This is a genomic window from Levilactobacillus sp. HBUAS70063, assembly GCF_038374745.1.
GTDB lineage: Bacteria > Bacillota > Bacilli > Lactobacillales > Lactobacillaceae > Levilactobacillus.
Window position 1 is genome coordinate 1 of record NZ_JBANSM010000008.1, and the last position, 57,671, is coordinate 57,671.

Here is a 57,671-nt window from a genome sequence, read left to right on the forward strand (position 1 = left end):
AACGCCCCCTTAAAGTACTTAACTGGCAAACACCTTACCAAGTGATGCTGACTAATTTGTCAAAAAATTCGGATTAAATTTGCAATCTACCGGTTAGTAAGTAAAGATAAGGATATGATGAATACTATGGCAAAGAGTAAGGTCGTACATGCGGAAAGTTTTTTCGAATCTTACATGGAATTAAAGCGAGAATTGGAGAAATCAGCGACGCGGTTCCAGCGAGCCATGGGGATTTCGGTGGATCAATATGCAATTCTGCACCATATTTTAGAAAATCCTGGTAAGCTCACATCAGCCACCGTTGCCGATAGTCGGGGGATTTCGCGGGCCGCAGTGTCCCGGGGCATCTCACAACTGATTCGCCGGGGCTACGTATTGCAAAGCTATCAGACGTCTGACCGGCGCGTTCGGCCACTGTCGTTAACAACCAGTGGCGAGGACCTAGAGCGCGCGTGCCATGATCTGCTGATTAAGTCGGCGAAGATCATGAGTGAGACGCCCATCACAGATGAGGGGAGTCAGGTGACTGTGGGTGAGTTAACGCAGATGTTAGCCGCCGCAACGGCACAACTAACGCCTGAATCCCCCGAATCGTAAACCGCTTTAAATTAGGTCAACTAGATCAGTCGTTCGCGACTGGTCTTTTTTTATTCAGTCGTTCCCCCCAAACCACCAAAAGTGTGCAATTTAGAATGGTTACATTTTTTGTTTCACGGGAGTCGTACCGGGCGTGTAATCGTTTTCTGGCACTGGAACAAGCATGAAACAAATCTGAAAATTAGACCGCTACGCGTAAAATGGCGTGCTATAATCAAATCTGTTGTTCAAAACGAGCACCACAATATATTGTGCTAATTAGCCACCTCGCCGGCGAGAAGAATACTATATGTGGTTAACAAAACATGAGGGAGCGCATTAGCATGAAGCATTATATTCAATTTTTATCTCACCAACTCAAGGGCTGGCCGCAACAGAACTATTACCTGTTCTTTTTCAGTTTAGGCTGTCAGGTCATGACCTTAGTGGGTCAGAAAATAACGTTATTGACCATTCTGACGTTCATTGGGACTACGCTAGGCGTGCTGTGTGTTCTGGCGATTAACGCAGCTAAGTCAGTTAACGGTTGGCTGGGTGTGCTGTCCGCCTTTTGCTTCATCGTCACCGGCTTCGCGGCCAAGAACTACTTGAGTATTTTTGAGCAATTGGCCTACGTGGTGACGCTGGATATTCCCGTTCTCTTGAGCGCGAGCTGGAACGTCAATATGGCGTCTAAAATTCGGAAATTCAACGGTAAGAGCTGGGCGCTGGCGTTGTTTGCGACGGTCGCCGTCTACCTGGTTTCCGGCTGGGGCATTGGCACCTTTACGGACGATCCGCGGCCTTGGGTCGATGCGATTAGCTTTGCCATTAGTCTGACGGCCGGCGTGATTTGTTTCTTACGTTTCAACAATCAATACGTCTGGTGGATTGCTTCCGGTTTGGCCCAGATGGTGCTGTGGTTCATTTCGTTTCGGCAGGGGTCCGCGACGCTGGCGATGTTTATCAACAGTTCCGTCTACCTCGTCAACGACGTGTTAGCCTTTACCGTGTCTCCTTGGTACAACCAAAGGGAACGGGCCCGGCTTATCAAGCAGGAAACGGCTTATGCCGCCAGCTTGAATGAGAATGCTAACTAGAATGAGAGGGAAGTCTGGAACGCAAATTCCAGGCTTTTTTCGTTAATCTGACAGACGCGGGTGACCTTACCGTTTGTGGAACCTAGGCTCGAGCCAGCTTCCCATGCGTTTCCGGTAGAAAATGACGACATTCCGTGATTTTTGCGGCGGATTTCTGAGGGACGTGGTAAACTAAAGGCATTGTTTTTAGCGAGGGAGTAGAGACCATGATAGTTGAAAGAAAGATTGGGGCCAAAGACCAGGACTTAAAGTGGGTCATGACCATGGTCGAGAGCGAAGACGATCGCCGTGACCTGCAAGTTAAGTACGGCCTCACCGATGAGATTCTCACGTACATCACCGATGAAAATGAACGTTCCCACTATGACCGCGATGAATTTCTCAATTCCCAACTGTTCGTGTTGCACGTGCCGGTGGTGGTTGACCAAGTTTCACAGCGCTACATCACGCGCCCGGTAACGTTTCTATTGAAGGGAAATCTGGTGTTTTCCATCACCACCAAGACGACCCACTGGGTGAATACGTTGCTGAGTGAACGGCTGAAATTAAATCAAATCTACGATACCAACGAGCTGTTGTTAGTGGGGATGTTCATTCTCTTTGACCAGTTCATCGGTCCGATTCGTAAGATTAATGCGGAACAGAACCGGTTGGACCAACAACTCAACAAGTCGCCGGACAACAAGGATTTGATCGCCCTGTCCAACCTGCAACAGAGTCTGGCCTATTTCGTCAGTGCCACGCGTAACAACGCCATGATGGCGGTCAACCTGAGCAATACGCCGTTCGGGCGGCAGCTCTCGGACACCAATCAGGAACGATTGGACGATGCGGTCATTGAAGCCCGCCAGACTTCCGAAATGACGGCGATTGAGGCGGACGTTGTCGACCGGATCTCGCGGACGTTTAACAACGTCTTAAATAATAACCTGAACGATACGATGAAATTCTTGACGATTTGGTCGCTGGTTTTGACGATTCCGACCATCGTCACCGGTTTCTACGGCATGAACGTGAAATTACCGCTGACCAATTACGGTGGGGTCTCGTGGCTGATTACGGTGGCCATTACGCTGGGCGTCATGGTCTGGGTCGCCTTGATGCTGAAACACCGGCATTTCTGGTAGACCCCCGGTTGGTGTGGTACAGTCGAACTTTTTGATACGGTAGAATTTAAGTGGTATGACGGAGATCTCCAAACGGGGGTCTCCTTTTAGTTTGGGCAGGATTGGCTTGTTAGTTCGCGTGGCATCTCACCATTCTCTAATCTTTTGATAGCGCTTTAAGCGCCGGAATGCCGCGAGGTCGGGGCGTTTGTTTGGTAAAGTTACCAAGTGCGCTATTTCACTAACAAAAAGTAAGCTAAAATACTGGTATTCGCTTTCAAAACGGACTATGATGTTACCAATCAATGATTTTGGGGTGCCACTATTGGACGACACCACCAACTAAGGAGCGCGATTTAAATGACAAAAATGATTGCGGGTCAAGCATTAGTTAAGGTTTTAGAAGCCTGGGGGGTCGACCACCTGTATGGTATTCCTGGTGGTTCCATCAACCACACCGTCGAGGGGCTCTACCTTGAAAAGGATAAGATCCAATATATTCAGGTCCGTCATGAAGAAGTCGGCGCATTAGCCGCAGCCGCCGATGCCAAGTACACCGGTAAGGTCGGTGTGGCCTTTGGTTCCGCGGGTCCTGGCGCCACGCATCTTTTCAATGGGTTGTACGATGCCAAGATGGACCACGTGCCCATGCTTGCCTTGGTTGGCCAAGTCCCCACGGCCACGATGAACACGAACTATTTCCAAGAAATGGATGAAACGCCGATGTTCGCCGACGTTGCGGTCTATAACCGGACGGCAACTACCGCGGAACAGTTGCCTTACGTGGTCAATCAGGCCATTCGAGAAGCCTACCGGCAAAAGGGCCCGGCCGTCGTCATCATTCCAGAAGACTTATCGGCTACTGAAATTGATTACGAGCCGGTTAAGACGCCGAACACGGTATCCGATACCTTTACCCAAACGATTGATCCGAAGGCCGTTACGGCGACGTTAGAGCTGTTGAAGGCGGCTAAGCACCCCTTGATTTATGCCGGTCGAGGATTGCTGGGCGCCCGGGATGAACTGGTGAAATTCAGTGAACAATTCAACCTCCCCGTGCTCAACACCGTTCCGGCAACTGGCGTGATTCCGACCGACCACCCGAACGCCATTGGGACGTTTGGCCGGTTGGGGTCTAAGTCCGGCTTTGAAGCCTTACAACACACCGATTTAATCCTATTCCTGGGGTCCGAATTCCCATTCGCTCAATTCTGGCCGAAGAACATCAAGATTATTCAGGTCAACAACAACGCTTTTGATATTGGCAAGATGGTACCGATTGACTACGCGGTCATTAGCGATGCCAAGAGCTACCTACAAGCCATGATTGCGACGGGTGAAACGTTGCCCGAAACGGAATGGCTGAAGGCCAATCGGGTAAACAAGCAAAACTGGAACAAGTGGTTGGATCAACTGGCCGCAGACGACAGCCATGGCCTAGCGCCCGAGGCCGTGACTAAGAAGGTGGCTTCAATGGTCGGCCCCAAGGATACCTATGGAGTGGACACCGGGAACGTCTCCGAATGGTCGGTTCGGGGCTTGCCAATGGATAAGCAACAGCGTTTCGTCTTGTCCGGGTTATTTGCCACGATGGGCTACGGCTTGCCAGCCGGCATGGCCGGGGCACTGAGTGTTCCAGAGGGTCAGGCCTGGTCGTTCTCCGGTGACGGCGGCTTTGCCATGGTGGCTCCCGACATCATTACGGAAGCCCGTTACGAATTGCCCGTCATCAACGTGGTCTTTAGCAACCAACGTTTCGGTTTCATTTACCGCGAACAGGTTGATACGAAACAACACCTGTACGGGGTCGATCTGACCGACGCCGATTGGGCTAAGGTTGCCGAGGGCTTGGGCGGCATTGGCTTTACGGTCACGAACAACGCCGAAGTCGAACAAGTCTTTGACCAGATTAAGGACCTACAGGCCAAGGGTAACAAGAAGCCAATCGTGGTCAACGCGGTCATTAAGAACGATGATCCGATTGGGACGGCCTTCATGCCACTGGACGCCAAGCTCTACGGGCAAGATACCGTGGACGCCTACGCCAAGGAAAACCACATTGACCTCAAGCAGCAACCCGCATTGGGCGAATTGCTTCGGGCCAAGGGCGACAATCTCTAATTTAAACGCCATCAAAATCCGTTTCACCGCCGTTTCGTGGGTGAAACGGATTTTTTGTGTGGAACGGTAAACTTGGTCTTGAAGTTTGGGGATGATTGGCTTAAAATCGTTAGCTGACTAACAAAGGGAGATGATGTGGCTTGCCCGCAAGAAGATTAGGCGCTTGGCTACGAGATGCCGAGCATCAAATGAACTTTGAAATGAATGAGTTTGCGCGACCCTATGGCCTCACCGGTATGCAAATGTCCGTGATTGACTTTCTAAGCCGGCGGGGGGCGACCGATACCTTTCAAGTGGACGTGGAACGCGAATTTCACGTCCAGCGTTCCACCGCGTCGATGTTAATCAAGCGGATGGTGGAACGCGACCTGGTGACTCGGGTGGTCGCGGACCAGGACAGTCGCAAACGACAGTTAAAATTAACCCCTCAGGGTAACCGCTTGGTGCCGCTGGTAACGGCGCACCTGGAACAACAGGATGCCAAGATGGTCGCGGGTTTGACCGCCACGGAGGCACGGGCCTTTCGCCAAGCTTTAGAGAATGTCACCCGTTGGGGAAAAACAAAGGAGTAGAGGCTAATGACCAGAGAGAAAATTGAACCTCGCGTGATTGGTGCCGTTCTGGCAACGGGGCTGATGTCGTTGAGTGGGGTCATCATTGAAACCGCAATGAATATTACCTTCCCCACTTTGATGAAACAGTTTGGTGTGACGACCGGGACCGTGCAGTGGATGACCACCCTGTATCTCCTCATTGTGGCCTGCATCGTGCCCGTTTCATCCTACTTGAAACGCCGCTTCAAAATGAAACAACTCTTTGTGACGGCCAATCTATTATTTATTGCCGGTCTCCTGATCGATGCCTTGGCCCCGGCCTTCGTGTGGCTATTGGTTGGTCGGGCGGTTCAGGCTGTCGGAACCGGAATTGCCTTGCCCCTGATGTTTAACATCATCTTGGAGCAAGTTCCGCTGAGCCGGATTGGCATGATGACCGGCGTGGGCACGCTGATTACGGCGGTCGGCCCGGCGATTGGTCCGACTTACGGTGGTATCCTGGTGACCAGCCTGAATTGGCGCTACATCTTCTGGCTGTTGCTGCCGTTTCTGATTCTCTCGTTTTTCGTGGGGATCAAAACGATTCGCCAGGTCGCTCCCGTGGTGCCGGAACGCTTCGATCTACTGAGCATACTGACCGTGGTGGCAACCTTTGCCGGACTGATCTACGGATTCAGTTCGCTGGGAAGCCAACCGTTGTTGAGTTGGGCCATTCTCGGCGCTTGGATCGTGGGTATCCTTGGCCTCATTGGATTTGTCGTGCGTTCCAGTCGGGTGGAACATCCCCTGATTAGGCTGGCAACGGTGAAAAATCCGGCCTTTGCCTGGCATTTAGCGGCGTTCTTTCTCTTACAGACGACCGCACTGGGGCTGTCCTTTATCCTGCCAAATTACCTCCAATTAGTCGATCAAAAAACCGCTTTCATTGCCGGCTTAGTTGTGTTGCCCGGCGCCGTGATTGGGGCTGCCTTTTCACCGATTGGCGGTCAGATTCTCGACCGCTTTGGGGCGAAGAAACCCATTCTATTGGGCCTAAGTATCGTGACGCTAAGTCTGATTACCATGACCGTTTTTGCCCGACACTTGTCCGTGTTGGCCGTCTTGGGGCTTTACGTCGCCTACATGATTGGGATCGGCATGGCCTTCGGAAATATTATGACGGCCGGCTTGAAACAGCTTGGAGAAGATCTCAAGGCCGATGGAAATGCACTGATGAACGCGCTTCAGCAGTTCGCTGGGGCCATGGGGACCGCCGTGGTGTCCATGATTATTTCGACCAGTCAAGCCGGGTCGGGCAGTACGATCGTGAAGACGGCGGTGGGGTCGCAGTGGGCCTTACTGGTGTTGGTGGTGACCGGTGGCATGGCACTGTTGAGCATGCTAATGGCTTTTAAGCTGTCGCGTCCAACGGCTTCGCGTTAGTATTGCTATTGGCTTTACCATAGCGACCACGAGTTAACCTATTTTTATTAACCCCATGCTACACTTCAGTCAATGAAGATGGAATTGTTGATTGAAAGAGAGGCGACCGGAATGCGGTATGACTGGCGATATGGTTTTCATTCATTTTGGCTGTTGATGACGTTAATGCTAATGATGAGCCCGGTAATTTTTATTAATCGACTGGCTGTTAAACACGTGGCTCTAGGCACAATGGTGGCGATTTTAGTAGTGGATTATCTGTTCACGCGTCAATATCCTTACTTTAATCGGTTTGGTCGGCAGGGCTTCAGCGGCTTACTGAGTATTGGTTTCTTTGTGGTCATGGTGGCTGTGGCGCCGTACTTTGGATACTGGTCACCATCGGCCTGGGGATTCGTCAGCTTCTGTGTGGCCAGCTTCGGCGGGTCGCTGGACGGGCGAATCGTTCATCCCACGGATATTCTCGTGAGTCAGACGCGCGCACAGCTCCGTAAGAAAGCTGAAATTTTACGGAAGCCGATGCCCCGCTGATGAGTCGTTGGCAAGAAGAAATACGCATAGACAGTGAGACAAGGGTGGTTGCGCCACGTGATGCCTAGTCGGGTTACGCGGAGGGTGCAGCCTTTTTTGTCGTCTCGTGATTGGTTCGGTAAAGATTTCGCTCTTACAAAGGATGATAACGGTTTTGAGACGTGGGCTGTCGAGGCCAATACTGGCCCGGTCCGCCCACCGCGATCCAACCCCTATTTGGCGAACGGTAAGGCGCCCCACTTGGACAGGGAGCTGAAGAAGGGCAGAGGCTATAAAACAGACGTCATCACAATGTTACCAAACGAAAAGCGGCTGAGAAATTTTCTCAGCCGCTTTGTTTCGGCAGTTTTTAGGTATCTGCTGATGTTGCGTTTTCACCGAAACGCTTAAACACCAGGGATTCAGCCGATGATTTAGTTTGGTCTAATAAGCCGCAGAATAGGTCCAGTCGTAGGCCAGTAATTGGTGGAATTTTTCACCAATCGGTACCCAGAGCTTGGCCTTGGCAATGTTGGCAATGGATTCCCAGAACAGGGGATCGTGGCGTTCCTGGTCGCTCAAGTTAATGTTGACGTAACTCCCAGCTTCCGTTTTGGCGATAACGTAGGGGTAGAACACCTTCGTTATTTGGGCGGGAGTCACCGTTTTAATTTTGGGATTGTCATCAATCAGCATAATCGTCCGCTTCCTTTCACTTGATGAACCCAGTATAACCGGAAAAGGTTGCGTTCGTCCTTGATTTTGGTTAAGGATTGTCTGAGAATTTCTTAGGATTGGGTAGCGGCCCGTAACGTCACGGTAAATTTGGCGCCGTGGGGGTCATTATCGGTGATGGCGATGTGTCCTTGATTCAATTGAACCAGCTGGGCGACAATCGCTAGACCCAGGCCACTCCCCTCGATTTTGTTGGAACGGGAGGTGTCCACGCGGTAGAAACGCTCGAAGATGTGGGCTCGGTCGGCTACCGGAATCCCTTCCCCGTGGTCGGCCACGGTCAGGGTCACGGTGTCGGCGGTCGTGGCGACTTGAACGGCAATCGGCTGGTCGGCCGGTGAATATTTATGCGCGTTGTCCAGCAGGGCCGTCAAGATCTGGTGAAGCATATCGGTGTCACCCAGAGCCATGGCCGGCGTTGGACCGCTAAAGTTTAGCTCTTGAGAAATCAACGGCTGGTAGTGGGCCACCACGCCCTGAGCGAGGGTGGTCACGTCCAGTGGTTGTAAGGCAACTTCGGCGCGGTCGGCGCGCGACAAATGCAATAGGTTTTCAATTAGATGCTGCATGCGTAGCGACTCCTGGTCGATGAAGCCGAGCGACTCGGGGATGACCTCGGGGTGCTGCTCGCCACGGCGTTCGATGAGCTTGAGATTGCCGCGGATGGTCGCAACCGGCGTGCGTAGTTCATGAGAGGCATCGGAAATAAACTGTCGCTCGCGCTCCAACCGGCCGTTTTGGGCCGCCAGTAGTTGGTTGAAGTCCTTGGCCAGTTGACCAATTTCCACGGGTTCCGCCGGTTGGGGGAGTTCCGTCTGGGTGATTTCGGGATTGGCGGCGGCTTGCTGGGCGGCCTGGGCCAATTGAATGGTTGGTTCGCTGATGCGTTTGGCCAATCGGCGGACGAACCATAGGCCAATCAGGAGGCTAATCCCAATTGCAATGATCATGACTGCAATCAAGACGTGAAGGTTGCCGATCAACACGTGCATCCCGATGTAGAGGTGATAGGTTCGGCCGCCAGTCTTCAACGTTTCCGCGAAATACAGGCCCCAACCCTTGAAGTACGTCAAGTGGGTAAAGGGTACCGACCAGGTCTTGGCCGCGGCCAGGGTGGTACCGTGTGGCAGGAGTGATGTGGTCGAGCCATCCGCATTGCGAATGAAGACAAACGTATTGTGGGAATTGAGGCCGCTCGAACGGTTAATGGCTAACCAATCCTGAAAGTTGGTGACCTGAGAGGTCTGAAGGCTAGCACCGAGCTGTTCCGCTTGGTTTTGGGCCCGCAACAATTGGTCCACGACTAGGGTGACGCTGACGGTTAGGACGATGACGACGCCAATCGTCAACAGGAGGCTGGTGAAGGAGTGGCGGATGATATCCGCGTAGGTGCGGGGCTGCTTAGTGGTCATCGTGATCATCCTCTTTAAGACTATAGCCGACGCCCCGAATGGTATGGAACAGATGAGGGGCGTCATCTACGTCAATTTTATTCCGTAAATAACCAATGTAAAAATCGACCACGTTCTGTTGGCCGAGGAAGTCCACGCCCCAGACGTTATCGAGCAATTCGTCTCGCGTGAAGACCTGACCGGGATGCTGCATGAGAAAGAGCAGGAGGTCATATTCGCGTTGGGTCAACTGAATCGTTTGACCGCCGCGGTCGACTTGACGGGTCTTGGTGACCAGCGTGAGGTCTTGCAAATGGTAGGTCTGGTCGAGGCCACTCTGGTGAGCCGTCCGTCGTTGGATCACGCGAATCCGGGCGAGGAGTTCTTCTATTTCAAAGGGCTTGGTAATGTAGTCATCGGCACCCGTATCCAGCCCGGTGACCTTGTCGCTGAGGTAGTCGCGTGCGGTCATCATGATGACGGGGAGGTCGTCGTGCTTACGAATCCGCCGCAGCACCTGCATACCGTCCATCTTGGGCAGCATCCAGTCGAGGAGAATCAGGAGCAGATCGTCTTTTTTCTCCTGATAGGTCTCCCAGGCGGCTTCGCCATCGGCCGCGGTAATAACGTCAAAATCTTCAAAAGTGAGTTCTTTAGCAACGTAGCTGGCGAGTCCTTCTTCGTCCTCAACCAATAGAATTGTATTTTTCATAATCAGGCATACTCCTTGATGTGACGTGGTTATAGGCATAATACCACACCCAGCTCAAGCTAAAATAAGAAATTCATATTTTAACCTTAACCAAGCTTAAAGATTTAGTGCCTTGCCGGATGGTATAACTAAGACATCGAAAGCGAACAGCCAAAACAACTAACTGAGGAGTGGTTAAAATGACTAAAATTAAAACGATGATGACTAAAGTAATGCTGGGTGCCATGACGGTGACGACGCTGTTGGCGACTTCCGCGGGCGCTTCGGCGGCCACGGTAACGACCACAACCGCCGCCCCAACCATTCGGACAACCGTGCAACTCAACTCACGCCCGGTAGCCGACATCCAAGTGACCAAGATTCACTTGAAGCCGGTAACCACGAAGAAGATTTCTAGTCAGGTTCAAACGGCCGTGGACGCCAGTGCCCTGAATCTCGACCAAAAGCACAGCGACAGTCAGCTCAAGTAGTCGGCTGACAGATTTTAAACTGATGATGGCCTAAATCCGCCAAACACATTTAACGCCAGTCATCGTATCAGCAGCAATAGAAGCCAAGGGCCAGTAGCGTTAACGCGTTGCTGGCTTTTTTGGCTCTTTGTCAACCGGTGTTGATGGGGAGAATTTGAGAGGTTCAATTCACTTACGAATTGGGCCTCTTTTTTGGACCCGAATATTGAATTCAATCTGTATTCTATAGTGGAAGTTAGTCCAGTTGCGGTAGCCGTAGGCAGTGCGCTTGATCTGTTTGAGCTTACGGTTGACGCCTTCGACTGGACCGTTACGACCGACTAAACCAAGTTTCCACGTTGTATCTAAGTTTAAATCAACGTGTTCAAAGAGTGGTGCTGTACCAGCGAAGCCAAATGTGAGGTGCTGAATGGTAATTTTGGTCATGTAAAAGAACTTCCCATCTATGGTGATTAAGTATCGGGTGATATGGGATGAAACGAGAACGGTTCTTCACAGTGATCGCATTCTTTCGGTTTAATTTACACCATTCTCGCCTAATTCTAACAATTAGACATTGATTGTCTTTTAAGTGGTGCAGTTGAGCTAATTTTAAATGATAAAACAATTAAAATCGATAAAATCCATCTCGTCTTGCAAATTAATTTAGTTATAGAATCATCTGCGCCTATCACATGTAATCATTCGGTTAAAGCAGCCGTATAACTAGGGAGCAGGACTGTTTGTACGAAATCGGTTAGTTGGCGATCATCGATTGGTTGATTGACAAAGCGTTGGTAACGAATCCAATCAAAGGGTAATAATTTAAGATTATCAGGAAGATTGGTCCGTGTGAGTTCGTGCCGTTGCTGCGCCCGTTGTAAAACATGGTCGATGGCGTGACTATCAATCTCTTTGACGGCCGTTAACATTTGTTGTAATTGCGCAGTTTGTTCATGATCTAGGCCGGTAAACCAAGTGTTCATAAGTGCCTGGCCGTAAGCGTCCATGCTCAGAGTAAATCGTTTGAGTACTTGAAAAAGATCAGTCGCTAGATTATGACCAGTTAAAGTGAGCTGATCGAGACGACCGTGATTATCAGTTTTAATTTTATCCTGAATAGCCAGTAAGGCCAAAGTAAATGGTGAATCCCAGTGACGATAGATAACGGGTTTGCTGGTTCCGGCTACTTCGGCAACTTTGGCAAAGGTTAATTGTGCGAGGCCATCCTGTTCTAGAATAGTCCGAGTGGCCTGATAAATGGCGGCATTAAGTTCTGCTCCGCGACGGCGGGTTTTCGTCATATGATAACCTCCAAATTAAGAAACTATATAGTTTCTTATTGACTTTTTCTATCTAGGGTGTATTATACGCTTTGCGTCATTAAGATACCAAAAAGTTTCTTAAAAGGAGAACAAAAATGTCTAAAGAAAATCAGATTCCTAAGTCAACCATTGTGATAGCCTTGGTCATTGTTTTTGGTGCCATGGCACCATTATTGGATTCAACGATGATGAATATCGCCCTTAACAATCTCGTTCATAGCTTTGGTAGTTCGGTGACTACGGTTCAATGGACGGTTACCTGCTATTTACTTGCAACGGGGGTGGCGGTTCCGTTTTCTAGTTGGTTTTTGAATAAGTTTGATGGGAAACATGTTTTCATGGCCGGTGAGATTTTATTTGGTCTCGGTTCAATCATGTCCGCTTTAGCGCCAAGTATTGAGGCTTTAATTGTGGCACGACTCATTCAGGGATTTGCTGGTGGGATTATTATGCCACTGCTGACAACGCTATTAGTGCAAACGGCGGGAACTGCCGTTATGGGACAGATGATGGCAACGGTCGGATTGCCGATGATTTTGGGACCGTTATTTGGCCCCATTATTGGCGGTATCATTATAAAGGTGGCATCGTGGCGGTGGATTTTTTGGGTAAATGTTCCGGTTGTGGTGATTGCGATTGCTTTGATTCTGTGGAAGATGCCCCATTATCCGGCTCAAAATAAGACCGCTAAAATGGATTTTGTGGGGATTCTATTATTGATTCTATCTTCCAGTGCTTTAATTTATGGTATTGTTCAGGCAGCACACCGTGGTAGTTTTATGAATCACACCAGTGTCCTCTTTGTTGGCTCGGGAATCGTTGCGGCGTTATTTTATCTTGGATGGGCCAGCTATCAAAGAAAACAAGCCGTGCTGCCATTATCGCTCTTTAAATTTCGTTCCTTCGATGGCTCTGGTCTGGGGTTATTCATGGCGGGAACCGTGTTAAATGGGGCGATGCTGCTCTTGCCACTGTATTTTCAAAATATTCAAAATATGTCAGTAATCATGGCAGCCTTGGCCTTGTTGCCACAAGGGATTGGCATGTTAATTTCACGAGGATCAACGGGAAAGTTAACCGATAGTTTGGGTGCAAAATATGTGGTCTTAGTGAGTGTCGTCATTACCTTTGTGGGAACGCTCCCCTTTTATTGGTTTGATCAGCACACAGCCTATTGGGTAATCGCGTTAGTCCTGTTCATTAGAGGAATTGGTGCCGGTGGAATCTTAATGCCACTGATGGCGGATGCCTATACCGGTATGTGGAAAGACCAGATTCCGGCAGCCACGATTGGTTCTCGAATTATTCAAAACATTGGGAGTGCTTTTGGTTCAGCCTTAATTACAACGGTGGTAACAGCTGATGCGACGACACGGATTCATACCTTTGCGGAACAATTAAAAGCCGGGAAGTTCCACGTAACGGCTGAACATTTATCAGCTTTTGCGGCCAGTCATGTGCTAGCTTTAAAGATTCAGGCCTTTCAGAATGGTTTTTTGTTAATCTCAATTGTGGCCCTGCTGATTACGTTACCGACATTACTTTTAACCAATAAACGGCACGGTGCCTAACGATAGCCGTGTTTCACGTGAAAACGGACAAGGCAGCAACACTACCCTTTTATAACGATCTCTGGTATATCTATTAGGATATGTTTATTTAACGGTCTAGCCTAAAACTGGGTTACCTAGGGGAGGGAAAGCATGTGTCAGCTATGTATTTACGAGGTTTGTTGCTGAGTTTAGCGCTGGTTTCATCAATTGGGATGCAGAATCTATTCGTTTTTAATAATGCAATCAATCAGCCGTTGAAGCGAGCCTGGCCAGTGACGGTCCTGGTTTGGTTCGTTGATACCGCCTTAACACTAGCGGCATTCTTCGGGATGGGTACGATTATCAGTGCTCACGAATTATTCAAATTAATTATTATGTTTGTCGGTGGATTATTGGTGATTTGGATTGGGTTTGGCATTTTACGTTCAGCCGCCAGTTTTAAGCTGGAAAGTGCCAACACACCGTTACCGATGAAGAAGTCATTAGTTAATGCGTGGGTAGTGACCTGGGCGAATCCGCAGGCGATTATCGATACCAGCCTCATGTTTGGTGCGCTACGGGGCACGCTGACTGATAGTGAAGTTACGCGCCATTTATCACCGGGGTGATTTCCGCGACAGCCATCTGGTTCTTCGGCATAACGCTAGTGTTGGGGTTATTGAAGGAGCGGTTACCCCAAAAGTTCCTTATGTGGGTCAACATCGTGTCTGGCGGAGTAGTCATGCTGTACGGAGTTTATCTGCTATGGCAAGCGGTCATGATGGTGCTGTGAACCATGGATGAAATTGTAACGGGCGTTAGTGCAGTGGCACTAGCGCTTTTTTGGCGGCATTTTGGGAGCGGTCTACCTTGCCGTTCGCAATCCATGAGCTGGAATGCGATGGGGTGGCCAAACCAGTCGCCTGCGGCTGCCAGGAGTTCCGCCTGCTGTGGGGGACGGTTCCAGCCTGAAGAGCGGGCTTCCACCTCGCTCGGAAGCCTTGCCTAACCTGCAAGTCTCCCGAGTCGCCCCATGCTGTAGGCCGGCAGAGGACGCCAGCCAACACCATCGACACGGCTGGCTCCATTCCTGGCCTCCTCCGGCATAGTTAGAGTTTCGACAAGACAATCGCGTAAAGTCTAGTCACCGTCAGTGGTGGTCGTACCTGATGCAACCGTCGTGACTAGTCACCGCAAACGTAGCGGAGAGTGAAGCCCCAGATGAGCTCAGCCGTGGGATTCCCTTAGCGGCAGGGGGCTTGCCGGTTAGGGAATGGCGTCTTTGAGACGTGACTTTTCGGCTCAAAGCGAGTTCCGAGACCGCCCTTTGTCTCGGAACGTCCGCTCACCGCGTTCCAGCTCATCTGGGGCGAATGGTAGGCCAGCGAGGTGGTACGTCGGTCTAGCCGAACGCAAAAAAAACGGCCACACTGGCGGTTGAAGTCCAGCGTGACCGGTGAAAATAACTTTACTTGAGTGCCTCGGCAATCGGCGTCTCGCCGTTGACCAGTTCGATGATGCGGTGAGGCTGGGGTTGCTGGACGATGGTGACCACCGTGGCCGCCACGTCTTCGCGGCTAATGGACGTCGTGTCGCTATTGGCCGTGTCCAGCGTAATCTTGCCGGTGGGGGCCTCGTTGGTTAAGGCGCCGGGCCGAACGATGGTGTAATCCAGACTTGTCCGGTGTTGGAGCCATTGGTCGGCGTAGTATTTCGCCACGTAATACGGCCGAATTCCCGACTGATTCCAGAAGGCCCGGTTGTCGGTGCCCAGAGCACTGACGATGATGAAACGCTTGATGCCGGCTTTTTCCGTCGCAATCATGGACTTGATGGCACCGTCGAGGTCGATATTCAAGGTCATATCATCGCCGGTACTGCCGCCAGATCCGGCGGAAAAGACGACCGTGTCGACGCCAGCCATGGCCGGAACCATGGCCTCGGCGGTGCCCATCAAATCAATGATTCGGGGTTGGCCCCCCAATTCGGTTAGTTGCGGTGACTGCGTTGCGGAGCGAATCCCGGCGTAGACCTTTTCACCGGTTGCCGCCAGTTGCTGAACGATGTGCCGGCCAACGTGGCCGTGAGCACCAATTACTAATGTTGTCATGTCAAAACCCTCCTAAATCTCGTTCACTTAACTAACCTCCACCTTAAAGGTTTTACCCCAAAATTTCAGCTAAAACGACTCGCCAGTCGTCACGAGTAGTTGGTATGTGAACCGTGGATTCCCGCCGTTGTGGGCCGCGGTCGCTATGAATAAATTTATGAACCGTTATCAATGGCTTTTCGCTTGATAACTCGTATAATAGAAGTAAATCATCCCTAACGATTAGCCCGTCCACCGGTCCCTTAGGGGGGAGTGAGTGTTCGTTAAAATGTAACCGTTTTAACTAGCTGAAGTGTTAACCGGTTAATCGTGAATTAGGGAACTACAGTAGAAAAGGGGTCGTTTACAATGGCAACGATTTTAGTTCTTGGCGGTGGCTATGCCGGCATGCGGGCAATTAAGTTTTTACAACGGGAAGTTCCCAGCGAAGACAAAATTATTCTGGTAGACAAGACGGGGACGCACGCTGAAAAAACCAATCTGCATGAGGTGGCGGCCGGGACGATTGCCCCCGACCGGATTACCTATGAGATTAACGATGTGATTGGCAGTCGGGTGAACTTTATCCAAGACGCCGTGACCAACGTGGATGTCGACCAGAAGAAGGTTACCTTGAAGAATCACGAGCCCATTACCTACGACTATCTGGTCTTGGCGCTCGGGTTCCAGTCCGAAACCTTTGGCCTGAAGGGCGCCGAAGAAAATGCCCTGCCAATGGACGATTTGGCCACTTCCGAGGCCGTTTACCAGCACATTGAAGAACGCGTGAAGGGGTATGCCCAAACGCAAGACCCTAACGACTTGGTGGTGGCCGTGTGTGGCGCCGGGTTCACGGGCATCGAGCTTTTGGGCGAATTGACCCAGTCGTTGCCCAAGCTGCAGACGCGGTACAACACACCGGCCATCAAGTTGGTCTGCCTGGAACGGTCGCCAGCCATCCTGCCGATGTTCGATAAGTCCTTGGCGGAATACGCCATGCGCTTCATGGCCAAGCACGATGTCGAAATGAAACTGGGGGCCAACATCGAAGAAATCAAGCCGGGCGCCGTGGTCTACACGGATGATCAGGGTGAACAGCACGAGCAAGCGGCCAATACGATCGTCTGGACCGTGGGGGTCAGTGGTTCCCACGTGATTGCCGACTCCGGCTTCGAGCAACGCCGGAACCGGATTGTGGTTAAGGACGACTTGTCCATTGAAGGCCACCCCGAGGTTTATGTGGTCGGTGACGTGGCGGCGGTCATGGATCCGGAAAGTAACCGGCCATATCCCACCACGGCGCAGATTGCGTTGGCGGCTGGCGCCCAAGCGGCCAAGAACATTGGCTTGCAGTTGCGGGGCCATGAGACCCGGCCATTCGTCTACAAGTCGGTCGGCACGGTGGCCTCATTGAGTGACCGGGACGGGATTGGTGAAATCTTTAGCAACAAGCGCAAGGTCAAGGGCTATCCAGCCTCGGCCTTGAAGAAAGTGATTACCGACCGTTCCATTTTGGAAAGTGCCCACCTGAGTACCGTCTTCAGCAAGGGCCGGTTCGACCTCTACCACTAAAAATTCGGACAACTTTGTAAAAGCGAGTAGGCAATATTAGCCTACCCGCTTTTTTAATGCTAAAATTAACGAAAAAGGGTGATGACATGTTACGACAGAAGCGACTGATGACGCCGTTGGGACCGATTACAGCAGCCAGCGATGGGACGGCGTTAACCGGCTTGTGGTTTGGTGATCAACAGTACTACGGGAGTACACTTCCTGAAGCAACGCCTACCGGAGACTTACCGGTCTTTACGCAGCTAGCCGACTGGCTTACGGCGTACTTTGCCGGGGAAAATCCAACCGTGACTTTCCCGGTTCGGCCAACGGGGACGGCGCTACGAGAGGCGGTCTGGTCGGTGTTACGAACGATCCCATATGGCGAAGTTCGAACGTACGGTGAACTAGCTACAGCAGTCATGCCCATCATCGGTCACAACCCCGGGGCCCGCGCCATGGGGAATGCGGTGGGTCACAATCCGATTAGCCTGGTGATTCCTTGCCATCGCGTGATTGGTCAAACGGGTGAATTAATTGGTTATGCGGGTGGCCTGAATCGGAAGAAAACGCTCTTACGGCTAGAAGGGTGTCTATCTGAGACAAGTGATCGGGTAGTTCTCGAAAAAAATTAGGCATTTTTAAAGAAATTTACGGATTTCTTGCCAATTGTGCACAAAAGTATCGTACAATGTACCGGTAGATATGCTATAATCAAGGCTGTTTAAAAGCTAAATTAGTAGCACTGTTGATAGATGTAACTACTCAGCAAGTAACTGATAATTTTTTCGCGAAAAGGGTTTCTTCTCACGGGAAGACGCGTATAATTTTAGTCAGCTTGAGAAGTTAGGTTAGCGTTCTAACCTTCTGGGGGGATTGTTAGAACTATATAAAACATAAATTAAAATGGTGTGTGAATGATTGGAGGTATCACGATGGCTGCATCGGAAACTAAGGAGCGAATTGCGGAGGCCTTGGCTTCGTTGTTGAACCACAATACGTTTGATAAGATTACGGTCCGTGAGATCGCGGATGAAGCGGAAGTTCACCGAAAGACGTTCTATTACTACTTTGCCGATAAATATGAGTTGTTAGCCTTTGTTTATCAACACTTTATCGTTGAAGCACCACGTCACGAACAACCGACGGCTTTAACCTTGGAGAACTGGCGACCGGCAACGATTCAATTACTGGAACGGATTGCTGAAAATTCTAAGATTTTCTTGAACGCTTATCCCTACGATGATGGCGTTTGGCGCCAGTCAATGAACGAATTTGTGGCTTCACGATTGTCAATATTGCTGCACGCAATGCCTGAGTACCGTTACTTAAAGGAAGACGTGATCGACACGTCGGCGGAATTCATTGCCGCCGGTGCGTTGGGAATTATTAATAAGTGGGCGAACGATAACTTTACCGCGACCCCCCGGACGGTTTTAGACCAGATGACGACGGCTAACCGTTTGTTCAACGGGATTTTGGACCGTTGGAAGTTAAGTTAGATGTAAAAAACGACGGAACAGCGCCGGTTGCGGCGGGACTGTTCCGTCGTTTTTTGTGGCGAAAGGGTGAAGGATGGCAATCTCCTAAAGCTGTGGTCTTCGTGCAACTCATGACGTTAATCTTGGTCGTTTACAGTTTCATCGTGGAATTAGCCACCTGATCGTTCGCCAAATAGGGGGTGGAACGCGGTGGTCGGATTGGCCCGAGCCTGAGAAACTGTCAATTGTGAAGTGACAAAATAAATGCGTTATTTCACAAACGCTAAACGTGTAGACAATCACAATCTAAATGCTGGTATTCGGGGATCTATCCGCGTATAGTACCACATGTAAAGGGCTACATTGTGCATGTGAAAATCCCGTAAGGAGGAAACTATTATGGCTTATCAAACCACGAATCCCTATACCAATGAGGTCGTCAAAACCTATGCGGATGCGACACCAGAATACATCGAGGAGAGCTTGGCCCAGGCTCAGGCACTCTACCAGCAATGGCGCAACGATCCGGTTGCCACTAGAATTCCCGTTCTCCGTAAACTCGCACAGATTTTTAAGGATGAAACGGATAGCTTAGCCCGCGTATTGACGGTCGACATGGGAAAACTGTTTGTCGAGGCCCAAGGCGAAGTTATTCTGTGCGCGGACATTGCCGAATACTACGCCGACCATGCCGAGGAGTTACTGAAACCCCGGGCCATCGAGACGATCGCCGGTGAAGCCCAGTTGGAGAATCATCCACTGGGTGTCCTGATGGCGGTGGAGCCCTGGAACTTCCCGTATTACCAAATGATGCGGATCTTCGCGCCAAACTTTGCGGTGGGCGATCCCATCGTCTTTAAGCACGCGGCGATTACGCCGGCTTCGGCATTAGCCTTCGAAGACGCGGTACGCCGGGCCGGGGCTCCCGCGGGGGCCTTAACCAACCTGTTTCTGTCCTACGATCAGGTCTCCCAAGTGGTGGCCGACAAACGGGTTCAGGGGGTGGCGTTGACCGGGTCCGAACGGGGCGGTGTGGCCGTTGCCGAGGTAGCCGGAAGATACCTCAAGAAGAATACGATGGAACTGGGTGGCACGGACGCCTTCATCGTGGCGCACGATGCCAATATGGAAGATGTCAAGGCGATTGCGCCGCGGGCACGGTTGTACAACGCCGGCCAGGTCTGCACGTCTTCCAAGCGCTTCATCGTAACGGAGAATCACTACGACGAATTCTTAGCGGCGCTGAAGGCGGCCTTTTCCGCCGTTAAGATGGGCGATCCCATGGACCCTAGCACCACGCTGGCACCGATGAATTCCAAGAAGGCCAAGGAACACCTGCAGGCTCAGGTGGATGAGGCCTTGGCGGGCGGAGCGACGGCCTACTACGTGCACGAGCCCATCGACAGCGACGGTCAGTTCTTCATGCCAACGATTCTGACGGACATTACCCCGGACAATCCGGCTTACGGGAAGGAAATGTTTGGTCCGGTTGCTCAGGTCTACAAGGTTAAAGACGATGCCGAAGCCGTGGCGCTGGCCAACGATTCCGACTACGGGTTGGGTGGTATCATCTTCGCCGGCAGTGCCGAGTACGGCGCCCAACTGGCCTCGCAGATTGAGACGGGGATGGTTTTCGTCAACACCTTCTTCAGTTCCTTGCCCGAATTGGAATTTGGTGGGGTCAAGAAGTCCGGCTTCGGTCGCGAGCTGGGTCAGACCGGGATTTCCAGCTTCGTCAATCAGGAGTTGGTGGTCAAGCGCGACCGGCCGAACGACAACGAATTCGGTGGTCTGGTCTTGCCGCATAAATTTTAAAGTTAGATGAACAGAATGGGGCCCGACGAAGTTTCGCCGGGCCCTTTGTCATGTATGGCGAATTACAGAATACCCACAACGATTTAGGCAAAACATTTTCCTCTCATCGCGTAATGTGATATTCTGAACAATAAGCAATAGCGAAAGGATGATTTTAAGATGACAGATCGTTTAAAAGGTAAAGTTGCGATTATTACCGGTGGGGTAGCCGGAATCGGTTTAGGCATTGCCGAATGCTACGTCCGCGAGGGTGCAAAGGTCGTTGTGACGGCCAACCATAACGTCGATGGTGGGCATGCCGCCGTTGAAAAATTCGGGGACGATGTCAGTCTTTTCGTTCAACAAGACGTTGCCAAGGAAGCCGACTGGCAGAAGGTCATTGATGCGACGATTGAAAAATTTGGCAAGCTAGATATCCTGGTCAACAACGCCGGAATCGGTGGCGTCAACACGGCCATCGAAGACTTACCGCTGGAAGAATGGCAAAAGGTGATCGACATCAACTTGACGGCCAACTTCTTGGGTGAAAAGGCCGCCATCAAGGCCATGCAGAAGACTAACGACGCTAAGGGTTCCATCATCAACGTGTCTTCCGTTGCCGGCTTGGTTGGGCTTCCAATGGCCCCAGCTTACTCCGCAAGTAAGGGCGGGAGTCGCCTGTTGACGCACGCCACGGCGCTGAACTTGGCCCAACGTGGGGTGGATATTCGGGTTAACTCCGTTCATCCGGGATGGATTGATACGGCGATTATTCCGGATGCCGCGCGTGAACAGATTGTCAAGACCGTTCCAGTTGGCCATTTAGGCAAGCCACAGGACATCGGTGAGGTCTGCGTCTACTTGGGGAGTGACGAATCAACCTTCGCTAACGGTGCTGAATTCACGGTTGACGGTGGTCAACGCGCTTAATCACTGAAACGGATTGAAAATAAAGAGGACTGAGAACCCGCGACGGTAATCGTCGGGGTTCTCGGTCCTTTTGTGCGTTAGTCGGTAAATTCTTGGCTTAATTTCGAATAAATCACGGCGTCGTGGTAGCCGCCTTGCGCCAGGGGGAGGTGTTCACGCAAGACGCCCGCGCGCTGAAAACCGCGGCGCTCGGCCACAGCGCGGCTGGCGTGATTGGCGGGATCGGCGAGCAGATCAATCTCGTGCAGACCGAGGTCGTGAAAGCCAATGACCTCAACGGTTGCCAAGCAACGTGTCATGATGCCTTGACCGCGGTGCTCGCGGCTGAGCCAGTAGCCCACGGCGGCGTGGTCGTCCTGAAACTCGTGGAGGTCGATCATCCCAGCGGGTTGCCCAGCCACCCAGATGACGGCCAGCCAGAGCTGGTGAGCCGCTATCCGGGTTTGACAATAGCGCAGGAAGGCCGCTTCATCGGCCACGGCCCGGGTAGTGGCGACCCAGGGCAACCATTGCACCAGATAATCCCGGTCGGCGGCGATGCAGGCGAAGAGGGCGGGGGCATCCGTCAGTTGCGGGGCCTTTAGTTGAATGTTGTCGGCGAGTGTGTGCATGAAGCAAACCTCCTTTAATTGGGAACGTTAGCGGGCTTCCCATTGTAATTTCGAATAAACGATGGCATCATCGTAATTCCCGCTAGCCGTCAGGAGGTGATCGCGCAGAACTGCGTCTTGATGGAAGCCCCGGCGTTGGGCCACGGCCTGACTGCGGGTATTTTCGGTAGCAATCACGAGTTCCAGCTTGTTAAGCGCCAGCTGATTGAAGGCCACGTCCTCGACGATGCCCAGGGCGTGAGGCATGATTCCACGCCCCTGGAAGTCGTGACCCAGCCAGTAGCCCACCTCGGCGTGACCGTCCTTGAAGTTGTGGAGGTCGATGGTGCCCACCGGGGTGGCGCCGACCCAGATGACGGCCAGCCAGAACTGGTTGGCGGCAATCCGGTCCAGGGTATGCAGGAGAAAGGCCGCCTCGTCTTCAACGGATTGAATGCTGGCGGTGCGGGGCATCCAGCGCGCCAGCTCGTCACGATTTTGGTCGATGAGCGCAAAGAGCGCGGCCGCATCGCCGACGACTGGCGTCATTAAATGGGTGGTTAGCGTGGTCAATAGACGGGATTTCATCGAAAAACACCTCGATTCGAGCATCGGTAGCGGTCGTATTATTTTAGTTATACCCGCCAACCAAAAAGAAGTCAAAAAAACACCCGACCTTTGCAAGTCGAGTGTTCGTTCTAGACGGTAATGCCTAGGGTATTAAGAATCAGATAAACGTTTAAGATGATGAGAATCACGGCGATAATCCAGCCAAGAATCTTCGACCACGTCTTGTTGGCAAATTCGCCCATCAATTCCTTGTTACTGGTGAAGAGCACCAGTGGAATCATCGCAAATGGGAGGGCGATACTCAAGAAGACCTGCGAGGAAGTCAGGAGATCTTCAATCTTGGCTTCGTTACCGTGGTAGATGATGGCGAAAATGATAACGGGCGTCACGGAGAGCAACCGCGTCAATAGACGTTGGGCCCATAGCGGCATCTTCAGATTGATGAAGCCTTCCATGATGATTTGCCCAGCCAAGGTCCCGGTAATTGTGGAACTCTGCCCGGAGGCCAACAGGGCCAGTGCGAACAGCATACTGAGGATGGGACTGGCAATGGCACCGACGATTTGGTTATCACTCAAGGCGTTGAACAGGTCGACGAAGCGGCCGAGTTCGCTGTTGGTGCCGAAGAACAGGGCGGCCCCTAAAATCAGCAACAGACTGTTGACGACAAACGCGATGGTCAATTGAATGTTGGAATCAATCGTGGTGAACTTGATGGCCTTGGCGACACTCTTACGGTCGTTACGGTCGAAGTTCCGCGTTTGCGAGATGGATGACCCCAGATACAAGTCATGGGGCATCACGGTCGCCCCGACAATCCCTAAGGTCAGGTAGAGCATCCCGTGGTTGGTCACGATGGCACTAGATGGGATATACCCCTCTAACATCTGGGTGACTTCCGGCTTGGCCAAGATGACTTCGTAGAGGAAAACGAAGAGAATAACGGCCACCAGAGTTGCCACGATGGCCTCAATTTTCCGGAATCCTAGCTTCATCAAGACTAACAGGATCAAAACGTCAGCCGCGGTAATAACCAGACCGACAATCAATGGGAAACCAAACAATAACTTCAACGCAATCGCGGACCCGATAATTTCGGCAATATCCGTGGCCATGATGGCGAGCTCGGTGACAATCCAGAGGAACAGTCCGGTCTTCTTACCGGTACGTTCTCGCGTTAATTGGGCGAGATCCTTACCCGTAACAATCCCCAACCGTGCCGACATGGCCTGCAACAACATGGCAACCAAACTGGAGAGTAAAACCACCGTTAGCAAAGCGTACTTGTACTGCGCCCCACCGGCGATTGACGTAATCCAGTTCCCGGGGTCCATATACCCCACGGCGATTAGTGCGCCAGGCCCCGTATAGGCCATCAGGGTTCTCCAGAAGCCCGCGTTTTGCGGAACTTCAACGGTACCATTGACTTCATCGAGACTCTTCTGGTCACTGCCTGTGGACGCAATCATATGGTGCTTGGACTTTGGGTCGGTTTCATGATTCTTCATAAAATCCCTCTTTTCTATTGGCTTAGAAATTCAGGTAGTCGATTGACTTCTGTCTTTCCTGGTAAATGCGTGGTCGGAACCAGTAGTAGATGGTGCAAATAAGAGCAAAATCGGAAAACTGATGTCGATCACTCACTTCAATTCCAACCGTAAGTATAGGCTATTTAGCCGCAATGTCAACCTTGTGGGGGCTTAATTTTGGGTGTCCAAAAAATTATTTATATAGCAAACCGGCTTTTTCTTAAAGGCCATGAACCCGGGTAGTCTCGGTATCCAGTGGGTGGTCAAAGGGGGGTGGAGCCGGTTTCATGGTTGCGGTGATTGACTGTGTGCATGATTAGACAATCGGTGAAGATAAAAGTGAAGCCCCTCAGCAAACAAAATGTGACTAATGTCAGGATTAGTTTAAGCTTAATTCTCGGTTAAGAAAAATTTTTCGACCAAGTACGGAAATTTAATTAAAAATGGGAGCGGCCCCGAGTTCAGCCGGCAAATTTACCGCTTGGTAAGGGTACATATGGAACAAACGGTAGGTGATCTAGTTTTCAAAACTAGATAGTTGCGTTATAATAACGATTATTATCCAAGAACGATACTAGGAGAAACGAGGTAACACCCATGCCACAAGAGAAAATTGCCATTTTAGTGGACTCATGTTCTGACGTACCAGCGGATGTTCTGGAGGCGGCGGACATGGCTCTGATGCCAATGAACGTTATTTTTCGCGACCGGGCTTACGAGGATCGGGTGACCATCACCCCCGCCGAATTCTACCGGCGGCAAGCGACCGAGAAGGCCACTACGGCCAGTCCCACGGGAGAACACATCCTCAAGGCCCTGAACCGGATTCAGGAGTCGGGATACACCCACGTGATTGCCATTTGTATTTCGGCAGGCCTGTCCGGAACCTATCAGGAAACCCAATTATTAGCCACTGACACGCCTTTAACCGTCCACGTGGTCAATACGCGTAGTGTGGGAATTGGCAGTGGATTTGCGGCCATTTATGCCGCTCAGCTACGGTCTGAGGGGCACACCTTCCAAGAAATCGTGGACGAGGTCGAACGGGTGACGGCGCAGACCAAAGTCTTCTTCTATGTTCCGACTTTGAAGTATCTACAGGCGGGCGGCCGCATCGGTAAGGTGGCCGGGATGGCCGGAACGTTGTTGAACGTTAAGCCAATTATCTCGTGCGATGATGAGGGGATTTACTACCCGATTGCCAAGGTTCGCGGTGAGAAGCGGACGATTACAAAGCTATTGTCCCTGGTCGATTCGGCGATTGGCGATGCTAAACGCGTTAACGTGGCGGTCTGTGACGGGGTCAATCCCGATCTGCGGGCGGTCGTCTTGGCCAAGCTGAAGGCGGCCCACCCGAATGTGCTGAACTGGTACGCTGGCGACGTCTCGCCGGCCTTAGGCGTGCACACGGGACCGGGCTTGATCGGTGTCGGCGTCCAGGTGCTGGACTAGGGATTGGGCGGTTCCAAGCGCGTTTCGAGAATGCTCTTTGGCTCGAAATGTCCTGGCCACCGCGATCTAGCCTAGATTTCACGACCAGCAACAGTGCTGCCCAATATATCTACTTCGTCAGCCACAAAAAAAGCCACGATAACTGTGCTATCGCGGCTTGAGGGGGGATACGAGCAGGATATAGATACTTTGGGGGAGTGCTACTTGCTGCCCGTAAAAAGAGTAATAAGAATTTGGTACAACCCAGCTAGCAACAGCCTTGGTTACTAACTTGCTTGTAGTGTAACGCCTTGGCTCGCTGGGTGCAATTGATTGGTTTCATAAATTTACTAATAACGGGATTATCCCTTGTGCGGCAACACTTTTGGCTGTTCATTAAACAGCGCTTAAAAAATCATATTGGTAAAGTAATGATTGAATCGACTGATGTTTTTTAGGTTGAAAAGGTGACAACAGCAACGTTTGGCGGCCATTGATTTTAAATGAGTCGCCTTTTTGTTGAGGCGAAAACGCCTGACTTTTCAGAAATAACCCGTATAATGAAAGGGCGGAGACGTAACGATAGTTGACTACGACACTTCGTTTAAAGTGGGTAGCCGATAATCTGGCATACCCGAGACGAGTGGTGACGCGGCTTATCGACCGTAAATTTACCGGAAATGACCGAAAAACGGGAAAATTTAGGCCATAAATTTCAAATCATCACCCGTTAATGGTTTATACGCCGTCATTGGCAAAAGGTAGCGGCAACCCGAGTTGGGGTGGAACCGCCGATTAATTGGCGCACGACCGAATTGTTGGAAATGGTAAAATTAAAAGGTAAATGGTTAAGGGCTTATTCGGGCAAAAACGGCGAATCGCGCTCAGTTAGGGCCTACTAGGAACCCGGACAATTCAGATAACCCCGCGTCAATGGGCCGGATACCGATGAATTGGCGTGGCCAGAGATTGGCGCTCGCATCACGCGGCATGGCTCGCTGAAACCGCGATTGAAAAATAACGCAAGGTAGGTGACTTCTATTGGACGAAGCCGATTTGAAGGTTCAAAAACGAATGCTCACGAGACTTTACTTTGCCAAGAAACACGGTGAAGTTGACCAGTTTGCCGTGAAGTATTGTGAGAAACACCATTTGGCGGATGCGAACATGTCGCTAAAGGAAATCGCGTGGGAACTAGCTAAGATTCCGCCGCTGTAGGGCGATTGTTCCCGCAACGGGGTTTAACGAAATTTGAGAAAAGGGAGCTATGGTATGACGTTTTTGTTGGAAATTTGGAATATGATTTGGCATCCACTGGACGTGTTGGTGCCCCTCACCAATCAATTGGGCACCGGGATCTATCCCGTCCTCTTCTTTCTAATCTTTTTGGAGTCGGGGATGCTGATCTTCTCCTTTATTCCGGGTCAATCCCTCCTATTCATGGTCGGGTCCATCTCGGCTAGTCCGCACTCCCAACTCAACATTTGGTGGCTGGTATTGATGTTTACATCAGCGGCGACGCTAGGGTCGGCGATTAAATACTTCACCACGTTGCGCTGGCACAATCGCCAGGATAAGCTGATTGCCCGCTTGCCGGGGGAAAAGGTGGAGCAAGCCACGGCGGCCTTCAATCGGAATCAGGATCAGACCATGCTAATTGGGCGCTTCATTCCCTTCGTGGGGCTGTTTGTACCGATTATGGCAGGGACGGTTGACATGACCTGGCGGCAGTTTCGTTTCTACAATCTGCTCGGTAGCCTGTTGTGGGTGGCCAGTTGTTGTGCGGTCGGCTACTTCTTCGGGAATACGCCATTTGTCCGGAACAACTTCACGTGGCTCTTTCTCGTCCTGTTGGCCGTGCCTTTCCTGGGACAGCGCGGAATTCAAGCGGTCAAGGCAAGACGCGCCCGTTAGATTAAATTGTCAAATAAAGCGTACATCGGTCGGTGGCGGTTCCACCACGGCTGATGTACGCTTTATTTGACAAAAGAAAAGCCCCGAGTAACATGCGGATTACTCGGGACCTATTTAGGAATCTGTTAATAAATCACTTGTTTTGGGGGGAGTGCATCTATAGACAGTGATTCCTATCATCTATCACAGTGCTTAAGGTCAGAACGTATCACGAACTAACTACTGTCATGATAATCGCCGGTCGGTGGTTGCGCAAGCTAAATGTAACTGTTCCAGTTAAGTGGCTATAAACGCTAAGCAATCGTTAGTAGGGTGTCGCAAACGGCCCAACTCATAGTCGCTTAGAATGAGGCACTAAATCCCCGATTTATAGGCCGATAAGCATAGCTGTCCAGTCGGTAAATCGGTTTGTAACCGATTTAAACCAACTAATTTAAAAAGGGATAAGATAAATTAAGGTATCAACGGTAACTAAAATCCGAACAAACTGTTAAAATAAGACTAGCGGCGATTAGCCTTACAGGGATTTAGGAGACAGCGCTTACTAACTGGTAAATTTATAATGCTATCATAACTAATTACATAAAATAATGAGTGCGCGTTGCACATTGCTCCGTCATTTTTCTAAATGTGTGAGGGTTTTGCCGCTATTCCATCTTTTTTCGAGGCGAAGTCATTTATCTTTCGCTAACTTTCTAGTAGACTACCGTTAGAATCGTTTTTCATGTAGGAGGGTAAACATGAAAGTCATCATTGTTGGTAGTACACACGCTGGTACGAATGCGGCGCTCCAGATTTTGCGTGATCATCCAGAGACCGAAGTGACCATTTACGAACGGCACACGAACGTCTCGTTCCTGTCTTGCGGAATCTCATTGTTTTTGGACGGACAAGTTAAGCACCTTGAGGATATGTTCTATTCATCACCCGAGGCGCTGGTTGAAGCCGGAGCAAAAGTTTTGACGCGGCACAACGTGATTAAGATTGATTCAGAGAACAAGTCGTTGGATGTGGTGGACATGGATACTGGGGACCTGTCCACGGATACTTATGACAAATTGATTATGGCGACCGGGTCCACCGTGACCGTGCCACCAATCTTTGGTATTGATGAAGACAAGGTCATGATGTGTAAAAACTACGAGCAAGCGGTAGCCATTGATAAGGCGGCCAAAGGCAATAAGCGGATTGCCATCGTTGGGGCCGGCTATATCGGGACCGAACTTGCCGAAAGTTATGCGCGGACGGGCCACGATGTTCAGTTACTGCAGTCACGCGATATTATTTTAAATCACTACGTTGACAAGGAACTTTCCGACCACGTGGTTAGTTTGTTGGAAGACAACGGCGTTAAGGTCATGCTGAATCACCGGGTCACTTCCTTTACGGGGGATGACAATGGCCAATTGGTTATCGAAACCACGAATGGTGACTTTACGGCGGACCTAGCGGTGGTCTGCACCGGGTTCGTTCCCAACACGGAATTACTCCGGGGCCAAGTGGATATGGACCGGCACGGTGCCATCATTATCAACGACTACGTGCAGTCCTCTAATCCGGACATCTTCGCTTGTGGGGATGCCAGTGTGGTTAACTTTAACCCAACCGGGAAGCCGGCTTACACGCCGTTGGCGACGAATGCCGTGCGGCAAGGGATGCTTGCTGGGATTAATATTTTTGGGAACATTCAAAAATACATGGGAACTCAAGCAACGTCGGCCATGCAGATCTTTGGGCGGACGTTGGCTTCAACCGGCTTAACCATCGACCACGCCTTACGCTCAGGCTTTGACGCCGATCAAGTGACCTTCCAAGGCACTTGGCGGCCGAAGTACATGCCGTCTACGGACGACTTGACCATTAACTTGGTCTACAACCGGAAAAACCGGCGAATCTTGGGTGCGCAGTTCCTGAGTCAACACGAAGTTGCCCAGTCGGCTAACGCTATTTCGATTGCCATTCAAAATCGCAATACGATTGATGACCTGGCCTTCGTGGATATGCTGTTTAACCCGAATTTTGATGATCCGTTCAACTACCTCAACCTCGTTGCGCAGATGGCGGTGGAAAAGGAAACCAAGCGGGGCAACAACCATCCACGGTTGACCGCGGGGGTCGATGCCGATCCGGAGAACGTTTAAACTGAAAGTGAATTTTGAGGCCTGAGGCGACTTGCTCGGGCCTTTTTTACTGGGTAACGAAAGGGTAAAAGTCTCAAATGGTGAGTTGAATCGTGAAAGTTGAGGCAAAAGACTGGTCAAAATATACCTATGGAGGTATACTGACAACATTGACTAAAAACACAAAGGGGATTGAAAACGATGCAAGCAATTACTAGTAAGGATTTTGAACACGTCGGCGACGATACGGCGGTTACAGTTGTTGACTTCTGGGCCGACTGGTGTGGGCCATGTAAGATGCAGACGCCGGTTTTGGAAGAATTAGATCAGGAATACGGCGATCAAGTGAAGTTTGCCTCTTTAGATGTCGATAAGAACCAGGATTTGGCGCAGTCTCTGGGCATCATGAGCATTCCATCACTGGTCATCTTTAAGAATGGGATGCCGACGGAAAAGGTCGTGGGCTTCCATCCGAAGTCCGCGTTGAAGAAGTACATTGATGAAAAGGTTGCCGAGGTGACGGCCTAATGGTCCAAACAACCTCAAATCAACTCAAGAACCGCTTGCGGCGCGCTGATGGCCAACTCCAAGGGATTCTCAAAATGGTCGATGAGGGCCGGGACTGCCAGGATATTCTGACGCAGTTAGCGGCGGTGCGGTCCGGCGTTGAGCGGATGATTGGCGTAGTGGTTGCCGAGAACGTGAAGCAATGCGTGGCCGACAATCAACTGGACGATCAGCAGCAGGCCGAGCTACAGGCCGCCTTGGATTTGGTGGTTAAGACGCACTAAATCCGGCAGGACTGTCTGGCGAAGCGACTTTAAATCTGACGCAAATAAGCCTGGGGGGTATCCCAGGCTTATTTGCGTCACCTTTACATAGCTGAAACGTGCGCCCAAAGGCAGCCGGTTCCGCTTAAAGCTGCTAACCAAACAATCCCAACCCGGAATTATTCGGTTAGCAGTTTTAATGCTCGCCGGCTAATCGCCTTTTGGCCCACTCTCGTCTTTTTGGTATAATCAAAGGATATTTGGCGAGAGGGGATGGGCGTTGTGGCCCAAATTTTAGCGATTATTGGCTGGGCGTTTGTTGGTGGCGCGAGTCGATACGGCTTGGGGACGTTGTTGCCCGCAACGACGGGGTTTCCCTGGGCGACCGTGGTGGTTAATTTACTCGGGAGTGGGGCGTTGGCTTGGCTATCGCACGCCGAAACGGTGACGGCCAAGTGGCCCAACGCGTTGACGGTTGGCTTGGGCGTTGGCGGCGTGGGGGCGTTTACGACCTTTTCCACGTTTAGCTTGGACGCCGTACGCTTGCTGAGTGCGCAGGCCTGGGCCGCGGCCGGTCTTTACATTGGTCTCACCTTAATCGGCGGGGGACTGTGCAGTTGGGCTGGCGTATGGCTGGCGCGACGCTACTGGCATTTTCCGGTGACGCCGCGATGATGGCGGTGGTCGCTGGTCTGGGAGCCGCGATTGGTGCGGTCGGCCGGTACGAACTGACACGGCTGGTCAATCGTCTGTACGGCCACCACTGGCCGCTCGCGACGCTACTGATCAACTGGTTGGGGTGCTGGTTGCTGGGCGGTCTGACGGGCTGGCAATGCGATCATTTGATGACGGTCTTACTGGGCACGGGGATGCTGGGTGGCCTGACGACTTTCTCCACGTTTAGCCACGAGGTCGTCATGCTGGCCGATCAACGACGATGGGGAGCGGTGGTCGGTTACTTACTGCTGAGCGTTGGTGGCGGCCTGTTACTCGCAGCTGGTGGCCTGTGGTGGGGCCTGCATTTTCGTTAACCTGTAGAAATCAGTGGTGTTTTACCGCGAACTTCCTTATCATGGAAACAGACAGTTCGAGCGAAGGGAGTGGCGGTTGTGGCGCGAATCACAACGATTATTAAGCAAAACGCAGCGATGCGGCAAAAATTAAATCCAGAAAACCAAGCCTACTGGGATGAGCTGGTTGAACGCATGCGAGAACAGCCCAAGTATACGGACGAGGGGGTTCTCCAGCGAGACTTACGGGACCTACTGGACGAGGTGCTTAGTGCGCAGACGGCGGGACAGACGGCGGCCGATTATCTCGGCGGCGGTCCGGCGACCGTGGCGATTGCGTTGGGCAAGCTCGCCCAACCGCAGTCGTGGTGGCGAACCTGGGATCTACTGGTTCCCATCCTCATCTTTACGTTGGGGACCATCCTGCCCGGCGTCATCTTGCCGGCGGTACCGCTACAGCTCCTGCTGGTCGCCGTGCAGTACGGCCTCTTTATCGTGGCGATGGGACTAGGCATCTGGCTGACGCAACGGTTCACCGTGCGGGGACGGCTGATTGGCTGGCTCGTGATTATCGTTGGCCTGTTGGCGGCGATGAGTCTGGCGGCGCGTTGGGTACCGGCGCGAGGATTGGTCTACCTGCCGCGTGTCGGGGGTAGCGTGACCTTCATCGTCTTCGCGCTCGTGGTCACGGGCTTAGCCTGGTGGCAAAAACGCCAGCAACCCAATTCGTGGCTACCGGCCGTGCTGGGAAGTCTGTGGATTACCACGCTACTGGCCCTGCTCGCCCGTTTCCCATTGACCTCCAGCCTGATGGTGACCTCGGCCGGAAACTTCCTAATTGGTTTAGGAACGTTGCTGGGAGACGTTAGCGTCCTGATTATCGGCTGGCACATCTGGCAAGCGCGGAAACTGAAAAAAGATTAGATAAAGCCTGATCACGGTGTAATAACCGGCGTGATCAGGCTTTTAGTGTGCCACGAATAAAACGTTAAGTGCTGGACAGGGCTGACTGCCTGAATACTCGCGGAATCTAGGCGGAATCGTTGTATTGTAGCCTGAGGTGAACGGAAGACCGCCAGCTCCAACGAAAGTGTCAGGTCAAACCAGTCGGGCCACCGCCAGGTTTGCCATCGTCAGAAGCCCAGCGGATCCAGGGCGTCCGTTTGGAAGGTCGCCGTGGTTGGGAGCCCCAGCGCCTGCCGCAAATTGGTTGAGATTTTATTGATTTCGGATTGCGGGGCGATCTGGTAGTCGATGCCGTTGAGCGTGGCATTTTCGCCCTGCAAGGTCTGCGATTGAATGTGGCGGCTTGTGTGACCGTCCTTGGCCCGTAACCACATGAGGTCGTTGAAGGTTAAATTGGTTTGGAGGTTATCGCTCAGTGAATCCAACACGGATCGGTAACGAGTGATGGAGCTCAGACTGGCTTCCTTGAGCACCAGAGCTTTGATAATCTGCCGTTGTCGGGCCTGCCGACCGTAGTCACCCAGGGGGTCCTGGTCGCGCATTCGCGAGTAAGCTAGGGCGCTGGCCCCATTCAGGTGAATCTTGTGTCCCTTGACCACGTTGGCCTGCTCGTAGTGGAAGGTGAGAAGTGGGTCAACCGTGACGCCACCCACGGCGTTAATCATCTTCTTGAGGCCGCCCATGTTGAGTAAAACGTAGTAGTGAATCGGAATATTGACGAGGTGCTCCACGGTTCTGACGGTCGTTTTCGCCCCGTATAGCGGGTAGGCCGCGTTAATCTTCTCCTCGTCCTGTTGGCTGCCGTAGATGTTCACTAGGGTATCTCGCGGAATGCTGGTTAATTTCGCCGTCTGTTTCTGCGGATTAATAGTGGCGACGATCATAGTATCGGTGCGGCCTACATCGTGCCGGCCGAGGGCCCCGGTATCGGTTCCGAGCAGGAGAATGGCGAAGGGCTTGCCGCTAGCGAGTGCGGTGCTATTGGGTTTTAAACCATTGGCGTGGTAGGTGTGAGAAAAGGTGGCTTGGGCCCGTTGCCAAGCTTGCCAGCCATAAACGCCACCGCCAATGAGTAGCAGACTACATAAGACGAGTAACCACCGGCGCAGGTGATGGCGCCGCGGGGTGAATTGTCGTTGTCGTAATGGTGTCTTTTGCATGATGTTGCCTCCCCTAATCTCTTAGTCCGCAACCTAGTATAGCCATGCCGGCTGAGAGTGGGGCAACTGGTGGCTTGGTTTTCATGGTTTCTTAGTGATCTTAACCGAAGCGAAAGTATCTTTAGCGGATTGTGGTTTTTGCGGCCCGGTTGGCTAACAAAAAACGCGGCAACCGCTGAGTCGTAACTCAACTGATTGCCGCGTTTTGTGTTGTGAATAGAATTTAGATGACTTCGCGCTTGAATGGGTCTTTGGAAATGCCCTTGTCGAGGATGTCCTTGCACCATTCCTTAGCGGAGAAGAGACTGTGGTCACGGTAATTACCGCAACTGTACTTGTCGGTTCCTTGAACGTCTTTCCATTCCGTATCGAAGGCGATGCGGTGTAAAGCCACCTTCAAAGCCTTGGCGACTTCTTCGGTGGATTGTTCGCCCCAGGTAATCAAATGGAACCCGGTCCGGCAACCGAATGGTGAGCAGTCAATGACGCCGCTCATTTCGTCACGAAGGTAGCCAGCCAACAAGTGTTCAATCGTATGTAACCCGGCCGTTGGAATTGCGTTGGTGTTGGGTTGAACTAACCGTAAATCAAAATTCGAGATAACGTCACCCTTCGTCCCAGTTTCGCGCGTAATCAAACGAACGTAAGGTGCCTTAACAGCGGTGTGATCTAAAGTAAAACTTTCAACTTTTGCCATTATTTTGCCAACTCCCTTATTCAAATTAAGTGTACCCCCTTACTGTACACCAAGACCCGGGCGTGGTGCCACTATTTTCCAGGACGATCTATCGGCACCGGCGTGACCGGTGATTATCCGAACCGAATGGGCCGGCTTGGTGAATAATGTCCGACTGCGTTACAATTAAGCCGGTTAATCAAAAAACGATGAATTTAAAGAAAGGAAAATCATTGTGAAAGGTTTACGTGTTGGGGGAGTCGTGCTACTGGGTGTGTTGTTGGGGATGTTATCGGGAATTACGGCGCAGGCCTATCACGTTGTTCGACAACGCACATCGGCCCTAAGCGTGGGGCGTTTGCGGGTCGTTAATGATCGGGCCGTTCATTACGTCGGGGTACCCAAGCACTATCAGGCGGCTCGCCATCCCCACGGCATTAATCGCATCACCAGTACCAAGGGATCGCGGGTGACGTTTGCTACGAAATACCTTCTCCCGTATCCGGGGTATCACCATCAGGCGTGGGGCAATCCGCAGAGTGTCGCCTCGACCGGGCGGTACCTGTACGTCATCTATTGCCCAACGGCATGGAAGAATCGCGGGCGGTTGGTGCGCTATGACTTGTGGGCGCTAGCGGCGATGCACGCCACGCCGCAGGCTATTCAACGGGCCTACACGTCCCACGCCCGACTATCGAAGCAGGTGCGGCACGCCGTGAAAGTCGGTCCGGCATTCGTGACGGGTCACGGGCAATCGCTAGCCTATAATTGGCGGGACCATCACCTCTACATGTGGTGTGATCGGGAGAAGGCGCCCCGCGTGCCGGTCAACCAATTCGGTTATTTGTCGCAGATCAGTAGCCGCCAGCTCAAGCCGATTCATCAGATTCGCTTTCGGTTTAAACACGGCAGATTTGCGGTCCCAGGCGGTCACGTGTTGACGTTTGATCGGTCAGGGAACGCCTATTTCTGGTCGCGACCCACGGCGCACCGTGTATACCTCTACAAGGGAACCGTCACGATGAAACACGTTCACTTTCGGTTGACGCATCAGATTCTGCGGACCGGACCGGGCACGCGGGTGCAGAGCATGGCGTACAATCCCCGTACTGGTCGGTTGTACCTGGTGGCCGACGGGTCGATTGCGAACCTGCCGGCAGCTAAACTCAACGGCAACGGTCATCTAACCGCGCGTAACGTGAAGTGGAACCGGTTCTCCTCGCGCCGTGAATTCGAGGGGTTGACCTTTGCCGGCAACGGGCGCGCCTACCTGCTAAGTAACCATCAGCCGGAGGTCTTAACCAGTAATCGGGTAACCTGGTGAATTCACTTGGTAAGTTGACTGCGTAAAGAAACAATTCTATTTTCCCAAAATGCGGTGGTCGTTTTATACTGACCGAAACATTGGGGGGTGATGGATAATGCGAAAACTTCATTTGTGGGGCGCCTTACTCGTAGGATTAAGCTGGGGGCTAGCCCTGGCTACCGTGCCCGCGCAGGCGATGACCACGGTTGACCAGAGTGCGGCGGCCCTGGCGTCGACGGGGGCTCAACGACCATTGGATGATGCGCAGGTCCACTTTGTCACGGTGCCTAGCCAGTATGCCCAGGCGGCCCATCCACATGGGATCAATACGATTGCCAGTGATCAGGGGTCGGCCATCACGTTTACCACAAAATACCTATTGCCGTTGCCAGGCTATCGCCATCAGGCCTGGGGTGATCCGCAGAGTATGGCCGTGGTGGGTCACGACCTCTACGTGGTGTACTGCCCAACGGCTTGGCATAATCGAGGTCGAATTGTCCGCTTCAATATGAGTAAACTGGCCAGCCTGAAGGCCACGCCACATCAGATTCAGGATGTCTATACGATTGCGGCCAATCTATCGGCGAAGGAAAAACAAATCCGGACCGCCATCAAGGTGGGGCCGGCATTCGTGACGGGCCACGGTCAATCCTTAGCGTATAATTGGCGCGACCATCACCTGTACATGTGGTGTGACCGGGAGTCCGCGCCCCGGATTCCGGTCAACCAGTACGGGTATCTGCAGCAAATGAGTGCCACGACGCTGCGGCCCATTCATCGGTTGCGGTTCCGTCTGCGGCACGGGGACTTTGCGGTTCCCGGCGGTCACGTCTTGGCCTTTGACCATCACGGGCGGGCCTATTTCTGGACTCGGCCGGCGAGCGGTGGCGTGTACATTTATCAGGGCCGGTTTGGCCGGCATCACGCCAGCTTCCGGTTGACCAATCAGGTCCTGACGCAGGGTCCGGGGACGTGCGTACAGAGCATGGCCTTCAATCCCCGTAACGACCGCCTTTACCTGGTCGCCGATGATTCCATTGCGAGTTTACCGGTGGCCAAGCTTGCCGGAAGGGGGAGCCTGACCAGTCAGGATGTGACCTGGACCCACTTCGCATCGAAGCGTGAATTCGAGGGACTGAGCTTTGGGGCGGACGGTCAAGCCTACCTGTTGAGCAATCATCAGCCAGAAGTCCTTATCGGAAATTCGTTGAATTGGTAATCTAAGTATTAGAAGTCCCGATTGGCTGATGAAGGCTGATCGGGGCTTTTTTAGGGACTACAGCTTTCGCCAATTTAGGCGTAAAATGGGTTTTAATAAGGTTACGACGGAGGTAAATGATGCGTGGATTAAGAGGATTTGTGATACTGGCGGCGGTGAGTCTGGGAATCCTGGGGTCAACGACCGTGGCGCAGGCCACCACGGTCGCGCACGAGCAAGCGGCGATTAAGCGGCTGATTAAACGCGATATGAAGCCGGTGCATGGCCGCTGGTCCGTGAAGGTGACGCGGCTGGGAGCGCGACCGCTAGCGGTTACGACCGGCAATCAGCGGGTACGGTCGCAGCGCTCGGCCAGTACGATTAAGGTTTTTGTGATGTTGACGGTTTTTCAGCGAGCGCAGGCCCATCAACTCAAGCTAACCAAGGCCGTTAAGACGGACCTGGCCCGGATGATTCACAATTCGGATAACGCCGCGACGAACCGCTTGATTCGGCGGCTGGGTGGCTTTAAGCGCGTGAACCAGGCGATGAGCCACTACGGCTTTCATCAGTCTCACTTGCGCCGCTACATGCTGGATACGCGGGCGTTGCGTCGGGGAAAGGACAATACCACCTCGGTCAAGGACCTCACCCGCTTTCTGACGTTAACCAGTCAGAATCAATTGCTGGGTAAAACGTACGATCGCAAGATGATGACGTTGCTGCACCATTGTAAAAATCATACGAAATTACCTAAGTTGGTGAAGCATGCGGCGGTCTACAACAAGACGGGGGAATTTCCCGACAAGGGCGTCCAGAACGATGCGAGCCTCTTTAAGACGGCGCACGGGACGTATACGGTGGTTGTTCTGGCACAGCAGGGCAATCAGTATCAGCAATATCGCGCGATGAACCGACTGGGTCGCGATACGGTTAAGTATTTAAATGCCCATCGTTAGGGCGAAGAGGCGCTAGTGGGGAAGTCCATGAGCGCCTTTTTTGATAGTTTATTTTATGCAACTGCTTTTATAATTAACTTTATGAATCGTTTTGGTGGCTTTCTGAAAGTCAATCGGGTAAGCTGGGGGTACTTAAAAATTATGGAGAGGAGCTGGGGACCACGGCGAGAATCTGGTTTGCGGAGCGCCGGGCGTTGGATCGGTTGCCGCAGGAAAATCACTTAATCTATGTGGTGAATTATCCAATCTGTCAGATAGAACCCTCGGGTCAATTGGTGACCGTCAAGAATTATGCGAGTTGGGGTGAAATTACCGACATTACGATCGATGACAATCAGCGGTTTGTGATTCGTTCAACGTCGGGGCACACGCTGAAGCTGGGGGCCAAGAAGATTGTCCGCTATGATACGACCGAGGCGTCAGACGGAAGCGTGACGGCTTTGTTGAAGCAAAATGGCTATCTGCCCCCGGTTACCGCGGCATTGCCGGTGACGGATCAGTTTCGTCAACAGCTCGCCGCGGTTTTTCCTAAGGTCAAGGCCCTAACGAAGATTCCGGAACGGTACGCCGTGATTGACTGTGAATTTGGCATTTTGTTTGGCGTCCAGCGACAGGGCGATAATGTGATCCAGCGTCGGGTGTCAATCCTAGGCGAGAAGGCCAGTATTTTTCAACTGGCGGTGTTGGGGTACGCGGGCAATCAGCCCATCGACCTCTTCTTTAACCGCTATCTGGATCACCCGAACTTTTCGCCAACGCTTAAACTGCGAGGCTTAAAGGAAACCCAGTTGCCACTGGCCACCTACGAGGCACAGGCCGATCCGCTGGCGGTGTTGAAAGCCTTCATTCAGGAGGTGATTGCACGGCGGATTCCCCTGGTGTTCTGGGATAAGAGTAACGATTTGCGCCTGTTACGTCAGACGTTGGCGGTTCACTTTGCAGAATTTTCAACGGCGGAACAAGCGCTGCTGGGAAGGGAATTGGTGGTATTTGACGGCAGTGTGTACACGAATCTCGTGATTAATCGAAGTAACCATGCCCGCAAGAATGCCCATCATTATTTGCCACTGAATGGCGTGGCCGGACTGCTCAATATCTTCAATCCCCACCAGCACAATGCGCTGTGGGACGCGCAGACCACCCACTGTGTCGTGGATGCCTTGACCAAGATTCAACGGACCCAGCCGGTGGTCTTGACCCAACCGCAACCGCTCCCGACGCACCGGCGCGAGGAACTTCTCACGACAACTTTGGCTCCGCGACCAATGGCCCACGTGGTGCCCGATGCCGCGACCTTTTGCCAGCTGCGGTCGACCGGCCAGACCTACCGGGAGATTGCCCAGCAGTTTGGCGTCAGTACCAGTACGGTTTGGCGCGCGGTGCAGCAGGCATCGAAGGTGTAAAAAAGATAAGTTTTAAAGGGAGCATATCTCGGAAAGTTTTAGCGATTGGGAACAATGATTGAAATTGGTCTAGACTTGATGGATTAATAGATATTTACACCGTAACGCGTGATGTTAGTAATGTAATATTGCGAAAACTAGATAGTAACTTTGGGTTTTAAAGTATGTAAAAGGACCGCTATGTCTTGCTTGACAGAGTTGGTACTCCTCTCCTCATATATTTGCTGAATTACTGAAACGTGGTCGGTATGGTATCGGTGTTTGAAGAAATATAAGAAGGTTTACTTTTGCTATTGTGATCGTCAAATGGATATCAAAACTTTGTATGACATACTTCGCCGCAGTAAGTGTCAACCAAAAGCCACTACGTGTACAGTTCTATCGTTACGTTTGACGTTTCAGGTCAGATGATGCCCGTCAAATTAGTCTTTGTCACGAAAAAGGGGGTCTGCCAGCAACTATCTAGTTCTAGGCACCACCAAAATTGGCCTTCGTCCGCAAGGGATTATTCAAATGTATGCGCGGCGCTGGCAGATTGAAGGTTACTTTAAAGTGGCTAAGCAGTACCTACAATTCGATCGAACACAAATTCAAAGCTATGATAGCCTTTGCGGTCACATGGCGGTCGTTATAGTAGGCTACGACATTTTATTGGCACAACGAGAAAACTCAGATGACCGAACGTATGGTGACCTATTCTATGATTATAGTCGGTCCTTACCAGATATAAAATTTGCTAATGCATTGAGTTGGTTGATGAAAACCTTAACTGGTATAGGTAAGAAGTTCGACATGAACGAAGAGATTCTCAGCACCGTTTTCGATGAATTTATAAAAGCCTTGCCTAATAATCTGGTCAGATTATTAGGCAAGGCTCAATAACGCCAAATGACTATATTTATTAGCCTCAGCCCAGCTTTATCAAGGGCTGAGGTCTATTTTCGTACTTTCAACCTTTTGCTAAATATCACTAATTACGATAGGTTCTTACTCATTTTTGAAAGACTAAGAGCCTATCATGATTATACCCAAACGTTAAGAGCTAGCTAATTAATGATGGAGAAAACGTATTGAATCCATGATTACAGCTTATTGAACTGATCGTTCCGTATCTGCATGATAATCGAACAGTTTTTAATGCTAGGCTTTTTCGGATTTGCGGTAGTGCAGTTTAACGTGTTGTACCAGAATAGTATGATCTTCTACAGCATATTTTAGGTTGAATCTTTAAGTGGTTAATTTGATTATGAAACTCGATACATATTGGATGATCCATATCACTCCAAAACGGAATTCACCAACTATTAGTTAGTGACGAGCTGTAGAATATTATTTGTGAAATAAAGTTTTTAAGGTAAAATGACACGTTGATGATCAGATCAGATTCTCGATGATATTTCAGATTCTTACTAAATTCGAGTGTATATTTGGAATGGTCTGATGGGATGATATCGTGACCTTATGGTCTAGTAGTGTGGTAAGCAATATGAAGATTCGTACATGAAATATAAGTACGAAAACCATTGTCATCATAATTATAAATTTTTGGGGCTAAAAGCAATTGGATGATAAAGACTCGAAATTATAAAAGTTCTAGTTATTATAAGGCCTCTGACGGACTTACACTTAGACTTCACACAGGCCCTTTTAAAATCAGCCTTATTAAAAAAAGATGGTTGTTAGAAACATACTAGAGGCTAATTGAGTAAAGCAGCCAACAGATATGGTAACTGACATAATTATTTTCCGTTCTTTTAAGAAGTATTCTGAACTAAAACTAAATTGAATTGGGTCATGATTTGACAAAAAATCGTTACATCTGAATATGGTTTTTTTTTCTGTAAACGGTTACACTTGTCGCAGTGATTAGGGATAATCATTATGATCATTTGTACAGATATAGCAGAATGCGTATTTACTAAGATTTCGTAGTCAGCAAAGTGGGAATTTTCAATACAATTGTAAGACTGATTGCGTTTGAAGAAAATAATTGAGAAAGGAAGCAAAGATGTGAATAATACATGGGTTAATGAAGATAATATTTCGTCATTTATGGGTAATGATGTTTTCTACTTTAACCAGGCGAGGATTGAGATTCAAGATACAATCGGGTTGCGTCTGCGAAAAGAAATTCTTGAGTGGTTAAACTGCGAGATTACTTACGAACAACAGGATGCTACAATTATTTTTAATTATTGTAACTCGAAGTTTAAGAATGATGATACATATCACATTTATCAAACTAAAGGTAAAACTATCATTGAAGGCAACGGATCAAAGGCGATGTTGTACGGATTTTATGCACTTATTAGATTGCGAATGAGTCATCAGTCTGAACAAGATTATACTTCTACACCAGACCAATCAATTCGAATGATTGATCATTGGGATCAAATTGATGGTTCCATTGAGCGAGGCTATGCAGGTGCGTCAATTTTCTTTGGTGCTTTAAATAAGTTAGATAATCCAGATCGTGGTGATTTTGGTGTTGACAGGGTAGATGGCGATCCGTTCAGACATAATCAAGAGAAACTAATAACCTATGCTAGAATGTTAGCTTCTGTGGGTATAAATGCGATTTCGCTCAACAATGTTAATGTTCGTGGTCAAGGAACTAACTTGATTATTGACCCATATTTAAGTGAAGTAGCGGAATTAGCAGATACTTTTAGACAATTTGGGATTAAGTTGTTTCTGTCTATTAATTGGGAATCTCCAAAGCACATTGGAGGGTTAGCAACTTCTGATCCTTTAGATGAAAATGTTAAAAAATTCTGGAAAGATATTTGTCAAGGCATTTACAAAGAGATCCCTGATTTTGGAGGTTTCTTGGTTAAAGCGGATAGTGAAGGGGAACCCGGTCCGTACCAGTATGGAAGAACACATGCTGAAGGAGCAAACATGTTGGCAAGGGCAATCGGTCCATATCAAGGTACTATTATTTGGCGTACGTTTGTTTACAATTCAAAGCAAGATTGGCGTGATAGACGAACAGATCGAGCTAAGGCGGCATTCGAAAATTTTAAACCGCTAGATGGACAATTCGATAAGAATGTAATCTTACAAATTAAGTTTGGCCCTATTGACTTTCAAACCTCTGAACCACTCTCTCCTCTGTTCGGTGCACTGAAGCAGACTAACCAAATGATGGAATTTGAAATTTCTGCAGAGTACTTGGGACATCAAATTGACGTTAATTATGTTGTTCCTCAATGGCAGCATATGATAAACGTTAATACTAAACAACCAGATTTGAAGGATGGAACTTCTAGTCAAGTATTGCGAGAGACTAGTCTCAATGTTGAAAATACAGGCTTTGCTGCAGTTGGGAATGTGGGTATGAGTCCATTTTGGACTGGAAATCCCTTGGCTTTAGCAAACTTATATGGTTTTGGACGTTTATGCTGGGATAATCGTGCTACTGCAAACGATATTCTGAAGGAATGGCTGGATCAGACTTTTGTGGAATCTAATGCCACGACAAAAAGAAGTATTTTTAATATTATGTCTACTTCCAATGAAACCTATAGAATGTATAATGCACCTTTAGGTGTTGGGTTTATGGTTGTTCCTCATTTTCATTATGGCGTTTCAGTAAATGGCTATGAATATGATCGGTGGGGAACGTATCATTTTGCAGATCGGAATGGGGTAGGGGTTGATCGGACTCAGGCTACTGGAAGTGGATTTACTAAGTTCTATTCACCTAAAGTGGCATCTCAATACGAAAATGTAGAAACCACGCCAGATGACCTTGTCCTATTTTTCCATCACTTGCCGTATACTACCGTTTTAAAAAATGGAGAAACTTTAATTCAGACAATTTACGATCAGCATTTTGAGGGTTATGAGCGCTCAAGCAATTACTTGAAAGAGTGGCAGAAACTATCAACCGATTTAGATAAGAATATCTATGAAAAAGTCTTACAGTGTTTGCATAAACAATTGCAGAATGCCTTGGAGTGGCGTGACCAGGTAAACACATACTTTTACAGAATGTCAGGGATAAAGGATAAGCGAGGTCGGAAGATATATCAGTAAGGAATCGCAGGCGTTGATAATGGATGAAAAATTATTTATTCCATACTTATTGAGAGACGGGGTAGTCTTACAACGAAATAAAAAGTTTTGCTTTTGGGGATATACAACATCATGTAATTCAGTGAGGCTGGAACTTAATGGTAATGTTTTTACAACAACATCAAATGATAGTGGATACTTTGAGTTTGAGCTACTACCACAAGAAGCTAGTGGTCCCTTTGAAATTACGATTGAAACCCAGAATAGAAGAGTAAAGATCCATGATGTCTTATTTGGTGATGTTTGGTTACTTGGTGGACAATCCAATATGCAACTGTGGATGGACCGTCTAAAGACGCGATATCCAAGAGCTATTAGCGAAGCATCTAATTCGAATATCCGTTTCTTCATAGTTCCCCAGCACTTTAACTTTAATTGCGAGGAGGATGAACTAGGTTCAGGAGAATGGAAGAGAGCCACTTCTCCAGATATTCAGGGACTTTCGGGTATAGGTTACTTCTTTGCACAGCAGCAGTATGCTAAAAATCATGTTCCAGTTGGACTGATCTCAACAGCTATTGGCGGTACGCATGTTAGAAGTTGGGTAAGTTATCAAACATTAAGTCGACTACATGAGTTGCCAACGAATTTTGATCGTTTGAAGAGTCCAAAGTTTTTGGAAGCAGTTCAACGTGATGAAGATAGATATCAAGAGCAGTTTTTGAAGACGGCTGATGAAACTGATATGGGAGGTGACTCGTGGCAGTCGTCGAATTATGATGATTCAGACTGGGGGTCCATTGATCTAAGTAAGCAGTTGCCAAAGCCATTTCGTTATCCAGGTGTTATATGGTTTAGAAAGAGAGTGCATGTTCCGCCTAAGATGGTTGGTTCAGTAGCCCAATTGAGTCTAGGAACTTTCGTTGATGCTGACGAAACATTTGTTGATGGACAAATGGTGGGGCATACGGATTATCAGTATCCTCCAAGGGAATACGTTATAGGTGAGTTGAAATCAACATTTGAATTGGTAATAAGACTCAAAGTATTTAATTATCCTGGAGGAGCTCGTTGTGGGAAGAAGCATTTATTAATTGCCAATGGTGAAACATTGGATCTTGATAAGCAGGGCTTGTGGAAAATAGCACGTGGAAATTGGCTACCAGAAAGAAAAGAACAAATCTTTTTGCAGTATGAGCCGGTTGGGTTATTTAACGGAATGATTTCACCGCTTAAGAGACTGAATATTGCGGGGATCCTGTGGTATCAAGGAGAAAGTGATACTGGGGAAGCACATGGTTATGGAAAAGTATTTAAGGCACTAATCTCAGAATGGCGTCATTTGTTTAAAGATAATAAGTTGCCATTTTTATACGTACAATTACCCAATTGTGGGATTGAACCTAGCCATGTCTGGGCAGCGATCAGGCAAGAACAAATACAAGGTATATGTTTAGCACACACGGGTATGGTTGTCTCTTTAGGACTGGGTGAAGACAATGACTTACATCCGACAGATAAGAAGACGATAGCGGAAAAATTATCGTATGCATTAGAAAATGTGGGTAAGTATACAGATGGATATTGCACAGGCCCATTGGCAGTTGGTGCTTGTCGGAACTCTCGCAAGATTGTTGTTCAGTTTAAAACTTTTGAACATCAACTTATTCTGAAAGGAATCCCTATGTTTGAAGTTTTCACTCGAAATAGATGGTATTCTTTGTCTGGAGGGGAGGTTAGAAATAATACAGTTAGTGTAGAAACACCGGGAAATATGGATCTAAGTGAAATAGAGTTAATTCGCTATGGGTGGGGGAATACACCTAAAATATCGATTGAAAATGAATCACTTGATCCGGCATCCCCCTTTTGTTTAAGAGTTTTTGAAAATGTTGAAAGCGCTTTATAAAAATGTTTGAGGTGAATTATAAATGGATAATGAGGTAGAAACTGCCAATTCTACAACAGGTCGTAAAGTAGGAATGTGGCATAGTATTGCATTTGGTGTAACTGATCTAATGGGTGGAGGATATGGTGCGCTGATTGGTGCCTATCTAATGTTCTTCTTCACGACTTTCTGTAATCTAAATCCGTTGGAAGCTGGAAGCATTATTGGATTGGCTAAGATCGTTGACTCAATAACTGCTATTGTTATGGGAAAGTTTTCAGATGATTTTTGGAAGACAAAATTAGGTCGTAAATATGGCCGGCGACACTTCTTCTTGCTAATTGGGTCTCCGATGATTCTGATTGTTTATAGCTTATTATGGATACCAGGAATCGGTTTTTGGTATTATTTGATTGTTTACTGCATTGTTGAGATTGTTGTAACGATGGTCTTGATTCCTTATGAGACTTTACCGTCTGAAATGACTACTGATTACAATGAACGTTCAAAGATGTCTACCACTCGCATGTTCTTCTCAGGTAGCATTACGTCTATTGTAACGTTAGTTGGTGGGTTAGTCATTAGCATTATGGGTGATAAGAACGCATATGCTTATACGGTTATTGGTGCTATCTTTGCAATTATCTTTAGTATTGCGGTCCTAATTACGTATAAATTTACATGGGAACGGCCAATTTCTGAAATTCAAGCCACACTTCCTGATGATATTAAAGAATCAGATGTTCAAGAAAGGACTAATTTGGTAAAGTTCTTTTGGGAAGCAATGGTTTCTTACTTCTCAACATTGAAAGTTAAGGCGTTTCGGCAACATATGTACTTATACTTGTTAGGTGTTACAGCACAAGATCTATTTTCTGGAGCATTCGTGTATTTCATTGTTTTTGGTTATGGTCTATCCACGTCTACCGCATCTTGGCTCTTGTCACTGGGTATTATTGGATTGCCATTAACTCCAGTGAACTACTGGTTGTTTACCCGATTGGGCGCTCGTCGCTGCTACGTTTTCTATTTCACGATGGTAATTGCAGGTTTAGCAGCGTTTTATGTGATGTTCCAAATGCACTTGACTCATGGAATGTTAATTGCTTCATTGGCAATAGTTTCAACGTTGTACCTGTTCTTTAAGGGTGGTGCTTATTCAATTCCTTGGAATGTTTTTCCATTTATTCCGGATGTTGATGAGATTATCACTGGTAAGCGTCGTGAGGGTGAATTTGCAGCCATGATGAACTTTATTCGGAAAGTGACTTCAGGTATTGCAGCTGTATTCTTAGGATGGGTTTTATCTGAAAATGGATTTAAGAGCGGTGCTACCACGCAATCTCCACAGGCTATTCAAGCTATTGTAGGTATTATTGTCTTCGGTGTTGGCGGGCTTACACTGTTAGCGATCCTGTTTGCACTTACCTTCAAGTTAGATGTTCATACACACGAAGTTCTGGTCGCTGAAATTGACCGGCTTAAAGCTGGTGGTCGTAAAGAGGACGTGACTGCTGAGGCGAAGAAGACAGTTGAATCTCTGACGGGTATTACTTATGATAAGTTATGGCCAGTTTCGAGTAAGGCTAAAATGAATTAGTAACTTTTAATTACAAGAGAGGGTTAGTCTACTAGAAGCTGTGGACTAATCCTCTTGCTTGCAGAAATTGCTTAAAAGATTAATTAGAACGCATATAGCTTAGTAAAAGATTTAGAGGTGGATTTGATTATGAAGGAATATAAACTTGACTTATCATCTACTGATCCTATAAAATTTCATAATTATGCAACGCGTTGTATTGGTACAGGACGACTAGGATTAGCATTACGCCAAGAGTATTTGGATCAATTATCGTATATTCAAAAAAACATTGGTTTCGAATACATTCGTGGACACGGATTATTTGCTGAAGATATTGGAATTTATCAAGAGTATGAAGATGATTCAGGGAAAGTACATGCTGAGTACAATTTTACGTATTTGGATCAAATTATGGATAATTATAAAAGAATAGGGATTAAACCCTTTCTTGAATTAGGATTTATGCCTCAAAGATTAGGATCAGGAACAAATTCTGTATTCTACTGGAAAGGAAATATTACCCCGCCAGCCGATGAATCAAAATGGGTAGAGTTAATTCAAAAAACACTTATTCATTTGAAAAAGCGCTATGGAAAAGGAGTTGTTGATTGGCCCATTGAGATATGGAACGAGCCAAATATTGATCAATTTTGGAAGGATGCGGATATGAAAGCATATTTCAGATTGTTTGAAATTACTTTTTCAGCCATTAAAGATGTAGATCCTAATTTTAAAGTTGGTGGTCCAGCAATTTGCGGTGTTGATGATAAACGGTGGTTATCTAATTTTATTGAGTTTTGTGAAAAGAAGAAATTAAAATTAGATTTTATATCTCGTCACTTTTATACTGTAGATTCATCCCAAATTGAAGGGCATTATCGTTATCCAAATTTGAGAGATGCTGATGAAAGCTTAAATGAGCTTAGTGTTTCACGTCAAATTATTAATGATTCAAATTATAGCACTAAGCTACCAATGTATGTTACAGAATTTAATACATCATATAATCCTGATGCACCACTTCATGACACTGTTAGAAATGCAGTGTACGTGGCTTACTTATTATCTAGGATGGGCGAAACTTCTGATGTGTATTCGTATTGGACATTTGGTGATGTGTTTGAAGAGAAGGGGATCCCATTTACCCCCTTCTATGGTGGATTTGGATTAGTAGCGAATCATAGCATTCCCAAACCAACATATTGGACATTTAAATTTTTCAATTCTCTAAAGGGGAGATGTATATTAAAGAATGATTCTCTCATTGTAATGCAGCGTGATGATGGTATGTTAGTTGGGATTATGTGGAATTCGAGTTCAACAGTGAAAAAAGTTCAATTGACGATGCCGGACGGAGTAGGTCAGTCTAGTATTATTACTCAGACGATTGATGAAGATCATGGTAATCCATTGAAAATTTGGCATGCCCTTGGTGAACCAGCTAGTTTGGATTCGTCAATGATTCAATTACTTAAAAGAAGTGCTGTCCCATCCGTTTCAACTAAATTAATTAATAGGAATAATATTTCTATAAATGCAGGACCTAACTCTTTGATTTATTTTCAAGTTCAGTCAGAAACTGATAATTCTGATCGTGGGTTTGATTATGGCAAACTAATTTAAAAATTGATTTGGTAATTTGAGATGTTCAGTAACCAGAGAACCATAATTTATGACTAATCGATTTATTGCCAGTCGTAGATAGTCATAAGGTAAACACCTAATAACTGACCGTCTATGATTGATGGTCGCAACACGATATGATTACCTCATCAAATAAATTGGTGAGGTTTTTATTATGGACAAACCAGATATCGTGCAAGTCAAAATACCGCGTCAGGCTGTTGGAACAACGCCAGTTGTTCCCAGCCGGGCAGTTCAGCTCAAAGTTGGCAAAAATAAGTCAGTTATTATCTACAATAAGGCCAATGGTTATATAGTTGACGCGCTCTTAAAGGCAGTGTTTAACGATGCTCATTGATCCGAGTAAGATTGGACAAGTTTATATTGTCTGTGGCAAGACCGATCTTCGCCGCGGAATCGACGGATTAGCGGGTGTTGTTCAGGAGCAGTTCAATCTTGATCCATACAGCCAAGCGCTCTATCTCTTCTGCGGTACCAGAAAGGACCGTTTCAAAGCTCTTTACTGGGACGGAGACGGCTTCTTCTGTTGTATAAGCGTTTGGAGAATGGTCGGCTTCAATGGCCAACGAATCAGGATGCCGTGCGGAAGTTGAACTATAAGCAATTCGTACGCCTTATTATACGTATAAGTGCGACGACTGCGAAGGCATTGATAGCCTTGCACATCTTATCCAAGGTGCCATTCCAAGACCAATAATGCCTCACAGCCTGGGTTCGGCTTCAGTTATTGCGGAAATTATCCACCAAAAGTTTGAGCAAGGTGTCCCACTATCTCGACAGTTAAAAGACTGGCAAAGAATGGTGGCAGCGTTGTCCGAGACAACTTTGGCGAACTGGATCATAAAATCAGGAGATTTAATGAGGCCACTATACAACTTAATTCGCGATAAATTAGTAACCCAGCCTTACCTTCAAGGCGATGAAACGCCAATGCAGGTCATCAGAGAGCCCGGTAAGATAGCTACGTCGAAATCCTACATGTGGGTCATGAGATCAGTTAGGAAAACTCCTGAGCATGCGGTTCTGTATGCTTATGGCTCCACCAGATCTGGAACTTTCGCCAAAAACTTCTATCGAGGTTTTGCGGGCGTACTCCAATGCGATGGCTATGCCGGTTATAATAGTCTGAGCGAAGACGTCATCCGAGTAGGATGTTTTGCCCATGTCCGTCGGAAGTTCTACGAAGCAACAAACGTGAACGGAAAAGTTATGATGAGTCGTCCGCTAGAGTTGCTAGATAAAATGTTTGCCCTGGAGCGAGAATGGAAACAATGGTCTCCTCGTGCTCGACGGCGCCAACGGAAACGGCGATTACATAAACTTATGGAAAAATTCTGGGCTTGGATTGACCAAGTCAACGAACTGCCTAAAAGCAGACTGGGCAAAGCCATCACCTATACGCAGAACCAGCGAATGGCGTTAAATAAGATTATCGACTACGGGTCGGTGGATTTTAGCAATAATACCTCAGAACGTAACATGAAGAGCTTTGTGATTGGTCGAAAAAATTGGCTCTTCAGTACCAGTCCTGCCGGAGTTGAGGCTACGGCGATTTGGATGACGCTAATTGAATCTGCCAAAATAAATGGCATCAATCCGCGTGATTACGTGACCTACCTTCTGAATAAAATCCCCAACTACCAGATTTTGCGAAAAAGACTGATCTGGAAGCTTATTTACCATGGAATTATCGACAGTCCTGTAATAAAAGTAGCATTTTAAACGCAATAGCCGCTTGAAGCATGGAAGAGAAGGCCCGTCCTCAAAAATCGAGGACGGGCTTTCTCTTTTTACTACAATTCAATACGGTCAGTTATTGGGTGCTTACGTTTGTCCATAATAAAAACCTCACCAATTTATTTGATGAGGTAATCATATCGTGTTGCGACCATCAACCATAGACGGTCAGTTATTAGGTGCTTACTTTACATTGTACTTACTTGGAATTCGAAATATTGGTTTTATTCCATTCTGGGATGGACGAATAGTCAATACCTGTAAGCTCTTTAACGGTGTCTTTCGTTTTATCAGTGGCGTCCAACATATTACCACCGTCGTTTAATCGTTTTATTTCATCGATAATGATTTTATGACTCTTTTGATCAAGTTTGAAGCGCATTGCAATAATTAATGAAATTAAAATTAAAATAGAAACACCGAATACTAGAATACCACCGATCATATTTTGAGAGCTAACGGATTGATTAATTTGTCCTTTGACGTATCCTGATGCATCTAACAAGATACCGACAATAAAAGTGGCAACGGCAACTGTAGATTTACGAACAAATACCATAACGGCTGCAAAGACACCAGCTCTTTTTTTACCCGTTACTAATTCATCAAGGTCCGGGATGAAAGGAAATAGGTTCCACGGGATAAAAGTTAATCCCGACTTACCAAATTGATATATTAAGCCAGCAATAATTAATAAAACAAGTGTATCTTCTAGACCGAGTTTCCAAATTGCTAGCCATGTAAAGTTGCTGATGATAATTAAAGTGTAAGATGCAAAGAATAATTTTCTAGGAGTTGTTTTAGTAAACAGCCAACCTAAAAGAATTGTGATAGGAATACCAAAAAGACTAAGCGATTGAATATTGGCAGCTAAGGTGGTTGTCTTATGTAAATCAGAAACAATAAAGTAAACAAAGACGGCGCTCCAAGTATCCATAGCGGTGAAAGAGCATAAGTAGATTAATAAATGTTGTCGAAAGCTTTTGATTTTGAGAGTTGAGAAGTAGTCATTCACGGCATTCTTCAAAGTAAACTTTTCTTCTCCCGCCCGGAGTCGGGCCCCTTCTCTTTCATCAATGAAGCGTTCCCAAGTAGTTCCCCAACTAATTGCAACACAAATTGAAAAAATAATTGCAAATAATAATCCGTTGATGAAGAAAGGAAGCGCACTATTTTGGCCGAGTACTCGAAATAATTGCCCAGGAATGAATGTTGCTAAGAAAGTCGCGGTTCCTGAAATAACTAAACGAGTAGAAGATAACTTGGTACGTTTGACATAATCAGTAGTCATTTCGTTGGGTAAGGTTTCCCAGGGAATAGTTATCATAGCTACGATAATTTCAAATAGTAAATAAGAAAAAAGGTAGTACCAGTAAGTCATGCCACCGATCCATATAAGAGAAAATTCTAAAGTTAACGGAATCCCGATAAGTAAAAAGAAGTGTCGCCGACCGAAACGTCGGCCAATCTTAGTTCTCCAAAGTTCATCGGTAAGATTGCCCATAATCAAACTAGTGAAAGCGTCGAGAAATTTAGCTAGTGCTAAAATCGATGCCCCTTCAGTTGCTGTTAATCCAGCATATGTTGTATAAAAGAACAGTAGCCATGCGCCGACAATAGCGACAAACCCGCCGCCCAGCATATCAGTTACACCAAAGCCTAAAGAACGCCAGATACTAATGTTTCCACGAGGAGTATAGATTCTTCGATTCCGATCGTCCATAAATATAATGCCTCCTGTATTAAAAGGTGCGTTTGATATATTAGTATATTAATAATATATTCTTTTGTGAAAGCGCTGTCAATGACGATTTTTTAACCAATTGAGGGATACCAGTTGAATTAGCATAATTTGCGGAGAACGGAGGGCAGCTATAGAAAAATGCAGAAAGGTTTGCAAGATGCGAGGAAAGCGGTTACAATGATATTGATATATTAGTATACGATATCTGTTAATGTTCTGAACTTCTTTTAGGAGGTTAGTTAAAAATGATTTTAAGAGAAATCTATTCGTGTGAAAAGAAAGATAATGAATATTATTTGCGTGGAGATTCGGCTGATATGATAGTAATGTTTTTAACATGTGATATTGTTCGGGTTCGAGTCTCATTTGACAGGAATTTTAAGGAAAAATCGTACTCTTTAATAAAGACAGCCTGGAAGGACGAGATGGATAATTTATTTGAGGGAGAACGGACACGAATCAATGCTTTAAATATTGATGTTGAAGATAAGTCTAACTGTTATGTGTTCAAAACAAACTCTTTAAAGATTGAAATTTATAAAAAGCCGGCTAAGGTTACTATTTGGGATAATGAAGGTAATGAAATCTATACAGATCTGTCAGAACGTTCATACGAACGAGACTTTTTAGGACGAACGTTTCATTATGTTCAGACTGATCCAAAACATGATCATTATTATGGATTTGGTGAAAAAACAGGCAAACTGGATAAAATTGGTGATCGTATGAGAATGTCACCTAAGGATGCCATTGGGCATGATCCCGAAAGTGGCGATCCATTATACAAACATATTCCTTTTTATATTAAACTAAATGATGAGTCTCAAAATGCAAGTGGCTTTTTTTATGACAATACGTATGAGTCCACATTTGACATGGGGAAAGAAAGAAGTGGATACTGGGCTCCTTATAGTTATTACGAAGCTGATGGTGGTGACATCAACTTGTTCTTTATTAACGGTCCCTCGGTTAGTGATGTCATTAATCGCTACACGTTCCTAACTGGTAAACAGGCTTTACCCCCTAAACAGAGTCTAGGATATACAGCCTCTACAATGTATTATGCTGAGTTAGAAAAAGATGCTGATAGGGAAATTTACGATGTTATTGATACATACGACAAAGAAAAAATTAACATTGATAACTTCTGGCTAGCTTCAGGATACTCTTCAGGCGTGACAGATAATTTAAGATACACCTTTAATTGGAACAATAGACGTTTTCCAAATCCCGATCAATTCTTTAAAAAAATGAATGACAAGGGAATAAATGTTATCCCCAATCTAAAACCAGGTGTCTTAGAGAATCATCCTTATATGGAAACGTATCGCGAGGCAGATGCGTTTATAAAAAATTCGGATGGAAAAGAAGATTATATTGGAAGATGGTGGGGTGGTGCTGGTCGATTCGTTGACTTTACAAATCCCCAAGCTAGAAATGTTTGGAAAGAGTTGCTAAAGAAAACAATATTACAAAAAGGAACATCTACAGTTTGGAATGATAATTGTGAATATGACGGAGTTGAAGATCGGAATGCAATCTGTGATGATGAGGGGCATAAAACGCCAATTGCTGAATTAAAATCAGTTCAACCCAATATGATGGCATATGCTGCAAAGCAAGCAATTGGTGAAATAAATAAGAATCAGCGACCTTACATCATTAATCGCGCTGGTTATGCTGGAATTCAACGGTACGCTCAAACTTGGGCTGGTGATAATTTAACGGATTGGCGAACGCTTAAATATGAAATTAATACCATTCTAGGTATGGGTCTATCCGGAGTGGCTAATCAGGGATGTGATATTGGTGGTTTTGCCGGTGGTGTTCCTGAGGGAGAATTGTTATTACGGTGGATCCAAAATGGTATCTTTCAACCACGTTTTTGCATCAATTCTGCTAATGATGACAACACTGTTACTCAGCCTTTTATGTATGAAGAATATAATGACTATGTTCGCGACGCCTATCACTTGAGGTATCGATTGTTACCTTATCTGTATTCTATGTTTGCTCAGGCGCATAAAACTGGTTTACCAATTTGGCGTCCAACGTTCATGGAATTTCAAAATGATGTAAACTGTTATGATGATCGAAGCTCTTCGTTTATGTTTGGACCGTCACTTTTAGTAGCAAATGTTGTCGAAAAAGGGGCTACTACGCGAAAGGTCTATTTACCAAATGGGGCTAAGTGGTATGACTTAAACAATTTTCTGAAAGAGTACGATGGTGGTCAGGTAATTGAAATTCCAGTTGGATTAGACAGTATACCAATGTTTCTACGAGATAATGGTATTTTTATTACATCTCCTGATATTGAGCGTATTACTAAGGACACGCTTAAACATCTTGACATTCTAATTGGTGATGCGGAGAATAGTCACTTTACGTACTATGATGATGATGGAGTCACTAATGATTTTGAGAAGGGAGTTTACAGAAAAACAGACATTGTTGTTTCTGGAACGTCACAAAAAAAGATTCATTTTGAATCTAGCGGTTCTTATAAGGACAGTCTGGAAGCTATGACAATTCGGCTTATTGATAAACGAAAAGGAGCCCTTTGGGTTTCTATAGATGGAAAGCAGGTGAAACGGTACTTAGTTAAACAGCAGTGGGAAGATGCAGATGAAGGATGGTACTACAATCTTTCTGATCAAACAATTATGGTTAAAGGTAGAATTCCACAAAAGGATAGTTTTGATGTTATAGTGTCAACTGAAAAGTTTGATTTAATTGGAATGCAGGATTAAGGTAAGCACCTAATAACTGACCGTCTATGATTGATGGTCGCAACACGATATGATTACCTCATCAAATAAATTGGTGAGGTTTTTATTATGGACAAACCAGATATCGTGCAAGTCAAAATGCCGCGTCAGGCTGTTGGAACAACGCCAGTTGTTCCCAGCCGGGCAGTTCAGCTCAAAGTTGGCAAAAATAAGTCAGTTATTATCTACAATAAGGCCAATGGTTATATAGTTGACGCGCTCTTAAAGGCAGTGTTTAACGATGCTCATTGATCTGAGTAAGATTGGACAAGTTTATATTGTCTGTGGCAAGACCGATCTTCGCCGCGGAATCGACGGATTAGCGGGTGTTGTTCAGGAGCAGTTCAATTTTGATCCATACAACCCAGCGCTCTATCTCTTCTGCGGTACCAGAAAGGACCGTTTCAAAGCTCTTTACTGGGACGGAGACGTTGTATAAGCGTTTGGAGAATGGTCGGCTCCAATGGCCAACGAATCAGGATGCTGTGCGGAAATTGAATTATAAGCAATTCGTACGCCTTCTTAGCGGTTGGTCGCTTGACGCGACCGTTCATAAAATCAGGCCACCTAGGTGTACAAGCCTGACCACAGAAAGATAGCTATCCATCTTGGAATGACTCGCAAATTGCAAGAACAAGTTAGCCACTGAGACCAAATACTGATACCAAGGGGTTCTCAGGGGCTTGGAGAGGAGCGATACGCCTAGCCGAAGCGCTCAGCTGGCGGTTGGAAACCCAGTTGGCGACGAGGCAAATTGTTTAGCTTGTCGGCCGCCTTGGCGACGTCAGCTGGACTGATAGCGTCGAGGGACGTGCCCTTAGGAAAGTACCGGCGAATCATGCGGTTATGGACCTCGTTTGAGCCGCGCTCGCTGGACGTGTAAGGATGTGTAAAGTAGACTGGGGCAACTGATGCCATGACTTGCGGAAGGGTCGCAAACTCAGGATCATTGTCCGCAGTAATTGATTCGATAATGGGCCCGTACTCAGCGATGATTGACTTCATCGCGTAGGCCACTGAATCGGCGTTGCGACCGTCAATCAAGCGGATAATTTGGAAGCGCGTCTGGCGTTCGATCAACGTCAAGATGACACTCTCTTGACCATCGCGCTTCCCGACGATTGTGTCGATTTCAAAATGCCCGAACGCCTCACGAGAATCCACTTCCGCAGGACGTTCCTCATTACTTTGACCCAATAGGCGCCGATACTTGTGGGCGGTGCTCACGTGCTTTGGTGGGCGACGGCTTAACTTCTCAGCAAGATCTAGGTTACAGATCTCTAGGAACCGTTTATCGATGTACTTGTACAAGTCTGGGTGCAGACCATCTCTTCCGGTCGAAAGAGGCCAAGCGCTTTAGCTCGACCGACCACGGCGTCTGGTGCCCAGCCATCAGTCTTAAAGCGCTCCACAAAGAAGGCCAGAAAGTCCGCCACCTGGGTGAACTTGTACGGCCGGTGACAGGCCACCCGCTTCTCGTGATAGCATCGTTCAGCAGTAGACTTCATGGTACTTCTCCTTGCCGTTAACCCGCTGTTTATTGGACACCAAGCCTCGCTTGATCTCGTTACTGATAGTCTGGTGACTGACCCCAATCAGATCAGCTATTTTACGGCGAGAATACCCGTCATGGTTGAAGTAGACCTCGATGTTTCCACGTTCCTTCAAAGTTAGATGGTGACCCTTGGGGCGATTCATGGTAAGCTGTTCTTGCATCAAGACGAAGACCTCTTTCATTGTTTGTGTAGGAACTCCAATGATACCTGAGATTTACGTCTTGGTGTATTTTTTTGGTCTAAATTTCTAAGTGGCTAACTTGATTATAAAATTCGCCGTATAAAGAAGTTAAGATTCTTTTTAGGAAGTATTCCACCTAAGCTTATGGTGTCGAGTTTTATGGGATGCTTAAAGGTGGAGTGTGATGACGATGTTTGACCGGCATGCAAATTTGAAATGTAAATTTTGAGATCGACACTTTTGGTCAGTGGGATATTATGTGAGTACGATGGGATTGAACGAAGCTACAATCAAGAAGTATATTCGTGATCAAGAAAGAAATGATTAGGTCGTGGATAGACTCGTTATTTGTGGGTAGGAGGATCCTTTTAAGGGTGGTAGTTAATACTAACGCCGCTTAAAAAGTAGAAAAATTGCAAATACAATTTAGCTTTGACGCCCAGAAGCTATCATCTTGAGACGCCGGCCGGAACCCAGTGTTCATAGCCTTTCGGTTCACTATTGAACTTTTGGCTTACGAAAAATAAGCATGAATTATTCTGCAAGTGTAATTGGATTATCTAAAGTCATCATGTAAGAGGGTTCATGTTTACGCTGTATGTCGTCTTCTTTTGATACTTTTCCGATGAATATGTGTGTTGTTATGCTTAAATTTGTAAGACGTTAGCCACCCGCTTTCACGAAAACCCCGTATAATGAAATTAACAGACAAACGAAGTGGGGGCGTGAGGATGGTTGGACAATTACGGGGATTATGGCGACTCAACCAGCGGGTTAATCAGTGGCGGGCGATGCGTGCGGTTCGTGAAGCGTTACGTGTGGCCTATCCGTTTATTTTAGTCATGGCGCTAACTGATGTGATTGGGCAGGGCTGCCTCTCCAAGAGTGGCTTTTTCTTTCAAATTTATCACATTGGGAGTTGGCTACCGGGGATCACCCTGTGGCGTCAGGCCCTGCAAGCCGTGAGTGTGGTGGTCAATGGCTTGGTGGCCGTGATGATTGCCTTCACCACGGGGCATTATTTGGCCCGCACCTATCACACGGAACCTTTAGCCGTGGGGATGATGAGTGCGCTCGCCTTCCTGACGCTAAATGTAAACTATAGCGCCCTAGGGCAAAATGGTCCGACCGGGTCGTCATTTCTCGAGGCCAACCTGGGCCCTCAGGGAATCTTTTTGTCAATTCTAGTGGGATTAGGTGTCGGCTGGTTGGCTAGCCATGTCATGCAGGGTCTCGCTAAATGGTGGCTACGGCGGCATCAGGTCGCCCTGTCCTGGACCAGTCGGATTGCCTGGTCGCTGATCGTGGTCCTGAGTCTCACGGTAGCAATTGGCTACGGCTTGAGCTGGATCGGCGGCGGGGGCATCAATAATTTGGTCTATCTGTCATTGCAGACGCTCAACACCAATCTGGGCCACGATGGCCTGCGCATCCTAACCATGACGGCGATTAGCAACGGCCTGTGGTGGCTGGGGTTAATCGGTCCCATTGACGTGGCGGGCAACAGCTCGGTCACGTCCCTACAAAATCTGGCCTACGCCGTGCAACACGGGTCCGGCTGGGACGCC

Annotated in this window: 50 protein-coding genes and 5 pseudogenes (1 of these 55 running past the window's edge); 42 read left to right on the plus strand and 13 right to left on the minus strand. The window is 48.1% G+C overall.

The window, feature by feature from the left end; translation table 11 throughout:
* The first annotated feature begins 174 nt into the window (after positions 1–174).
* The 7 genes from V8I28_RS11510 (at position 175) to V8I28_RS11540 (ending at position 7,410) form a co-directional block, all read left to right on the plus strand.
* The gene (locus V8I28_RS11510) at positions 175–597 is read left to right on the plus strand and encodes a MarR family winged helix-turn-helix transcriptional regulator (RefSeq protein WP_341780241.1); all 423 of its coding nucleotides are present in this window, start codon (positions 175–177) and stop codon (positions 595–597) included.
* Between the two features lie 323 nt (positions 598–920).
* Positions 921–1,676 carry a nicotinamide riboside transporter PnuC gene (gene pnuC, locus V8I28_RS11515; protein ID WP_341780242.1) on the plus strand — a complete coding sequence of 252 codons (756 nt, stop codon included), beginning with the start codon at positions 921–923 and terminating at the stop codon, positions 1,674–1,676.
* 206 nt (positions 1,677–1,882) lie between these two features.
* Positions 1,883–2,803 (plus strand): magnesium transporter CorA family protein, encoded by a 921-nt coding sequence (locus V8I28_RS11520; RefSeq protein ID WP_341780243.1) that lies wholly within the window; start codon positions 1,883–1,885, stop codon positions 2,801–2,803.
* 339 nt (positions 2,804–3,142) lie between these two features.
* Complete coding sequence (spxB, locus tag V8I28_RS11525) at positions 3,143–4,903, plus strand: pyruvate oxidase (protein WP_341780244.1); 1,761 nt, start codon at positions 3,143–3,145, stop codon at positions 4,901–4,903.
* Between the two features lie 140 nt (positions 4,904–5,043).
* Positions 5,044–5,475: a MarR family winged helix-turn-helix transcriptional regulator gene (locus V8I28_RS11530; RefSeq protein WP_341780245.1), complete on the plus strand. Its 432-nt coding sequence runs from the start codon at positions 5,044–5,046 to the stop codon at positions 5,473–5,475.
* Between the two features lie 6 nt (positions 5,476–5,481).
* Positions 5,482–6,879, plus strand: coding sequence for an MFS transporter (locus V8I28_RS11535; protein ID WP_341780246.1), 1,398 nt, complete (start codon positions 5,482–5,484; stop codon positions 6,877–6,879).
* Positions 6,880–7,035: 156 nt separating this feature from the next.
* Complete coding sequence (locus V8I28_RS11540) at positions 7,036–7,410, plus strand: hypothetical protein (RefSeq protein WP_341780247.1); 375 nt, start codon at positions 7,036–7,038, stop codon at positions 7,408–7,410.
* A 423-nt stretch (positions 7,411–7,833) separates the two neighbouring features.
* Here V8I28_RS11540 and V8I28_RS11545 read toward each other — a convergent pair whose 3' ends face one another.
* From V8I28_RS11545 to V8I28_RS11555, 3 genes are all read right to left on the minus strand, one after another.
* Positions 7,834–8,085: a hypothetical protein gene (locus tag V8I28_RS11545; RefSeq protein ID WP_341780248.1), complete on the minus strand. Its 252-nt coding sequence runs from the start codon at positions 8,083–8,085 to the stop codon at positions 7,834–7,836.
* Positions 8,086–8,177: 92 nt separating this feature from the next.
* Positions 8,178–9,536, minus strand: a complete 1,359-nt coding sequence (locus V8I28_RS11550) for a sensor histidine kinase (protein WP_341780249.1) — start codon at positions 9,534–9,536, stop codon at positions 8,178–8,180.
* The gene (locus V8I28_RS11555; RefSeq protein WP_341780250.1) at positions 9,526–10,227 is read right to left on the minus strand and encodes a response regulator transcription factor; all 702 of its coding nucleotides are present in this window, start codon (positions 10,225–10,227) and stop codon (positions 9,526–9,528) included. The genes V8I28_RS11550 and V8I28_RS11555 overlap by 11 nt, the downstream gene beginning before the upstream one ends.
* A 179-nt stretch (positions 10,228–10,406) precedes the next feature.
* On the opposite strand from V8I28_RS11555, the gene V8I28_RS11560 reads away from it, so the two are divergent.
* Positions 10,407–10,697, plus strand: a complete 291-nt coding sequence (locus tag V8I28_RS11560; RefSeq protein ID WP_341780251.1) for a hypothetical protein — start codon at positions 10,407–10,409, stop codon at positions 10,695–10,697.
* 168 nt (positions 10,698–10,865) lie between these two features.
* On the opposite strand, the pseudogene V8I28_RS11565 reads toward V8I28_RS11560, so the two are convergent.
* Positions 10,866–11,009 (minus strand): annotated as a pseudogene (locus V8I28_RS11565) (transposase); the annotation flags it as partial.
* 368 nt (positions 11,010–11,377) lie between these two features.
* Positions 11,378–11,980 carry a TetR/AcrR family transcriptional regulator gene (locus V8I28_RS11570; RefSeq protein WP_135368300.1) on the minus strand — a complete coding sequence of 201 codons (603 nt, stop codon included), beginning with the start codon at positions 11,978–11,980 and terminating at the stop codon, positions 11,378–11,380.
* Positions 11,981–12,096: 116 nt separating this feature from the next.
* On the opposite strand from V8I28_RS11570, the gene V8I28_RS11575 reads away from it, so the two are divergent.
* Positions 12,097–13,572: a DHA2 family efflux MFS transporter permease subunit gene (locus tag V8I28_RS11575; protein ID WP_341780252.1), complete on the plus strand. Its 1,476-nt coding sequence runs from the start codon at positions 12,097–12,099 to the stop codon at positions 13,570–13,572.
* Positions 13,573–13,715: 143 nt separating this feature from the next.
* Positions 13,716–14,162, plus strand: a complete 447-nt coding sequence (locus tag V8I28_RS11580) for a LysE/ArgO family amino acid transporter (protein ID WP_341780311.1) — start codon at positions 13,716–13,718, stop codon at positions 14,160–14,162.
* Between the two features lie 839 nt (positions 14,163–15,001).
* Here V8I28_RS11580 and V8I28_RS11585 read toward each other — a convergent pair.
* Positions 15,002–15,643, minus strand: a complete 642-nt coding sequence (locus V8I28_RS11585; protein WP_341780253.1) for an SDR family oxidoreductase — start codon at positions 15,641–15,643, stop codon at positions 15,002–15,004.
* Between the two features lie 348 nt (positions 15,644–15,991).
* Here V8I28_RS11585 and V8I28_RS11590 point away from each other — a divergent pair, with 348 nt between their 5' ends.
* From V8I28_RS11590 to V8I28_RS11615, 6 genes are all read left to right on the plus strand, one after another.
* Complete coding sequence (locus V8I28_RS11590) at positions 15,992–17,194, plus strand: NAD(P)/FAD-dependent oxidoreductase (protein WP_341780254.1); 1,203 nt, start codon at positions 15,992–15,994, stop codon at positions 17,192–17,194.
* Positions 17,195–17,250: 56 nt separating this feature from the next.
* Positions 17,251–17,808 (plus strand): methylated-DNA--[protein]-cysteine S-methyltransferase, encoded by a 558-nt coding sequence (locus tag V8I28_RS11595; RefSeq protein WP_341780255.1) that lies wholly within the window; start codon positions 17,251–17,253, stop codon positions 17,806–17,808.
* Between the two features lie 300 nt (positions 17,809–18,108).
* On the plus strand, positions 18,109–18,675 hold the full coding sequence (locus tag V8I28_RS11600; RefSeq protein ID WP_341780256.1) for a TetR/AcrR family transcriptional regulator C-terminal domain-containing protein: 567 nt from the start codon (positions 18,109–18,111) through the stop codon (positions 18,673–18,675).
* On the plus strand, positions 18,660–18,836 hold the full coding sequence (locus V8I28_RS11605; RefSeq protein WP_341780257.1) for a hypothetical protein: 177 nt from the start codon (positions 18,660–18,662) through the stop codon (positions 18,834–18,836). The genes V8I28_RS11600 and V8I28_RS11605 overlap by 16 nt, the downstream gene beginning before the upstream one ends.
* A 217-nt stretch (positions 18,837–19,053) precedes the next feature.
* Positions 19,054–20,469 carry an NAD-dependent succinate-semialdehyde dehydrogenase gene (locus tag V8I28_RS11610; protein WP_341780258.1) on the plus strand — a complete coding sequence of 472 codons (1,416 nt, stop codon included), beginning with the start codon at positions 19,054–19,056 and terminating at the stop codon, positions 20,467–20,469.
* Between the two features lie 159 nt (positions 20,470–20,628).
* Positions 20,629–21,378 carry a glucose 1-dehydrogenase gene (locus V8I28_RS11615; RefSeq protein ID WP_341780259.1) on the plus strand — a complete coding sequence of 250 codons (750 nt, stop codon included), beginning with the start codon at positions 20,629–20,631 and terminating at the stop codon, positions 21,376–21,378.
* A 77-nt stretch (positions 21,379–21,455) separates the two neighbouring features.
* On the opposite strand, the gene V8I28_RS11620 is transcribed toward V8I28_RS11615, so the two are convergent.
* The 3 genes from V8I28_RS11620 to V8I28_RS11630 all read right to left on the minus strand — a co-directional run bounded on the left by V8I28_RS11620 (position 21,456) and on the right by V8I28_RS11630 (position 24,046).
* Positions 21,456–21,989 carry a GNAT family N-acetyltransferase gene (locus tag V8I28_RS11620; protein ID WP_341780260.1) on the minus strand — a complete coding sequence of 178 codons (534 nt, stop codon included), beginning with the start codon at positions 21,987–21,989 and terminating at the stop codon, positions 21,456–21,458.
* Between the two features lie 27 nt (positions 21,990–22,016).
* A complete protein-coding gene (locus V8I28_RS11625; protein WP_341780261.1) occupies positions 22,017–22,556 on the minus strand; it encodes a GNAT family N-acetyltransferase in 540 nt (179 codons plus the stop codon).
* A gap of 110 nt (positions 22,557–22,666) precedes the next feature.
* Positions 22,667–24,046: an Nramp family divalent metal transporter gene (locus tag V8I28_RS11630; RefSeq protein WP_341780262.1), complete on the minus strand. Its 1,380-nt coding sequence runs from the start codon at positions 24,044–24,046 to the stop codon at positions 22,667–22,669.
* Positions 24,047–24,664: 618 nt separating this feature from the next.
* Between V8I28_RS11630 and V8I28_RS11635 the strand changes: the two genes are divergently transcribed.
* The 9 genes from V8I28_RS11635 to V8I28_RS11675 all read left to right on the plus strand — a co-directional run bounded on the left by V8I28_RS11635 (position 24,665) and on the right by V8I28_RS11675 (position 32,236).
* Positions 24,665–25,519, plus strand: a complete 855-nt coding sequence (locus V8I28_RS11635) for a DegV family protein (protein ID WP_341780263.1) — start codon at positions 24,665–24,667, stop codon at positions 25,517–25,519.
* Between the two features lie 1,053 nt (positions 25,520–26,572).
* Positions 26,573–26,716 (plus strand): hypothetical protein, encoded by a 144-nt coding sequence (locus V8I28_RS11640; RefSeq protein ID WP_341780264.1) that lies wholly within the window; start codon positions 26,573–26,575, stop codon positions 26,714–26,716.
* Between the two features lie 81 nt (positions 26,717–26,797).
* Positions 26,798–27,412: a DedA family protein gene (locus V8I28_RS11645; protein ID WP_341780265.1), complete on the plus strand. Its 615-nt coding sequence runs from the start codon at positions 26,798–26,800 to the stop codon at positions 27,410–27,412.
* Between the two features lie 740 nt (positions 27,413–28,152).
* Positions 28,153–29,553 carry an FAD-dependent oxidoreductase gene (locus V8I28_RS11650; protein ID WP_341780266.1) on the plus strand — a complete coding sequence of 467 codons (1,401 nt, stop codon included), beginning with the start codon at positions 28,153–28,155 and terminating at the stop codon, positions 29,551–29,553.
* A 180-nt stretch (positions 29,554–29,733) separates the two neighbouring features.
* Positions 29,734–30,060: a thioredoxin gene (gene trxA / locus V8I28_RS11655; protein WP_341780267.1), complete on the plus strand. Its 327-nt coding sequence runs from the start codon at positions 29,734–29,736 to the stop codon at positions 30,058–30,060.
* The gene (locus tag V8I28_RS11660) at positions 30,060–30,323 is read left to right on the plus strand and encodes a metal-sensitive transcriptional regulator (RefSeq protein WP_341780268.1); all 264 of its coding nucleotides are present in this window, start codon (positions 30,060–30,062) and stop codon (positions 30,321–30,323) included. Before trxA ends, V8I28_RS11660 begins: the two co-directional genes overlap by 1 nt.
* A gap of 252 nt (positions 30,324–30,575) precedes the next feature.
* Positions 30,576–30,977, plus strand: a complete 402-nt coding sequence (locus tag V8I28_RS11665; protein ID WP_445928212.1) for a fluoride efflux transporter FluC — start codon at positions 30,576–30,578, stop codon at positions 30,975–30,977.
* Positions 30,932–31,333 carry a fluoride efflux transporter FluC gene (locus V8I28_RS11670; RefSeq protein WP_341780270.1) on the plus strand — a complete coding sequence of 134 codons (402 nt, stop codon included), beginning with the start codon at positions 30,932–30,934 and terminating at the stop codon, positions 31,331–31,333. Before V8I28_RS11665 ends, V8I28_RS11670 begins: the two co-directional genes overlap by 46 nt.
* Before the next feature lie 78 nt (positions 31,334–31,411).
* Entirely contained in the window at positions 31,412–32,236 is an 825-nt protein-coding gene (locus V8I28_RS11675; protein ID WP_341780271.1) for a hypothetical protein, read from the plus strand.
* Positions 32,237–32,445: 209 nt separating this feature from the next.
* On the opposite strand, the gene V8I28_RS11680 is transcribed toward V8I28_RS11675, so the two are convergent.
* Together V8I28_RS11680 and V8I28_RS11685 are read right to left on the minus strand one after the other, a co-directional pair.
* Entirely contained in the window at positions 32,446–33,438 is a 993-nt protein-coding gene (locus V8I28_RS11680) for an LCP family protein (protein WP_341780272.1), read from the minus strand.
* A gap of 223 nt (positions 33,439–33,661) precedes the next feature.
* Positions 33,662–34,135, minus strand: coding sequence for an S-ribosylhomocysteine lyase (locus tag V8I28_RS11685; protein WP_233669323.1), 474 nt, complete (start codon positions 34,133–34,135; stop codon positions 33,662–33,664).
* A gap of 214 nt (positions 34,136–34,349) precedes the next feature.
* Between V8I28_RS11685 and V8I28_RS11690 the strand changes: the two genes are divergently transcribed.
* The 12 genes and pseudogenes from V8I28_RS11690 to tnpC all read left to right on the plus strand — a co-directional run bounded on the left by V8I28_RS11690 (position 34,350) and on the right by tnpC (position 49,836).
* A complete protein-coding gene (locus V8I28_RS11690; RefSeq protein ID WP_341780273.1) occupies positions 34,350–35,438 on the plus strand; it encodes a hypothetical protein in 1,089 nt (362 codons plus the stop codon).
* A 97-nt stretch (positions 35,439–35,535) separates the two neighbouring features.
* Complete coding sequence (locus V8I28_RS11695; protein ID WP_341780274.1) at positions 35,536–36,639, plus strand: hypothetical protein; 1,104 nt, start codon at positions 35,536–35,538, stop codon at positions 36,637–36,639.
* Positions 36,640–36,758: 119 nt separating this feature from the next.
* Positions 36,759–37,577, plus strand: coding sequence for a serine hydrolase (locus V8I28_RS11700; RefSeq protein WP_341780275.1), 819 nt, complete (start codon positions 36,759–36,761; stop codon positions 37,575–37,577).
* 233 nt (positions 37,578–37,810) lie between these two features.
* On the plus strand, positions 37,811–38,980 hold the full coding sequence (locus V8I28_RS11705) for a helix-turn-helix domain-containing protein (RefSeq protein WP_341780276.1): 1,170 nt from the start codon (positions 37,811–37,813) through the stop codon (positions 38,978–38,980).
* A 170-nt stretch (positions 38,981–39,150) separates the two neighbouring features.
* A pseudogene (locus V8I28_RS11710) lies at positions 39,151–39,862 on the plus strand (transposase); the annotation flags it as partial.
* 1,128 nt (positions 39,863–40,990) lie between these two features.
* Positions 40,991–43,021, plus strand: a complete 2,031-nt coding sequence (locus V8I28_RS11715) for an alpha-glucuronidase (protein WP_341780277.1) — start codon at positions 40,991–40,993, stop codon at positions 43,019–43,021.
* A 19-nt stretch (positions 43,022–43,040) separates the two neighbouring features.
* On the plus strand, positions 43,041–44,909 hold the full coding sequence (locus tag V8I28_RS11720) for a sialate O-acetylesterase (protein ID WP_341780278.1): 1,869 nt from the start codon (positions 43,041–43,043) through the stop codon (positions 44,907–44,909).
* 22 nt (positions 44,910–44,931) lie between these two features.
* Entirely contained in the window at positions 44,932–46,488 is a 1,557-nt protein-coding gene (locus tag V8I28_RS11725; protein WP_341780279.1) for an MFS transporter, read from the plus strand.
* Positions 46,489–46,617: 129 nt separating this feature from the next.
* Positions 46,618–48,093, plus strand: a complete 1,476-nt coding sequence (locus V8I28_RS11730) for a GH39 family glycosyl hydrolase (RefSeq protein WP_341780280.1) — start codon at positions 46,618–46,620, stop codon at positions 48,091–48,093.
* 175 nt (positions 48,094–48,268) lie between these two features.
* Positions 48,269–48,451, plus strand: coding sequence for a hypothetical protein (locus V8I28_RS11735; protein WP_341780281.1), 183 nt, complete (start codon positions 48,269–48,271; stop codon positions 48,449–48,451).
* A complete protein-coding gene (gene tnpB / locus V8I28_RS11740; protein WP_445928213.1) occupies positions 48,441–48,707 on the plus strand; it encodes an IS66 family insertion sequence element accessory protein TnpB in 267 nt (88 codons plus the stop codon). The genes V8I28_RS11735 and tnpB (V8I28_RS11740) overlap by 11 nt, the downstream gene beginning before the upstream one ends.
* A 55-nt stretch (positions 48,708–48,762) precedes the next feature.
* Positions 48,763–49,836: an IS66 family transposase gene (gene tnpC / locus V8I28_RS11745; RefSeq protein WP_341780312.1), complete on the plus strand. Its 1,074-nt coding sequence runs from the start codon at positions 48,763–48,765 to the stop codon at positions 49,834–49,836.
* A gap of 214 nt (positions 49,837–50,050) precedes the next feature.
* On the opposite strand, the gene V8I28_RS11750 is transcribed toward tnpC, so the two are convergent.
* Positions 50,051–51,574, minus strand: a complete 1,524-nt coding sequence (locus tag V8I28_RS11750) for an MFS transporter (protein WP_341780282.1) — start codon at positions 51,572–51,574, stop codon at positions 50,051–50,053.
* Between the two features lie 266 nt (positions 51,575–51,840).
* Between V8I28_RS11750 and V8I28_RS11755 the strand changes: the two genes are divergently transcribed.
* From V8I28_RS11755 to tnpB (V8I28_RS11765), 3 genes and pseudogenes are all read left to right on the plus strand, one after another.
* Positions 51,841–54,348 (plus strand): glycoside hydrolase family 31 protein, encoded by a 2,508-nt coding sequence (locus V8I28_RS11755; RefSeq protein ID WP_341780283.1) that lies wholly within the window; start codon positions 51,841–51,843, stop codon positions 54,346–54,348.
* An 87-nt stretch (positions 54,349–54,435) separates the two neighbouring features.
* Positions 54,436–54,618, plus strand: a complete 183-nt coding sequence (locus V8I28_RS11760; RefSeq protein WP_341780284.1) for a hypothetical protein — start codon at positions 54,436–54,438, stop codon at positions 54,616–54,618.
* Positions 54,608–54,965, plus strand: a pseudogene (gene tnpB / locus V8I28_RS11765) (IS66 family insertion sequence element accessory protein TnpB). Before V8I28_RS11760 ends, tnpB (V8I28_RS11765) begins: the two are co-directional and overlap by 11 nt.
* A 103-nt stretch (positions 54,966–55,068) precedes the next feature.
* Here the strand turns inward: tnpB (V8I28_RS11765) and V8I28_RS11770 are convergent.
* Positions 55,069–56,103, minus strand: a pseudogene (locus V8I28_RS11770) (IS30 family transposase).
* Positions 56,104–56,223: 120 nt separating this feature from the next.
* On the opposite strand from V8I28_RS11770, the pseudogene tnpA reads away from it, so the two are divergent.
* A pseudogene (gene tnpA, locus V8I28_RS11775) lies at positions 56,224–56,431 on the plus strand (IS200/IS605 family transposase); the annotation flags it as partial.
* A gap of 403 nt (positions 56,432–56,834) precedes the next feature.
* Positions 56,835–57,671, plus strand: the 5' portion of a protein-coding gene (locus V8I28_RS11780) for a PTS transporter subunit EIIC (protein WP_341780285.1). 459 nt of this gene lie beyond the right edge of the window; only the first 837 of its 1,296 coding nucleotides appear in the window; it begins with the start codon at positions 56,835–56,837; its stop codon lies beyond the right edge, outside the window.

What these genes read in the sequence shown, in the direction of transcription:
- V8I28_RS11510 (WP_341780241.1), top strand. Translation starts at nt 175, where the DNA reads ATGGAATTAAAGCGAGAATTGGAGAAATCAGCGACGCGGTTCCAGCGA.
- pnuC (WP_341780242.1), top strand. Translation starts at nt 921, where the DNA reads ATGAAGCATTATATTCAATTTTTATCTCACCAACTCAAGGGCTGGCCG.
- V8I28_RS11520 (WP_341780243.1), top strand. Translation starts at nt 1,883, where the DNA reads ATGATAGTTGAAAGAAAGATTGGGGCCAAAGACCAGGACTTAAAGTGG.
- spxB (WP_341780244.1), top strand. Translation starts at nt 3,143, where the DNA reads ATGACAAAAATGATTGCGGGTCAAGCATTAGTTAAGGTTTTAGAAGCC.
- V8I28_RS11535 (WP_341780246.1), top strand. Translation starts at nt 5,482, where the DNA reads ATGACCAGAGAGAAAATTGAACCTCGCGTGATTGGTGCCGTTCTGGCA.
- V8I28_RS11540 (WP_341780247.1), top strand. Translation starts at nt 7,036, where the DNA reads ATGACGTTAATGCTAATGATGAGCCCGGTAATTTTTATTAATCGACTG.
- V8I28_RS11545 (WP_341780248.1), bottom strand. Translation starts at nt 8,085, where the DNA reads ATGCTGATTGATGACAATCCCAAAATTAAAACGGTGACTCCCGCCCAA.
- V8I28_RS11550 (WP_341780249.1), bottom strand. Translation starts at nt 9,536, where the DNA reads ATGACCACTAAGCAGCCCCGCACCTACGCGGATATCATCCGCCACTCC.
- V8I28_RS11555 (WP_341780250.1), bottom strand. Translation starts at nt 10,227, where the DNA reads ATGAAAAATACAATTCTATTGGTTGAGGACGAAGAAGGACTCGCCAGC.
- V8I28_RS11560 (WP_341780251.1), top strand. Translation starts at nt 10,407, where the DNA reads ATGACTAAAATTAAAACGATGATGACTAAAGTAATGCTGGGTGCCATG.
- V8I28_RS11570 (WP_135368300.1), bottom strand. Translation starts at nt 11,980, where the DNA reads ATGACGAAAACCCGCCGTCGCGGAGCAGAACTTAATGCCGCCATTTAT.
- V8I28_RS11575 (WP_341780252.1), top strand. Translation starts at nt 12,097, where the DNA reads ATGTCTAAAGAAAATCAGATTCCTAAGTCAACCATTGTGATAGCCTTG.
- V8I28_RS11580 (WP_341780311.1), top strand. Translation starts at nt 13,716, where the DNA reads ATGTATTTACGAGGTTTGTTGCTGAGTTTAGCGCTGGTTTCATCAATT.
- V8I28_RS11585 (WP_341780253.1), bottom strand. Translation starts at nt 15,643, where the DNA reads ATGACAACATTAGTAATTGGTGCTCACGGCCACGTTGGCCGGCACATC.
- V8I28_RS11590 (WP_341780254.1), top strand. Translation starts at nt 15,992, where the DNA reads ATGGCAACGATTTTAGTTCTTGGCGGTGGCTATGCCGGCATGCGGGCA.
- V8I28_RS11595 (WP_341780255.1), top strand. Translation starts at nt 17,251, where the DNA reads ATGCTAAAATTAACGAAAAAGGGTGATGACATGTTACGACAGAAGCGA.
- V8I28_RS11600 (WP_341780256.1), top strand. Translation starts at nt 18,109, where the DNA reads ATGGCTGCATCGGAAACTAAGGAGCGAATTGCGGAGGCCTTGGCTTCG.
- V8I28_RS11610 (WP_341780258.1), top strand. Translation starts at nt 19,054, where the DNA reads ATGGCTTATCAAACCACGAATCCCTATACCAATGAGGTCGTCAAAACC.
- V8I28_RS11615 (WP_341780259.1), top strand. Translation starts at nt 20,629, where the DNA reads ATGACAGATCGTTTAAAAGGTAAAGTTGCGATTATTACCGGTGGGGTA.
- V8I28_RS11620 (WP_341780260.1), bottom strand. Translation starts at nt 21,989, where the DNA reads ATGCACACACTCGCCGACAACATTCAACTAAAGGCCCCGCAACTGACG.
- V8I28_RS11625 (WP_341780261.1), bottom strand. Translation starts at nt 22,556, where the DNA reads ATGAAATCCCGTCTATTGACCACGCTAACCACCCATTTAATGACGCCA.
- V8I28_RS11630 (WP_341780262.1), bottom strand. Translation starts at nt 24,046, where the DNA reads ATGAAGAATCATGAAACCGACCCAAAGTCCAAGCACCATATGATTGCG.
- V8I28_RS11635 (WP_341780263.1), top strand. Translation starts at nt 24,665, where the DNA reads ATGCCACAAGAGAAAATTGCCATTTTAGTGGACTCATGTTCTGACGTA.
- V8I28_RS11640 (WP_341780264.1), top strand. Translation starts at nt 26,573, where the DNA reads ATGCTCACGAGACTTTACTTTGCCAAGAAACACGGTGAAGTTGACCAG.
- V8I28_RS11645 (WP_341780265.1), top strand. Translation starts at nt 26,798, where the DNA reads ATGATTTGGCATCCACTGGACGTGTTGGTGCCCCTCACCAATCAATTG.
- V8I28_RS11650 (WP_341780266.1), top strand. Translation starts at nt 28,153, where the DNA reads ATGAAAGTCATCATTGTTGGTAGTACACACGCTGGTACGAATGCGGCG.
- trxA (WP_341780267.1), top strand. Translation starts at nt 29,734, where the DNA reads ATGCAAGCAATTACTAGTAAGGATTTTGAACACGTCGGCGACGATACG.
- V8I28_RS11660 (WP_341780268.1), top strand. Translation starts at nt 30,060, where the DNA reads ATGGTCCAAACAACCTCAAATCAACTCAAGAACCGCTTGCGGCGCGCT.
- V8I28_RS11665 (WP_445928212.1), top strand. Translation starts at nt 30,576, where the DNA reads ATGGGCGTTGTGGCCCAAATTTTAGCGATTATTGGCTGGGCGTTTGTT.
- V8I28_RS11670 (WP_341780270.1), top strand. Translation starts at nt 30,932, where the DNA reads ATGGCTGGCGCGACGCTACTGGCATTTTCCGGTGACGCCGCGATGATG.
- V8I28_RS11680 (WP_341780272.1), bottom strand. Translation starts at nt 33,438, where the DNA reads ATGCAAAAGACACCATTACGACAACGACAATTCACCCCGCGGCGCCAT.
- V8I28_RS11685 (WP_233669323.1), bottom strand. Translation starts at nt 34,135, where the DNA reads ATGGCAAAAGTTGAAAGTTTTACTTTAGATCACACCGCTGTTAAGGCA.
- V8I28_RS11695 (WP_341780274.1), top strand. Translation starts at nt 35,536, where the DNA reads ATGCGAAAACTTCATTTGTGGGGCGCCTTACTCGTAGGATTAAGCTGG.
- V8I28_RS11700 (WP_341780275.1), top strand. Translation starts at nt 36,759, where the DNA reads ATGCGTGGATTAAGAGGATTTGTGATACTGGCGGCGGTGAGTCTGGGA.
- V8I28_RS11720 (WP_341780278.1), top strand. Translation starts at nt 43,041, where the DNA reads ATGGATGAAAAATTATTTATTCCATACTTATTGAGAGACGGGGTAGTC.
- V8I28_RS11725 (WP_341780279.1), top strand. Translation starts at nt 44,932, where the DNA reads ATGGATAATGAGGTAGAAACTGCCAATTCTACAACAGGTCGTAAAGTA.
- V8I28_RS11730 (WP_341780280.1), top strand. Translation starts at nt 46,618, where the DNA reads ATGAAGGAATATAAACTTGACTTATCATCTACTGATCCTATAAAATTT.
- V8I28_RS11735 (WP_341780281.1), top strand. Translation starts at nt 48,269, where the DNA reads ATGGACAAACCAGATATCGTGCAAGTCAAAATACCGCGTCAGGCTGTT.
- tnpB (WP_445928213.1), top strand. Translation starts at nt 48,441, where the DNA reads ATGCTCATTGATCCGAGTAAGATTGGACAAGTTTATATTGTCTGTGGC.
- V8I28_RS11750 (WP_341780282.1), bottom strand. Translation starts at nt 51,574, where the DNA reads ATGGACGATCGGAATCGAAGAATCTATACTCCTCGTGGAAACATTAGT.
- V8I28_RS11755 (WP_341780283.1), top strand. Translation starts at nt 51,841, where the DNA reads ATGATTTTAAGAGAAATCTATTCGTGTGAAAAGAAAGATAATGAATAT.
- V8I28_RS11760 (WP_341780284.1), top strand. Translation starts at nt 54,436, where the DNA reads ATGGACAAACCAGATATCGTGCAAGTCAAAATGCCGCGTCAGGCTGTT.